The 57510-nt window shown below is 69.8% G+C and carries 48 protein-coding genes and 1 tRNA gene (2 of these 49 only partly in view); 16 read left to right on the top strand and 33 right to left on the bottom strand.

Annotated elements, in window-relative coordinates:
• The 4 genes in view from ISF28_RS30845 to ISF28_RS00755 are tightly spaced (at most 44 nt apart) and all read right to left on the bottom strand, a layout consistent with a single transcriptional unit that may run on beyond the window.
• On the bottom strand, positions 1-279 hold the 5' portion of the coding sequence (locus ISF28_RS30845) for a type II secretion system protein (RefSeq protein ID WP_198115237.1). The gene continues 237 nt to the left of window position 1, outside the view; only the first 279 of its 516 coding nucleotides appear in the window; its start codon is at positions 277-279; its stop codon lies beyond the left edge, outside the window.
• 44 nt (positions 280-323) lie between these two features.
• A complete protein-coding gene (locus ISF28_RS00765) occupies positions 324-830 on the bottom strand; it encodes a type II secretion system protein (protein WP_198115236.1) in 507 nt (168 codons plus the stop codon).
• Positions 831-843: 13 nt separating this feature from the next.
• Positions 844-2091, bottom strand: coding sequence for a type II secretion system F family protein (locus ISF28_RS00760; protein ID WP_198115235.1), 1248 nt, complete (start codon positions 2089-2091; stop codon positions 844-846).
• Between the two features lie 9 nt (positions 2092-2100).
• Entirely contained in the window at positions 2101-3807 is a 1707-nt protein-coding gene (locus ISF28_RS00755) for a GspE/PulE family protein (protein WP_198115234.1), read from the bottom strand.
• Positions 3808-4115: 308 nt separating this feature from the next.
• On the opposite strand from ISF28_RS00755, the gene ISF28_RS00750 reads away from it, so the two are divergent.
• Both ISF28_RS00750 and ISF28_RS00745 read left to right on the top strand, forming a co-directional pair.
• Positions 4116-8618, top strand: coding sequence for a PAS domain-containing protein (locus ISF28_RS00750; protein ID WP_370663364.1), 4503 nt, complete (start codon positions 4116-4118; stop codon positions 8616-8618).
• Positions 8615-9547, top strand: coding sequence for a diguanylate cyclase domain-containing protein (locus ISF28_RS00745; protein ID WP_198115233.1), 933 nt, complete (start codon positions 8615-8617; stop codon positions 9545-9547). The genes ISF28_RS00750 and ISF28_RS00745 overlap by 4 nt, the downstream gene beginning before the upstream one ends.
• Positions 9548-9551: 4 nt before the next feature.
• On the opposite strand, the gene ISF28_RS00740 is transcribed toward ISF28_RS00745, so the two are convergent.
• The 16 genes from ISF28_RS00740 to ISF28_RS00665 form a co-directional block, all read right to left on the bottom strand.
• Entirely contained in the window at positions 9552-10013 is a 462-nt protein-coding gene (locus ISF28_RS00740) for a MaoC family dehydratase (RefSeq protein WP_198115232.1), read from the bottom strand.
• Positions 10000-10476 (bottom strand): MaoC family dehydratase, encoded by a 477-nt coding sequence (locus ISF28_RS00735; protein WP_198115231.1) that lies wholly within the window; start codon positions 10474-10476, stop codon positions 10000-10002. The genes ISF28_RS00740 and ISF28_RS00735 overlap by 14 nt, the downstream gene beginning before the upstream one ends.
• Positions 10473-11645 (bottom strand): acyl-CoA dehydrogenase family protein, encoded by a 1173-nt coding sequence (locus ISF28_RS00730; RefSeq protein ID WP_198115230.1) that lies wholly within the window; start codon positions 11643-11645, stop codon positions 10473-10475. Before ISF28_RS00730 ends, ISF28_RS00735 begins: the two co-directional genes overlap by 4 nt.
• Positions 11646-11653: 8 nt before the next feature.
• Positions 11654-12844 carry an acyl-CoA dehydrogenase family protein gene (locus ISF28_RS00725; protein ID WP_198115229.1) on the bottom strand — a complete coding sequence of 397 codons (1191 nt, stop codon included), beginning with the start codon at positions 12842-12844 and terminating at the stop codon, positions 11654-11656.
• 141 nt (positions 12845-12985) lie between these two features.
• Entirely contained in the window at positions 12986-13768 is a 783-nt protein-coding gene (locus ISF28_RS00720) for a PEP-CTERM sorting domain-containing protein (RefSeq protein WP_198115228.1), read from the bottom strand.
• Positions 13769-13970: 202 nt separating this feature from the next.
• Positions 13971-16226 carry a carboxy terminal-processing peptidase gene (locus ISF28_RS00715; RefSeq protein ID WP_198115227.1) on the bottom strand — a complete coding sequence of 752 codons (2256 nt, stop codon included), beginning with the start codon at positions 16224-16226 and terminating at the stop codon, positions 13971-13973.
• Between the two features lie 167 nt (positions 16227-16393).
• Positions 16394-16954, bottom strand: a complete 561-nt coding sequence (locus ISF28_RS00710) for a hypothetical protein (protein ID WP_198115226.1) — start codon at positions 16952-16954, stop codon at positions 16394-16396.
• A 12-nt stretch (positions 16955-16966) separates the two neighbouring features.
• On the bottom strand, positions 16967-17518 hold the full coding sequence (locus tag ISF28_RS00705; RefSeq protein WP_198115225.1) for a thymidine kinase: 552 nt from the start codon (positions 17516-17518) through the stop codon (positions 16967-16969).
• Between the two features lie 177 nt (positions 17519-17695).
• Entirely contained in the window at positions 17696-18322 is a 627-nt protein-coding gene (locus ISF28_RS30285) for a PEP-CTERM sorting domain-containing protein (RefSeq protein ID WP_370663363.1), read from the bottom strand.
• 178 nt (positions 18323-18500) lie between these two features.
• A complete protein-coding gene (locus tag ISF28_RS00695; RefSeq protein WP_198115224.1) occupies positions 18501-19307 on the bottom strand; it encodes a hypothetical protein in 807 nt (268 codons plus the stop codon).
• A gap of 221 nt (positions 19308-19528) precedes the next feature.
• Positions 19529-19615 (bottom strand) — tRNA-Leu (locus ISF28_RS00690).
• 104 nt (positions 19616-19719) lie between these two features.
• Positions 19720-20739 (bottom strand): hypothetical protein, encoded by a 1020-nt coding sequence (locus ISF28_RS00685; protein WP_198115223.1) that lies wholly within the window; start codon positions 20737-20739, stop codon positions 19720-19722.
• On the bottom strand, positions 20721-21809 hold the full coding sequence (locus ISF28_RS00680; RefSeq protein ID WP_198115222.1) for a hypothetical protein: 1089 nt from the start codon (positions 21807-21809) through the stop codon (positions 20721-20723). Before ISF28_RS00680 ends, ISF28_RS00685 begins: the two co-directional genes overlap by 19 nt.
• Before the next feature lie 95 nt (positions 21810-21904).
• Entirely contained in the window at positions 21905-22354 is a 450-nt protein-coding gene (locus ISF28_RS00675) for a lysozyme inhibitor LprI family protein (RefSeq protein WP_198115221.1), read from the bottom strand.
• An 8-nt stretch (positions 22355-22362) separates the two neighbouring features.
• On the bottom strand, positions 22363-23337 hold the full coding sequence (locus ISF28_RS00670; protein WP_198115220.1) for a hypothetical protein: 975 nt from the start codon (positions 23335-23337) through the stop codon (positions 22363-22365).
• Positions 23331-24245 carry a hypothetical protein gene (locus ISF28_RS00665; RefSeq protein ID WP_198115219.1) on the bottom strand — a complete coding sequence of 305 codons (915 nt, stop codon included), beginning with the start codon at positions 24243-24245 and terminating at the stop codon, positions 23331-23333. Before ISF28_RS00665 ends, ISF28_RS00670 begins: the two co-directional genes overlap by 7 nt.
• A 240-nt stretch (positions 24246-24485) precedes the next feature.
• Between ISF28_RS00665 and ISF28_RS00660 the strand changes: the two genes are divergently transcribed.
• Positions 24486-25157, top strand: a complete 672-nt coding sequence (locus ISF28_RS00660) for an SOS response-associated peptidase (RefSeq protein WP_198115218.1) — start codon at positions 24486-24488, stop codon at positions 25155-25157.
• A gap of 87 nt (positions 25158-25244) precedes the next feature.
• Here the strand turns inward: ISF28_RS00660 and ISF28_RS00655 are convergent, their stop codons facing one another.
• The 3 genes from ISF28_RS00655 to ISF28_RS00645 form a co-directional block, all read right to left on the bottom strand.
• The gene (locus ISF28_RS00655) at positions 25245-26408 is read right to left on the bottom strand and encodes a choice-of-anchor Q domain-containing protein (RefSeq protein WP_229518789.1); all 1164 of its coding nucleotides are present in this window, start codon (positions 26406-26408) and stop codon (positions 25245-25247) included.
• A 213-nt stretch (positions 26409-26621) separates the two neighbouring features.
• Entirely contained in the window at positions 26622-28226 is a 1605-nt protein-coding gene (locus ISF28_RS00650; RefSeq protein ID WP_229518788.1) for a choice-of-anchor Q domain-containing protein, read from the bottom strand.
• Positions 28227-28380: 154 nt separating this feature from the next.
• Positions 28381-29544, bottom strand: a complete 1164-nt coding sequence (locus tag ISF28_RS00645) for a right-handed parallel beta-helix repeat-containing protein (protein ID WP_229518787.1) — start codon at positions 29542-29544, stop codon at positions 28381-28383.
• A gap of 375 nt (positions 29545-29919) precedes the next feature.
• On the opposite strand from ISF28_RS00645, the gene ISF28_RS00640 reads away from it, so the two are divergent.
• Positions 29920-30264 (top strand): Lcl C-terminal domain-containing protein, encoded by a 345-nt coding sequence (locus ISF28_RS00640; RefSeq protein ID WP_229518786.1) that lies wholly within the window; start codon positions 29920-29922, stop codon positions 30262-30264.
• Between the two features lie 159 nt (positions 30265-30423).
• On the opposite strand, the gene ISF28_RS00635 is transcribed toward ISF28_RS00640, so the two are convergent.
• Positions 30424-31875 carry a M20/M25/M40 family metallo-hydrolase gene (locus ISF28_RS00635; protein ID WP_198115216.1) on the bottom strand — a complete coding sequence of 484 codons (1452 nt, stop codon included), beginning with the start codon at positions 31873-31875 and terminating at the stop codon, positions 30424-30426.
• Positions 31876-31977: 102 nt separating this feature from the next.
• Positions 31978-33120 carry a metallophosphoesterase gene (locus tag ISF28_RS00630; protein WP_198115215.1) on the bottom strand — a complete coding sequence of 381 codons (1143 nt, stop codon included), beginning with the start codon at positions 33118-33120 and terminating at the stop codon, positions 31978-31980.
• 216 nt (positions 33121-33336) lie between these two features.
• Between ISF28_RS00630 and ISF28_RS00625 the strand changes: the two genes are divergently transcribed.
• From ISF28_RS00625 to ISF28_RS00605, 5 genes are all read left to right on the top strand, one after another.
• On the top strand, positions 33337-33831 hold the full coding sequence (locus ISF28_RS00625; RefSeq protein ID WP_198115214.1) for a glycine zipper domain-containing protein: 495 nt from the start codon (positions 33337-33339) through the stop codon (positions 33829-33831).
• Between the two features lie 169 nt (positions 33832-34000).
• Entirely contained in the window at positions 34001-34960 is a 960-nt protein-coding gene (locus ISF28_RS00620) for a protein kinase domain-containing protein (RefSeq protein WP_370663362.1), read from the top strand.
• A complete protein-coding gene (locus ISF28_RS00615; RefSeq protein ID WP_229518785.1) occupies positions 34957-37314 on the top strand; it encodes an FtsW/RodA/SpoVE family cell cycle protein in 2358 nt (785 codons plus the stop codon). The genes ISF28_RS00620 and ISF28_RS00615 overlap by 4 nt, the downstream gene beginning before the upstream one ends.
• Positions 37284-38864: a hypothetical protein gene (locus ISF28_RS00610; RefSeq protein ID WP_198115213.1), complete on the top strand. Its 1581-nt coding sequence runs from the start codon at positions 37284-37286 to the stop codon at positions 38862-38864. Before ISF28_RS00615 ends, ISF28_RS00610 begins: the two co-directional genes overlap by 31 nt.
• A gap of 7 nt (positions 38865-38871) precedes the next feature.
• Positions 38872-39327, top strand: coding sequence for an SH3 domain-containing protein (locus ISF28_RS00605; RefSeq protein ID WP_198115212.1), 456 nt, complete (start codon positions 38872-38874; stop codon positions 39325-39327).
• Here the strand turns inward: ISF28_RS00605 and ISF28_RS00600 are convergent.
• Positions 39301-39756: a GNAT family N-acetyltransferase gene (locus tag ISF28_RS00600; protein ID WP_229518784.1), complete on the bottom strand. Its 456-nt coding sequence runs from the start codon at positions 39754-39756 to the stop codon at positions 39301-39303. The two genes, ISF28_RS00605 and ISF28_RS00600, sit on opposite strands and share 27 nt — an antisense overlap.
• Before the next feature lie 122 nt (positions 39757-39878).
• Here ISF28_RS00600 and ISF28_RS00595 point away from each other — a divergent pair, with 122 nt between their 5' ends.
• From ISF28_RS00595 to ISF28_RS00585, 3 genes are all read left to right on the top strand, one after another.
• Complete coding sequence (locus tag ISF28_RS00595) at positions 39879-41126, top strand: MFS transporter (protein ID WP_198115210.1); 1248 nt, start codon at positions 39879-39881, stop codon at positions 41124-41126.
• Between the two features lie 41 nt (positions 41127-41167).
• Positions 41168-42157 (top strand): PP2C family protein-serine/threonine phosphatase, encoded by a 990-nt coding sequence (locus tag ISF28_RS00590; protein ID WP_229518783.1) that lies wholly within the window; start codon positions 41168-41170, stop codon positions 42155-42157.
• Between the two features lie 131 nt (positions 42158-42288).
• Positions 42289-43770, top strand: coding sequence for an FHA domain-containing protein (locus ISF28_RS00585; RefSeq protein WP_198115209.1), 1482 nt, complete (start codon positions 42289-42291; stop codon positions 43768-43770).
• Between the two features lie 220 nt (positions 43771-43990).
• On the opposite strand, the gene ISF28_RS00580 is transcribed toward ISF28_RS00585, so the two are convergent.
• The 7 genes from ISF28_RS00580 to ISF28_RS00550 all read right to left on the bottom strand — a co-directional run bounded on the left by ISF28_RS00580 (position 43991) and on the right by ISF28_RS00550 (position 55387).
• Entirely contained in the window at positions 43991-46207 is a 2217-nt protein-coding gene (locus tag ISF28_RS00580; protein ID WP_307727410.1) for a bifunctional serine/threonine-protein kinase/formylglycine-generating enzyme family protein, read from the bottom strand.
• Entirely contained in the window at positions 46204-48297 is a 2094-nt protein-coding gene (locus tag ISF28_RS00575) for an SPFH domain-containing protein (RefSeq protein ID WP_198115208.1), read from the bottom strand. Before ISF28_RS00575 ends, ISF28_RS00580 begins: the two co-directional genes overlap by 4 nt.
• Before the next feature lie 40 nt (positions 48298-48337).
• Positions 48338-49351 (bottom strand): hypothetical protein, encoded by a 1014-nt coding sequence (locus ISF28_RS00570; protein ID WP_370663361.1) that lies wholly within the window; start codon positions 49349-49351, stop codon positions 48338-48340.
• Positions 49348-50391: a hypothetical protein gene (locus tag ISF28_RS00565; protein WP_198115206.1), complete on the bottom strand. Its 1044-nt coding sequence runs from the start codon at positions 50389-50391 to the stop codon at positions 49348-49350. Before ISF28_RS00565 ends, ISF28_RS00570 begins: the two co-directional genes overlap by 4 nt.
• Positions 50388-50963, bottom strand: coding sequence for a hypothetical protein (locus ISF28_RS00560; RefSeq protein ID WP_198115205.1), 576 nt, complete (start codon positions 50961-50963; stop codon positions 50388-50390). Before ISF28_RS00560 ends, ISF28_RS00565 begins: the two co-directional genes overlap by 4 nt.
• Complete coding sequence (locus tag ISF28_RS00555; protein WP_198115204.1) at positions 50956-52209, bottom strand: hypothetical protein; 1254 nt, start codon at positions 52207-52209, stop codon at positions 50956-50958. Before ISF28_RS00555 ends, ISF28_RS00560 begins: the two co-directional genes overlap by 8 nt.
• Before the next feature lie 100 nt (positions 52210-52309).
• Positions 52310-55387: a penicillin-binding transpeptidase domain-containing protein gene (locus ISF28_RS00550; RefSeq protein ID WP_198115203.1), complete on the bottom strand. Its 3078-nt coding sequence runs from the start codon at positions 55385-55387 to the stop codon at positions 52310-52312.
• Positions 55388-55601: 214 nt separating this feature from the next.
• Between ISF28_RS00550 and ISF28_RS00545 the strand changes: the two genes are divergently transcribed.
• From ISF28_RS00545 to ISF28_RS00530, 4 genes are all read left to right on the top strand, one after another.
• A complete protein-coding gene (locus ISF28_RS00545) occupies positions 55602-55820 on the top strand; it encodes a hypothetical protein (RefSeq protein WP_198115202.1) in 219 nt (72 codons plus the stop codon).
• Between the two features lie 148 nt (positions 55821-55968).
• Positions 55969-56520, top strand: a complete 552-nt coding sequence (locus ISF28_RS00540) for a YXWGXW repeat-containing protein (RefSeq protein WP_198115201.1) — start codon at positions 55969-55971, stop codon at positions 56518-56520.
• 56 nt (positions 56521-56576) lie between these two features.
• On the top strand, positions 56577-57278 hold the full coding sequence (locus ISF28_RS00535) for a ribonuclease HI family protein (RefSeq protein WP_198115200.1): 702 nt from the start codon (positions 56577-56579) through the stop codon (positions 57276-57278).
• On the top strand, positions 57256-57510 hold the start of the coding sequence (locus ISF28_RS00530; protein WP_229518782.1) for an HD domain-containing protein. The gene runs 429 nt beyond the window's last position; the window shows 255 of its 684 coding nt (coding positions 1-255); its start codon is at positions 57256-57258; its stop codon lies beyond the right edge, outside the window. The genes ISF28_RS00535 and ISF28_RS00530 overlap by 23 nt, the downstream gene beginning before the upstream one ends.

The raw sequence follows: 57510 nt of genomic DNA, 5'->3' as shown, positions 1-57510 counted from the left end.
CGGATAACCGTTCGTCTGGAAATTGATCGTTACATCTTCCACGGTGACTTTGCCGGCGGCCGACACAGTAGGGCTGGCCAGCCACTTGCCGTGCGCCATCGCCGCAGTGGCGTTCAACGAACCTTTCGCCGCATTCAGCGAAGCCAAGCGGGCGTCGCCACCCAGGCTCGCAAACTTCGGCAACGCCGTCGCCGCCAGAATGCCCAGGATCACGATCACGACGATCAATTCGATCAAGGTGAAGCCGCCCTGGGCATTGTTCTTGATGCTTACTTTCATGCAACTCTCCGGTAATTGATGCGGCGTCCACGCCGCGTGGGTTGTTAATGTCCGCCTTGCACGCCGACTTCGTTCAGCGCAAGGCTCGTCGCGGGCGTTCCCCCGACAGTGAGGATTCGCGTCAATTCTACCTTGAACGCAGGCAATTCCGATTTGCCTGAAGCAAATCTTTCTCGTTCCGGGGTGAAATAAATGAGGATTTTGTCGCGCGGGTCAAACACCCACCCTCTTCTTGCCACCCGTCCCTGCTCGGAGAGCGCGAATTCGCCAAGGTAATTCGCCGGCGGCCGGACCAGCAATTCCATCGGATTCTGTCCCGCGAGCTTGACCAGCGCGTCCGGCCGGCCCTGGGCCAGCGCGCGCGTCGTCTCGACCTGCAGCGCCGTGCGCAGCGCGGCCACGGTCTGGCGCGCCGCCACCTCCTCCGCCGCCTGGCGGTAACCGTCCAGGCGGTGCAGCAGCACGGCGCACAGCGCGGCCGTAATGGCGGTGACGAGTGCGAACTCCAGCAGCGAGAAGCCGCGTGGCCGCCTTGGTCCGGTGCTTGCCATGGTGATCCTCATATCAATGATGCAGGGCCGCCTTGCCCAGGTCCCAGATCGGCAGGAAGATGCCCAGCGCCAGCATGAGCACCATCGCACCGAGGAAGGTGATCAGGATCGGCTCGATCTGGCTGGACAGCGTCTTGAGTTCGTAATCGACCTCGCGTTCGTACATCTGCGCGATCTCGTCCATCAGGTCGTCGAGCGAGCCCGATTCCTCGCCCACCGCGATCATCTGCAGCACGATCGGCGTGAACACGTGCGCGTTGGTGGCCGTGCGCAGGATGCTTTCGCCGCGCTCGACGCCGTCGCGCATCTGGTCGAGGCGCAAGGTCAGGTAGGCGTTGTCGGCCGTCTGCGCGACGACCGTGAGGGCTTGCACGATCGGCACGCCGCTGCGGATCGACAGCGCGAAGCTGCACGCGAAGCGGGCCATCGTGGCCTTGTGGATGATCTTGCCGGCGATCGGGAAGCGCAGCTTGTAGCGGTCCCACACGAGGCGTCCCGCCGACGTGCGGGTCCAGGCGCGAAAGCCGAAGAACGCGGCGACGGCCACGGCGGCCATCACTGGCCAATAGTCGACCGTGAAGCGCGACGTCGCGATCAGGATGCGCGTCATCAGCGGCAGCTGGGCGTGGAAGGTCTTGAAAACCTTCTCGAACTGCGGGATCACGAACACGTTCACGACGATCATCGCCGCGACCATCGCGACGATGACGAACGTCGGGTAACGCAGCGCCGTCTTTACGCGGTCGCGCATGTCGCGGTCGAATTCGAGGTGGTCGAACAGGCGCAGGAAGACGTCTTCCAGGCGGCCCGTCATCTCGCCCACGCGCACCATCGACAGGTAGAACGGCGTGAAGCATTCCGTGTGGCGGCGCATGGCGGTCGACAGCTCGCGGCCCGCGTCCAGCGACTCGCGCAGGTCCTGGATCACGCGCGCGAAGCTCTTGTTCGTCGCGGATTCCTGCAACCCGGCCAGGCCGCGCATGATCGGCACGCCGGATTTCAGCAGGGTGTAGATCTGGCGGCTGAACAGCTGCACGTCGATCGACGTCACCTTCTTGCGGGTGAGGCGCTCCCACAGGCTCTCGCCGGCGCCGCCGCCGCTGCCGGCCGTCGTCGCCTTGCGGGTGGTGGGCGAGATCTCCAGCGGCGTGACGCCGGTGCCGAACAACTGGTCGGCACAAGCCCCGCTGTCGGCGCCTTCCAGCACGCCCTGCACCAATTCGCCGCGCGCGTTGCGGCCTTTGTAAGCGAAGAACGGCATGGGCGCTTATCAGTCTTCCATCTGGTTACTGATGCGCATCGCTTCGGACACCGTCGTGCGGCCCTGGATCGCGAGGCGCACGCCGCTGCGGCGCAGCGTCTCGCCGCGCATCTCCGCATGGGCCACCTTGAGGAAGTGCGACGGGTCCGGGTGGTTGGCGGCCTCGTTGACGGCGCGCGTCATCTCCAGCAGTTCGTACACGCCCGTGCGGCCGCGGAACCCCGTGCCGTTGCAGTGGGAGCAGCCGCGCCCGTGGAAGAACGGCACCGTCTCGGCGCGGTCGCCCAGTTCCGCGCGCAGCCAGGCGCGCTCCGGCGCCGGCAACGGGTACGGTTCCGAGCAGCTTTCGCAGATCACGCGCACGAGACGCTGCGCCAGCACGGCCTGCAGCGATCCGCTCACCATGTAGCGCGGCACTCCCATGTCCATCAGGCGCAGCGGGGTCGACGCGGCATCGTTCGTGTGCAGCGTGGACAGCACGAGGTGACCCGTCATCGCGGCGCGCAGGCCGATCTGCGCCGTCTCCTGGTCGCGCATCTCGCCGACGAGCACGATGTCCGGGTCCTGGCGCAGCGCGGAGCGCAGCACGCGCGCGAAATTCAGCTCGATCTTGTCGTTGACCTGCACCTGGTTGATGCCGGACAGCCGGTATTCGATCGGGTCCTCGACCGTGATCAGCTTTTTCTCGACGGAGTTCAGCTCGGCCAGCGCGCTGTACAGCGTGGTCGTCTTGCCGGAACCCGTCGGTCCGGTCACGAGCACAAGGCCGTTGGGGCGCTGGACGATGGCGCGGAAGCGCTCGACCAGCGCGGGCGGCATGCCGATCGCGTCCAGCCGCAGCGTGGTGCCGACCTGGTTCAGCAGACGCATGACGACGGATTCGCCGTACTGCGTGGGCATCGTCGAGATACGGACGTCGATGCGCTGGTTGCGCACCTTGACGGCGAAGCGGCCGTCCTGCGGCAGGCGTTTTTCCGAGATGTCGAGGTCCGCCATCAGCTTCAGGCGCAGCGCCAGCGGCGTCGCGATCTTGATGTCGGCTTCCGTCTGCAGGTGCAGCACGCCGTCGATGCGGAAGCGGATCTGCAGGCGGCCATCCTGCGGCTCGATGTGGATGTCGGACGCGCGCACCTGGGCCGCGTCGTCGAACACCGATTGCAGCAGCTTCACGACCGGCGCTTCTTCCAGGCCGGAATTGGCGGACAACGTGTTGAAGTCGACGGAGGTCGTGTCGCCCAGGTCCTGTTCGAGCTCGCGCGCGAGGCCCGTGATCTCGCCGGTGCGGCGGTAGATGCGGTCGATCGCCTGCAGCACTTCGGTCTCGTTGACGACGGCCAGCTCGACGCCCTTCTTCAGCAGGCGCGCGATCTCGTCGTAGGCAAAGAGGTCGGTCGGATCGGAGACGCCGACGAGCACCGTCTCGCCGCGGTCTTCCAGCACCAGGGCGCGGAAGCGGCGCGCCTGCGTTTCCGGCAGCAGGCGCACGACGTCCTGGTTGATGTTGTAGAACTTGAGGTTGAGGTAAGGGATGCCGAGCTGGCGTGCCAACGCGCCGGATATCTGCTCTTCCGTGACGAAGCCGCTCTCCACGAACACGCGGCCCAGCTTGCGGCCGGTGCGCTTCTGGTCGGCCAGCGCCTGGTTCAGCTGATCTTCCGACAACAGCTTTTGTTGCACCAGGATTTCGCCAAGTCGGACTTTTTCGGGCCGCGCCATACCACCTCTTCGATCAATGTAGGACTAGTCCTGCATTGTATGTCACAGGAACGAAAAATTAACCTACAGAATGACTTTACGTATGACAAAGCGTATCGTCGGCGCGACTCCCCGCCATTCCGGCATGGAAATTCGGGGTCAGAGCACCGTTTTTGGCGCACTGCCGCGTTAATTCTTCGATAAAACAACGGCTTGCCGAGGTTCGCGCCGAAAAAAAACGCTCTGACCCCGAATTTACAGGGAGGTGGCGGCTGGGCTACCATGCATACTTGCGCCGCTTGAGCTGCGCACCGATCGCGGAGCTTGCAGTGCAGTTGTTACAACGTCGTTCGCTACCTTCCATACGCGCCAAGCTGGTGACGCTCGTGCTGGCGTGCGCCTTGCCGATCCTGATCGGCTACCTCGTGTTCGCGCGCGACGCCGACCACCGCGAGCGCGCCCACATCGCCGAGGACGCGGAGATGATCGCGCGCGCCCTGGCCGCCGCCGTCGACCGCGACCTCGCCAACGGCGAAACGGCGGCCCGCACCCTGGCCAACCAGACCAACCTGGCGACGGGCGACCTGGCCGCCTTCCACGCGGCCGCGCGCCGCCTGCTGCGGCCCGAATTCCCCGCCTACGCGGTCGCCGTCAGCGCGCCGGACGGCACCGTGCTCCTCGACACCCGCCACGCCCTCGGCAGCCTCCTGCCGGCGCGCGGCAACGAGGCCGATATCCGCGCCGTGTTCAACACCGGCGACACCGTCATCTCCGGCCTGCACCGCGGCGACGCCACGCAGCCGTGGGTGATCTCGATCGCGGTCCCGGTCTGGCACAACGGCAAGGTGGCGTATGCCTTGAGCGTCGACCTGCGCCCGCGCCGCCTGCAGGAACTGCTGGCCAACCAGAACCTGCCGCCGCACTGGCGCGCCCTCGTGTTCGACAACCACCGGCGCCTCGTCGCGTTCCGCGGACACACCGAACACGCGCTCGGCGACTCGATGCGGCCGGAGCTGGCCCGGGCGCTGACGCGCGCGCCGGTCGGCATCGTCGAACTGCTCGACCACGGCCCCCAGCCCATGTACTCGGCCTACTCCCGCACGCTGGGTCACGACTGGGCCGTGGCGATCAGCTTCCCGCGCCACGCGGCGCGCGAAATCCTCGGCCCCGATCCCGCCACGACGCTCGCCTGGATGGCCGTCATGCTGGCCGTCAGCCTGGGCCTCGCGTGGCGCATCGGCGACTCGATCGCGCGCTCCGTGCGGGCGCTGACGGAACCGGCGGCCGCGCTGGGACGGGGCGAGGCGCTCGTCATCCCGCCGCTGGCGATCCGCGAGGCGGCCAGCGTCGCGCGCGCGCTGCACAAGGTCGAGGGCGAGCTGCAGCAGTACCGCGCCGGCCTCGAATCGCTCGTGGCGGAGCGCACCAACGAATTGCAGCGCTCCTCCGCCATGCTGGCCACCGTGTACGCGACGGCGCCCGTCGGCCTCGCCTTCGTCGACCGCAGCCTCAAGGTCGTGATGATCAACGACTACCTGGCGGCCGTGAACGCGCTGCCCGCCAACGCCCACGTGGGGCGCACCTTGCCCGAACTGCTGGGCGAGCGCGGCGTCCATCTCGAGAAGCCGTACCGCGAGGTGCTGACGACGGGCCGGCCGCTGATCGACGTCGAGGACAGCGGCGACACGCCGGCGGAACCGGGCGTGATGCGCCACTGGATCTGCAGCTACTATCCCGTGTTCGGCCCGGAGCGCGAACTGGTCGGCATCAACGTCGTGGTGCTCGACATCACGGAACGCAAGCGCCAGGAACAGCGCAACCGCGACAACGAGGAGCTGTTCCGCACCCTGTTCGAGGGCTCCGGCGACGCGCACGTGCTCATCGCCTACGGGGCCGGCTTCCTCAGCGCCAACCAGGCGGCGATCGACCTGTTCGGCTGCGCCGACGCGGACGAATTCCTCGCGATGGCGCCGGCGACCAGCTCGCCCGAATTCCAGCCGAACGGGCGCCGCTCCGACGACCTGTGGCACGAGGCGATGCGGCGCGCGCTCGACACGGGCGACTGCCGCTTCGAGTGGATCTACCGGCGCCGCGACGGCTCGGACTTCCACGCCGACGTGCTGCTCAACAGCGTGGACATCGGCGGCCGCGGCATCGTGCAAGGCACCATCCGCGACATCACGGCCCGCGTGGAGACGGCCGCCGCCCTGCGCGCCGCCAGCCGCCGGCTGGAGGAAAGCGAACGCATGATCCGCACCGTGACGGACCACCTGCCCGCGCTCGTCGGCTACTGGGACGCCGACCTGCGCTGCCGTTTCGCCAACAAGCCCTATCGCGACTGGCTCGAACGCGACGCGGACGACGTCGTCGGCCGCCCGATGCACGAGCTCGTGGACGAGGAACAGATGGCCGAAGTGCAGCCCTACCTCGACGGCGTGCTGCGCGGCGAACGCCAGTTCTTCGAGCGCCGCCTGGAGCGCAAGGGGTCCGGCAAGGCGATCCAGGCCTGGGGCAGCTACATCCCGGACGTGGACGCGGACGGCCGCGTGCAGGGCTTCTACATGCTCCATGCCGACATCACGGAACTCAAGCGCACGCAGTCGCAGCTGGAGGAAGCGCTGCGCGCGGCGGAAGCGGCCAGCAGCGCCAAGGGCGAATTCCTGGCCAATATGAGCCACGAGATCCGCACGCCGATGAACGCCGTCATCGGCCTCGCGCGCCTGCTCGAGGAGGCGGACCTGGGCCGGCGCGAACGGGGCTATGTCGCGCGCATGCAGATGGCCGCGAAATCGCTGCTGTCGATGCTGAACGACGTGCTCGATTATTCGAAGGTCGAGGCGGGCCAGCTCGTGCTCGAGCAGACGCCGTTCGCGCTGGACGACGTCCTGTCCAGCATCGCCGCGATGTCCGCCACGAGCGCGTGGAACAAGGGCATCGAACCCGTGTTTGCAATCCACCCGGACGTGCCGGCGCGCCTCGTCGGCGATCCGATGCGCCTCGGACAGGTGCTGCTCAACCTCGTCAGCAACGCGATCAAGTTCACCGAGCGGGGCGAGGTCGTGCTGTCGATCGAGCCGGCGGGCGGCGCCGCCGGACCGGTCGCCCTCGCCTTCGCCGTGCGCGACACCGGCATCGGCATCGCGCCCGAGCAGCAGCAGCGCATGTTCGAGGCATTCTCGCAGGCCGACAGTTCCACGAGCCGCAAGTACGGCGGCACGGGCCTGGGCCTGGCGATCAGCCGGCGCCTCGTGCGCCTGATGGGCGGCGAGCTGCAGGTGGAGAGCGTGCCGGACCACGGCGCCACATTCCGCTTCGCCGCCACGTTCGGCGCCGACCCGCACGCCGCGCCGGCCGCGCCGGCGGACGGGCCGCGCCTGCGCGTCCTGGTCGCGGACGACAACGCGAGCGGCCGCGCCGCGCTGGCCGGTCTGCTCGCGGGACGCGGCTGGGAGGTGGCGACGGCCGCCGGCGGCGCCGACGCGCTCGCGCAGCTGCGCACGGCCGGACCGTTCGACCTCGCGTTCATCGACAGCGTGCTGGGCGACCTGGACGGCGCCTCCGTGATCGCGTTCGCGCGCGCCGACCGCGCCATCGCCATGCCCCGCTGCGCGCTGCTGGCGGCCGACCCGGAACGCGAACGCCTCGACGCGCTGGCGGCCGACCTGCGCATCGACGCCGTCCTGGCCAAGCCGTTCACGCGCGGCGCGCTGGCCGACGTGCTGGCGGAACTGCACAGCGGCGCGCCGGCGCCGGCCCCGCAACGCGCGCTCCCGCTGAGCGGCCGGCTCGCCGGCCTGCGCGTGCTCGTCGTGGAGGACAATCTGCTCAACCAGGAAGTGGCCAACTACGTGCTCGTGCACGCGGGCGCCAGCGTCGATTTCGCGGCGAACGGCCGCATCGCCGTCAGCATGCTGGGCGAGAACGCGGCCCAGTACGACGCCGTGCTGATGGACTTGCAGATGCCCGTGATGGACGGTTTCGAAGCGGCGGCCGCCATCCGCGCGATGGGGCTCGATACGCTGCCCGTGATCGCGATGACGGCCAATGCGCTGGACGAGGACCGCAGACGCGCCCTGGCCGCCGGCATGAACGATTACCTCGCCAAGCCGATCGACGTGGACGAACTGGTCGACACCCTGATCCAGGTCACGGGCTGCCCGGCGGCGCCCGCGGGCGAGACGGAGGGTGCCGAACCGCCGTCCGGCCCGGCCGTGCCGGCGCACATCCCGGGCGTCGACCTGAAGGCGACGCTGCCCCGCTTCGGCGGGAATTTCGCCAGCTTCGCCGCACTGTTCAAGCGCTTCGAGCAGTCGCAGGGCGGCGCCGTGTCCGACATCCGGGCCCGTCTCGAGGCGGGCGACCGCGCGGGCGCGGGCCAGGCGGCGCACCGGCTGCGCGGCGTGGCCGCCAACCTGGGCGCGACGGACGTCGCCGGCCAGGCGCTGGAACTGGAGCAGGCGCTGCGCAGCGAGGACGCGGCGGCGCTCGCGCTGCGCCTGGCCCGTCTCGATGCCGCCCTCGCGATCGTGCTGGAAGCGGCGCGCGACCTGCCCGAGCCGGAACCCGCCGCCGCCGAAGCCGGTCCGGATACGGCCGCGACGTCCGCGTCGACCGAGGATGGCGCCGTCCTGCGTCGGGAGTTGGCGCAGCTGCTCGATTTGCTCCACAATAACAACATGAAAGCGATGGCGCAGTTCGACGCGGTGCGCCCGGCCCTCGCCCGGCTCGAACCCGGCAAGGTGGCGCCGCTGGCGGACGCGGTGGCGACGCTGCAATTCGAGCAGGCGGCCCAGCTGGTGCGCGCGCTACTGGATACGAAGGAGGATGCATGAGCTGGACCGATATGGCCCTGAACGGCCGCATCCTGGTGGTCGACGATGCGATGGAAAACATCCAGATCCTGCACGGCGCCCTGCAGGACGAGCACGAGGTACTGTTCGCGATGGACGGTCCGCGCGCGCTCGAGATCGCCCATACCCAGCGCCCCGACCTGATCCTGCTGGACGCCGTCATGCCGGGCATGGACGGTTACGCCGTGTGCAAGGAATTGCTGGCGTCGCCGGAGACGAGCGACATCCCCGTGATCTTCGTGACGGCGCTGAAGTCGCCCGAGGACGAGACGCGCGCGCTGGGCGCCGGCGCCGCCGACTTCATCAGCAAACCCGTCAACGCGGCCGTCGTGCGCGCCCGCGTGCGCACGCAGCTGACCGTCAAGCGCCAGCGCGACGCCCTGCGCGCCCTGATCCTCACCGACGCGCTGACCGGCGTCGCGAACCGCCGCGCCTTCGACGAGCGCCTCGACGCCGAATGGCGCCGCTGCGGCCGCGCCGGCCTGCCGGTGGCGTTGATCCTCGTCGACATCGACCATTTCAAGCTGTACAACGACCATTACGGCCACCAGGCCGGCGACACGACGCTCGTGCAGTTCGCGACGGCCATGCGCCACGCGGCCGCGCGCACGCAGGACCTCGTCGCGCGCTACGGCGGCGAGGAATTCGCGATCCTGCTGCCGCAGCTGGACGGCCGCGGCGCGACGGGCGTCGCGCACCGGCTCATGACGGAGCTGGAGCACATGGCCATCCCGCACGACGCGTCGCCGACGGCGCCGTACCTGACGGCCAGCATGGGCATCGCGTGCATGGTGCCGGGCGAGCACAGCATCCCGGCCGACCTGATCCAGGTGGCCGACGCCCTGCTGTACCAGGCCAAGGCCGAGGGCCGCAACCGCTACCGCCTGAGCGGCGCCGGCTGCGGCGCCTGAACCTTCAGGCGTAGCGGCGCACGAGGAATTCGGCCACGCACACGGGCTTCGTGCCGCCCTCCCGCTCGACCGTGACGGCGAGCGTGAGCTGGCAGGAATTGCCTTCGTCTTCCAGCTTCGCCAGCACGATGGCCCCGCGCACGCGGCTGCCGGCCGGCACCGGCGCGGGAAAGCGCACCTTGTTCAGCCCGTAGTTCACGACGAGCTTCGCATCCAGCATCACGAGCACGTCGGCCAGCATCGACGGCAGCAGCGACAGCGTGAGGAAGCCGTGCGCCACGGTGGTCCCGAACGGCGATTCGCGAGCGGCGCGGTCCGGGTCGACGTGGATCCATTGATGGTCGTCGGTGGCGTCGGCGAACGTGGCGATGCGATCCTGGCCGACTTCGAACCAGCGCGAGCGCCCCAGCTCCGTGCCCACGAGGGCGCGCAAGGCGTCCAGCCCGGTCACTTCATGCAGGGCCATCGCGGCGCTCCCCGCCGGGCCGGCGCCCGAACATGCCCATGCCCTCGATCGTGCACACCGTCTCGCCGCGCTGGTTGACGGCGACCCACATCGACCAGACGACGCCGCGGTCAAGCTTGGACGCCGACGCCTTGACTTGCACGGTCCGGTAGCGCACGTTCAGGGTGTCGCCCGCGCGCACGGGCGCGAGCCAGCGCACGCCCTCCAGTCCCGGCGACCCCATGCTGGACGACCGGCCCAGCAAGCCGTCGACGACGAGGCGCATCATCATGGCGCACGTGTGCCAGCCGCTCGCGATGACGCCGCCGTAGATCGACTGCGCGGCCGCGTCGTGGTCGACGTGGAACGGCTGCGGATCGTAGTCGCGGGCGAACGCGACGATCTCGTCTTCCGTGACGGTGCGCGTGCCCAGGTCGATGTCCTGGCCCGGCTCGAAATCCTCGAAATACCAGTATTCCTTCATGCCGCCTCCTCGTCCCGGTCGAAGCCCGGCTGCGCGATGAAGCGCGCCAGGTGGTGGTCGCTGTCGCCCAGGGTCAGCTCGATCGTCGACAGGCGCTTGAAATAGTGCGACGCCGGCAGCTCGTCCGTCACGCCCATGCCGCCGTGCAGCTGGATCGCGTGCTGGCCGACGAAGCGCGCCGCCTGGCCCACGCGGTACTTGGCGGCGGCCGCGGCGCGGCGGCGTTCGGCCGCCGCCTTGCCGCCGCCGGCCCCGCGCGCGTCGTCGGCCAGGCGCACGGCCGCCAGCAGCGCCATCGAACGGGCCTGCTCGAGGTGCACGTACATGTCGGCCATGCGGTGCTGCAGCGCCTGGAATTTGCCGATCGGGACGCCGAACTGCTGGCGCGTCTTGAGATAGTCGAGCGTCGCCGCGAACAGCGCGTCCATCGCGCCCACCGCTTCCGCGCACAGCAGCCCCACGCCGTAGTCCGCCGCCGCTTCCAGGACGGTCCAGCCGGCGTCCGCCGCGCCGATCACGGCATCGTGTTCGACGCGCACGTCGCGCAGCAGCACGTCGGCGGCGCGCTGGCCGTCCAGCAGGCGCACGTCGCGCAGGACGACGCCGGGCGCATCGGCCGGGACGGCGAACAGCGTGATGCCGTCCTCGTCGCGCTGGGCGCCGCCACTGCGCGCCGACACGACCAGGACGCCCGCCTGGGCACCGTGCAGCACGACCTTCTTCTCGCCGTTCAGGCGCCAGCCGGCGCCGTCGCGCGTGGCGCGCGTGGCGACGTCGCGCAGGTCGTGGCGGGACTGGCGCTCGCCCAGCGCGCAGGCCAGCTTCAGTTCGCCGCCGGCGACGCGCTCCAGCAAGCCGCCATGCGCGCCGCCGCGGCGCAGGAACTCGGCGCCGAGCATGGTCGCGACGTACGGTTCGACGACGAGGCCGCGGCCCAGTTCCTGCATCACGACGAACATGTCGACGGCGTCCCCGTCGAAGCCGCCGTGCGCTTCCGGCAGCGGGAGCGCCGTCAGGCCCAGCTCCGCGAGCGTGCCCCAGGCGGCGACCGACACGCCGGCCGGCGACGCGACGATGGCGCGGCGCGCTTCGAACGTGTAGTCGCGCGCGATCCAGCGCTTGAGGGCGTCCGCCAGCTGCAGCTGTTCTTCCTTGAAGTTGAAGTCCATGTCTTTCCTCACAGGCCCAGAATCATCTGGGAGATGATGTTGCGTTGGATCTCGTTGGAGCCGCCGTAGATCGACGTCTTGCGGTAATTGAAGTAATGCGGCAAGAGCGGTGCGGCAAAATCGTCATCGATGACGCTGTGCTCGCGCTCGCCTTCGAGGTAGGCCGCGTCGAACGGCAGCGCCAGCGGACCGGCCGCCTCGACCATCAGTTCCGACAGCCGCTGCTGGATCTCGGTGCCCCGCACCTTGAGCACGGACGCTTCCGGGCCCGGTGCCTTGTCGGCGTCGGCCAGCACGCGCAATACGGTCATCTCGAGTGCCATCAGCTCGATCTCCAGCTCCGCGACCTTCGCGGCGAACAACGGATCCCGCAGCAGCAGCGCGCCATTCTTGTGTTCGCGCCGCGCCAGCGTCTTGAGGCGGGCCAGCTCGCGCTTGGACCGGCCGACGGCCGCGATGCCCGTGCGCTCGTGGCCCAGCAGATACTTGGCATAGGTCCAGCCCTTGTTTTCCTGACCCACGAGGTTAGACACCGGCACGCGCACATTGTCGAAAAAGACTTCGTTCACTTCATGATCTTCGTCCAACATGATGATCGGACGGACGGTGACACCGGGCGCATGCATGTCGATCAGCAGGAAGGAGATGCCCTCCTGCTTGCGCACGGTGGGGTCGGTGCGCACGAGGCAGAAGATCATGTCGGCGTGCTGGGCCAGCGTCGTCCACGTCTTCTGGCCGTTGACGACGTAGTGGTCGCCGTCGCGTGCCGCCGTGGTCTTGAGCGACGCGAGGTCGGACCCGGCGCCCGGCTCGGAATAGCCCTGGCACCACCAGTCCTCGCAGGAAAGGATGCGCGGCAGATAGTGATCCTTCTGGGCCTGGCTGCCGAACGCCATGATGACGGGCGCGACCATGTTCACGCCGAACGGCAGGATGGGCGGCGTGCCGGCGCGGGCGCATTCCTCTTCGAAGATGTGGCGCTGCACGGGCGTCCAGCCCGGCCCGCCGAATTCGCGCGGCCAGCCGGGCGCGACCCAACCCTGGCGCGCCAGGATGCGGTGCCAGCGCACGTAGTCCTCCTTGTGCAGGCGCAAGTGGTTTTGCACCTTGTGGCGCAGGTCGGCCGGCAGCTCGGCCTCGAGGAAGGCGCGTACCTGGTCGCGGAAGGCCAGGTCGTCGCCCGTATAGGTCAGGTCCATCTCGTCTCCTTTGTTGTGCCGGCCAAAAAAGCACGACCGTTCCAAAGATTGTACCTGAAATCAAGGGACGAGAAAGAACGCGGGGCCCCAAAAGCAACGCCCCCGCGGGCGCGGGGGCGTTCGTGGAAAAACTGCCGCGGATCAGGACTTGCGGCGCCGGACGACGCCCAGCGCGCCCAGCACGCCGGCCATCATCAGCGCGATCGACGACGGCTCCGGCACGGCCGCCACTTGCGCGGCCGGCAGGGCCACCGGCATGTCGAGGCCGAGGCCCGAGCCGTTGCCGGCACCGTTCTTGGCCGGGATCGGCAGCTCGACGATGGCACCGCCCTGCTCGCCGCTGGCGACCGGCGTGATCACCGTCGCGCCATTGCCCGAGTTGCCATCCGAGTTGCCATAATTGCCGGAAGGCGCACCGTCGACGCTGTTGCCGCCGCCCGTCGATCCGCCTCCCGTCGTGGATCCACCGCCGCCGCCGCCGCCCGACGCGCTACCGCCGCCCCCGCCACCGCCACCGCCACCCGAGGCGCCCTTCTCACCGGCCGCGACGATCTTGCCGTCGCTGGTGGACACGACGGACATGCCGTTACCCAGCATCGCCGCGAGCTTGGCATTGCTTGTGCTCAGCAGATACGTGCCTTCGATACCTTGCGAATACGACAATTTGACTTCCGTGCTGGCCTGGCCGACGCTTGCGCTCGCCTTCTGGTACAACGCCTGCGCCAGATTGCCGCTGCCATAGGCCGCCCCGCCGACGAGGCTCACGCCGCTCGACAGGACACCGGAACCGACCACGTCCGAACCGTTGCCGCCGGTCCAACCGGACAGGAAGCCCGATTGGGCCGCTGTCGAGACGACTTCAGCCTGGGCTCCGCATGTGCTCCCGAACAGGAGAGCCACCGCGATGAGGTAACGAGTTGCCATAATGAACTCCTTGCTCAGTGTGAAAAGTTATTCTTAATTTAACTGCTGAGTGAATGTAGCACACCTGAAAAAAAGACAATTTTCAATTGAACAGCATGAAAAAAGGCGGGACTCCCAAGGGGAGCCCCGCCTTTCGCCATCCTTTCCGGATGAATATTTCTACAAATTTCTATTGCATAATTAACACTCTTTGACCGCCATTCTATTTCAGAATTGACAAATACGGCATGGCGCGCGATGCCATCCGGGTGTCGGCCTTCAGCATGCCGGTCTCGTCGGCCAGGATGTGGGCGGCCTCCTGCAGATAGACGTCCTTGGCGTTCTTGGCGGCCTTCTCGGCGGCCAGCTCGGCCGTCAGGCTGCGCTCGTCGCCCTGCAGGCCGTCGTCGGCGCCCGCCAGGCCTTTCAGCGCAACGTTCGTCTTCTTGGGACTCGTGGGCGTCGGCACCTTGCTGCGCGGTTCCTTGCTGCCCGGTCCCGCCGCCGGGTCGTCCGCATTGTCCTTGCCGGCCAGCCGGGCCTCGCGCAGGCGGGCCTTGGCTTCCTGCTTTTCGCGCTCCTTGCGACGCACGGTCTCGTTGAGCGAGATCACGTTGTCCTTGCGCAGCTTGAGGGCCTCGGCGATGTCCTGCTCGATGTCGAGGAAATCGCGGTCCTTGGCGACGCGCGCGTCATGCTTCTTCTGCAGCGGATTGAACAGTTCCTTGATGTCGCCGGCCGGCATGTAGGTCGCCGGCTTGATCTGCGTCCACGGCAGCGCGTTGTCGTACGACGACTCGCCGAAGTTGTCGTCATCCGACGTGACGGGGAACTTGATGTCCGGGGTGACGCCGCGCAACTGCGTGGTGCCGCCGTTGATGCGGAAGAACTGGGCGATCGTCATCTTGAGTTCGCCGTACTTCGCCTTGCTGTCCTGCGAGAAGCGGTCGAGGTTGATCAAGGTCTGCACGGTGCCCTTGCCGAAGCTCGGCTCGCCGATGATGATGCCGCGGCCATAGTCCTGGATCGCGGCGGCGAAGATTTCCGACGCGGACGCGGAACCGCGGTTGATCAGCACGCCCATCGGGCCGTCCCACGCCAGGCCGGCATCCGTGTCGCTTTCGACCTCGACGCGGCCTTCGGCGCTGCGCTGCTGCACGACCGGGCCCTTGTCGATGAACAGGCCCGTCAGTTCGACGGCCTCGATCAGCGAGCCGCCGCCGTTGTTGCGCAGGTCGATCAGGACGTTGTCGACCTTCTCCTTCTTGAGTTCGCCGAGGATGCGCTTGACGTCGCGCGTGGCGCTCTTGAAGTCCTTGTCGCCGCGGCGGCGCGCCTCGAAGTCCTGGTAGAAGGTCGGCAGCTGGATCACGCCGATGCGGCGCTTCACGCCGTTATCGGTCACCTCGATGATCTTTTTCTTGGCCGACTGTTCTTCCATGCTGATCTTCTGGCGCACGAGCGACACGGTCGTGTGCTTGCCGTCCAGGCCGGCGGCGGCCGGCAGCACGTCCAGGCGGACCGTCGAGTTGCGTTCGCCGCGCACGAGCTGCACGACGTCGTCGATGCGCCAGCCCATCACGTCCGTGAACGGGCCGTTGCCTTGCGCGACGCCGACGATGCGGTCGCCCACCTTCAGCTTGCCGGACTTGTCGGCCGGGCCGCCGGGGACGACTTCGCGGATCACGGTATAGTCGTCGCGCGACTGCAGCACGGCGCCGATGCCGTCCAGCGACAGGCGCATGGCGATGTCGAAGTTCTCGGCCGAGCGCGGGCCGAGGTAGTTTGTATGCGGCTCGATCGCCATCGCGTACGCGTTCATGAACATCTGGAACACGTCCTCGTTGTTGAGCTTCTTGAGGCGGTTCTGGTAACCCTCGTAGCGCTTGTCCAGCGTCTCGCGGATCGATTTGTCGTCCTTGCCGGCCAGCTTCAGGCGCAGCCAGTCGTTCTTGACGCGCTTGCGCCACAAGTCCTGCGCCTCGTCCTCGCTCTTCGGCCACGCGGCCTTTTCGCGATCGATCTGCAGGGTCTCGTCCTTGCCGAAATCGAATTTACCCTCCTTCAACAGCTGACGCGCAAACGCCATGCGGTCGAAGAAGCGCTGCTGATACAAGTTGTAGATCTGAAAAGGCACCGTCAGGTCTTCGTTGTTGATGGCGTCGTCGAGCTTGTTGCGGACGGGCGCGAAGCCGTCGATGTCGGCCTGGGTGAAGTACAGCTTCTCGCTGTCGAGCGCCTTGAAGTAGGCGTCGAAGATCTTCGCGGACATCGCATCGTCCAGCGGCATTGCCTTGTAGTGGTAGCGCGCGAGCACGCGCGACGCCCACAGCGCGGCCTGGGTCTGGGCGGCGGATGGCTTGAGCTGGACGATGGCGGCCTTGTCGGTCTGGACGGCGGCAACCTTTTCCGGTTGCGCCGTGACCACGTGGGCCGACATGGCAAACGCCAGCGCGACCATCAACATCTGCTTCTTCATTCTCTAGGTTCTCCGGACGGGATATTCAATGGCGATCGCCAGGCGGGAGGCTGGCAATCGCGCCGACACAGCGGCGGATGCAACCCATTCTACAGGATAGCGCAGCGGCGCAGAGCCGGCTCGCACGCGTCTTCAGCCGAGCTTAAGTCTGGACGCCGCCGCCGCGGCTACGCTTTTACAAATCGAAACAAACTCGTTTCATGCCAACAGAAGGCCAGGCCGGCCGCGGCGATGATCAACAGATACGGCCAGCTGCGCAGCGCCAGCTTCCAGTCGACGGGCGACGGCCAGAACGACAGGAACTGCGGCGCCAGCAGCAGGGTGAGCGCCAGGTCGGCCGGACCGAAATGCCACGCCGCGCGCGTGCGCCACCAGGCTACCGCCAGCGGCACCAGCAGCACGAGGAACGGCGCCAGCGCGGCCGGCGCCGCGTTATACCAGCGCAGGTTGGCAAACGACACCGACCCCAGCTCCCACGTGCGGCCGCTGCGGCGCGGAATGACCGTGAAGCCGACCGGCTCCGCCCCCAGCAGCAACCCGACGGCGAAATGCGCCAGCTCGTGGCAGAACGTGCCGACGGCACTGAACAGGAAGAACACGGGATGCGCTTTCGTCACCATCCAGATCAGGAACGCCAGCGCCAGCGACGGCACGAGGTAGAGCCCGATCTCCCCGAGGCCGCGGGCCCAGGCGGGCAGATGGACGGCGCAAGCAGCCAGCCAGGACATCGACGGCCCGGATCAGCCCGTGTAGAAACAGCGGCCGCAGGCCTGGCGATAACGCTCGTTGCCGCCGATGCTGACCTGCTCCCCTTCGCGGATGCGGCGGCCTTCCGGATCGACCCGGATGTTCATCGTCGCCTTCTTGCCGCACGAGCAAATATTCTTGATTTCCTCGATATCGTCGGCCAGCGCCAGCAGATAGGCCGAGCCGGGAAACGGCTCGCCGCGGAAATCGCTGCGCAGGCCGTAGCAGATCACGGGCACGCCGCGCACCTGCGCCAGTTGGTGCAACTGCACGACCTGCTCCTTCGTCAGGAACTGGGCTTCGTCGACGAGCACGCAGGACACGGCCGGCGCGCGTTCCAGGAAATTGGTCTGCTTGTCGAACACTTCCGTCTGGCGCTGGGGGCCGAGACGCGACGTGATCTGGCCGACGCCGTAGCGGTCGTCGATGGCGGCCGTGTACAACTGCACCTTCTGGCCCTGCTCTTCGTAGTTGTGGGCGACTTGCAGCAGGGAGGTGGATTTGCCGGCGTTCATCGCCGAGTAGCGGAAGTAGAGTTTGGCCACGGGAAGCGATGTTTGAATCTCGAATCCCGCGATTATAGCGACAGGATGCCCGGCCACGCCACCATCCCGCCGCAGGCGCACGGTCACGCTGCGCCGCTCGCGACGATCAGGCATTCATCGCCTTCGAGGTCGAGGAGCGCCGGACCGGCGTCCTTGCCGGTCCGGGACGGTGGGCCGTCAGCCGCGCCGGCGGCGTGCCGCCAACCCCAGCAACGTCATGCCCACCAACATCATGCCGTACGTGGCCGGTTCCGGCACCGCGAGCACCACGTTGTTCGCCGTCGGCCAGTATTCGCCGCCGTCCGTGCCCAGCGTCACGGACGACAGCGGCGCCGTCGAGACGAAGCCCACGAAAGATCCCGTCGTCGCGCCCGTCAGGTCATACGTGAGCGTGCCGCCGTCGATGGCCGTCAACACCATCGTCCCATCCGGCACGAACTGGCCGGCGATATCCGACGCGAAGAAATTGCCGCCGAAGGCGCTCACCCCGCTGCTGAATTGCGAGAACACGATGGGGTTATAGCGGGTGTTGTTCGACAGCCAGAAATCCGTCGGGCCGCCCGCGCCCCAGATGCCCGTAGCGGAATACGCCTGGTAGTTGTACGCGCCGGCGGTACGGTAGACCGTGTCGCCGTACGGCGCCACGGTCAGGTCGTCGAAGGTATCGGTGCCCGGCGCCGACACGGCGGCGAGGAACGCGCTCTCGGAGGTGTAGACCGTGATGGCCGCCTGGGCCCCGGCCGCGGCGCACAGCAGGGCGGCGAGACACAACGGTTTCAATGAAAACAGCGATGGGATACGCACGATGCACTCCTTGTGTTGGTTGACAGCCGAGTGGCCGTCTCAAGTAAAACTCAGGAATGCAGGGTGCATATTTGTTCAAACCGGCGTTTTAGCCCGCCTTTGCGCTACGTATAACGTGCGCCGAAATCGGCTTCGAGCTTGTCGCGCGCGCGACATCGTCACGGGACCTCCTTCGCTATCAGGCGCCGCCCAGCGCGGCGAGCTTCTGGCGCAGCACCTCGTTTTCCGTCATCAAAGTGGCGACGCGGTCCTTCAATTCGCCGACCTGCGCGCGCAAGGCCTTGACCTGGTCTTCCGGCGAATCCGGCACGGTCTCCTTCTTCGGCTTCGCGCCCGCCTTCTGCTCGCGCACCTGGCGCGCGGCCTGCTGCAATTCCTTGCGTCCGCCGGCGACGGCCGCGACCTGCGCCTCCGGCGGCAGCGACGCGACGCTGGCGGCCGCGCTGACGGAAATCGTCCCGCTGCGCACGGCATCCACCAGTTCCGGCGCCGCCGTCTTGCGGATGCGTTCGATCTGGCTCAGCGTATTGGCCGACACGCGCGCGGCCTTGGCCACGTCTTCGCGCGTGCTCCAGGGCGGGTCGGACGGATCCTCGGCCGGCTCCTGCGCGGCGGCTTCCGGCGCGGCGTCCGCGGGTTGCAGCGCGGCGCGCTGCGCGGCGCGCGCGGCCACGATCTCCTTCTTGCGCAGCGCGAGCATGCCGCGCTGGAAATCGGACACGCTGCGGCGTGCGAGATTATTGTCGATCACCCACAGCATGACGTCTTCGAGCGAGTCGAACTTGTCGTTGGCGACCGTGCGGAACGGGATGCCGTGCTTGGTGCAGATGTCGTAGCGATTGTGCCCGTCGATCAGCACGTCGCGCCACAGCACGAGCGCGTCGCGGCAGCCGTCGGCCAGCAGGCTGCGTTCGAGCGCCGCGTATTCGACGGGCGTGAGGGGATCGATGAAAGAGCGGAGTTCTTCGTTGATCGTGATATTCAAAGCGTTTCCTGTGCATGTCCTGCCGCGGCATCGGGGCCGTGGGCGTGTCGACCCGCATGCTACACCATGCGTGCGCCGGGTTGAAGGGAAGCGTTCGCGTCAAGCGCGCGCGCCACCCGCGGCGACTGGGAACCTGTGGAAAATGGAGCGCGAGGGATCCGGTCCGGCCGACGGGCGGCGGCGAATCCTCGCAGGGGGCGAAAAGATGGTGAGGGAATCCGTGGTGCCCGGAGCCGGGATCGAACCGGCACGCCATTGCTGGCACGGGATTTTAAGTCCCGGGTGTCTACCAGTTTCACCATCCGGGCAGCGCGCAGGATTCTAGCACAGCCAGACCCGTTCAGGGTCGAAAATGCAATACCGACCGCGTGCCGCTTGCTCTGTTGATTGCTGCTTTGAAAGCGCCACGGCCTCAACGCGCCGGTACGTAATCGAGCAGAAAGTACGGAATCAAACAATACATATCCCGTACCGGCTGCCCGGACAGGCCGCGCCGGGGAAAATAGGCGCTCAGGTGGTCGGCTTCCATCCTCAGCTGGTAGATCAGGCGGAATTCGACCGCTTCGCCCGTCTTCGCGGTACCACGGACGACGAATTCGGCCCGGTCGTTGCCGGCGAAGCCGGGGACGGGTGTGTAACGCCAGGCCGCCTGGCGCCCAGGTGTCGTCCGCTCGGGAGCCAGCTTGCCGTGCAGCGGTTTCGCGACCAGTTGCTCGACCGCGCCCTCTTTCAAGTCGATGATGTCAGGCGTCTCGTGCAATCCCATCATGAACGCATCGTTCAGCGGACGAAGCTCGTTGCCGCTCAGGCGCCCATTTGCCGGCATTGCCTGGCAGAGCTGAAAACTGGCCTTGGCGACGTCGTCCGCCTCGGCCTCGTCTTCCCGATGCTCGACGCCGAACTTGCGGACCAGGCTGCCGAGATCGTTCTCGGGCAAGGTACCGCATGGCACGTTGACGTCATGGCCGCCGGCGCCGCCGACGACGACCCCGCCGTACTCGTCCTGCGGCGCAGCCGGCTCCTCGTCCGCCAGCTGGCTGACCGCATACACGCGATAGTCGGCCCCGCCCGACCGGAAGCTCAATTGATGGCTTTCGTAAAACGCGGAGCGAACGTACTCGTGCGCGACCCGGAACCTGTCGAGCGAGCCTGCCCGCGTTTTCGGAAAAACCAGCTCGGGTTTGTCGTGCGAGCCGAAACGGTATTGCAGATAGTCGCCCGGAAGCGCCGCGCCGCGCCTGGCGTCCTCGCCGGCCCGTCCGCATACCGACAGCAGTTTGGGACTGTCCTTGATCCGGCAATTGAAAAACACCGTTTCGTCCGGCGCGCACAGGGAATCCGCTGCGCTCGCACGGCCGGCGACCACGCACAATGCCAGCCCGATCATGCCAACCCTCAGGGCGACGCGGGCGGTTATTTTTTCGTCAGCCATCGTAATTCCGCTTTTCCTCGTTCGTTCAAAAACGGCTGTATCGCCTCGGGCGACACGAAGACAGTCTGCATGCACTCGGGCCGCAACGTATCCCCCAGCAGGAATTCGATGCCGACTTCGCTGACCTGAATGCCCGCCGCCGACGATTCATCGTACAGCGCGCGGCAATCGCCGCCCGCGTGAGCGGCTTTCACCAAATAATCCTTCAGGTTCGCCGGCAGCACACCCGTCCTGCCCACGACCGGCAGCGGCAAATCGGCGCTACGATCCGACCCGACGCCGAACCAGCGCCACGGATCGATCTCGCCCCCGCTGACCACGTTCCAGGTACGCGATCCGTCTTCCGCCCCTGATGCGCCTGCGCCGGCAAAATCACGGTGCAACCGGATCGTGACCGATCGATCGGTCCATTCGACCGGCTCGGCCGTGACGGTGTCGAACACGTAGCGGCCTTCCGTCCTGACGAGTTCTCGCAACTGTTGGCGCTGTGCCGCGTCATCGCCCGGCAGTTCGGCGCGCAGTTGCCGGTTGATGGCCGCGATGCCCGGCGCTGCGTCGATCAGTTCTACCAGCTGGACGCCGGCGATCGAAACCGGACGATAACGCTTTTTCCCGAGATATCTGACCGATCCCACTTTCACCTTGAGGGCTGCCTGCTCCAACGGGAGGTTGTACGCGTCGCTGCCGCACGCTTGCATGGCGCTCGTGCCGGGCAACCGCGTCAGCCGAACGGGTAAATCCTTGCGGCCGTCGCTGCTGCGCCATGCGCCCTCCAGATGGTTCCGCTGCGGGGAAGACAATGACCAGCGCGCGTCGGCGCCTTCCGCCCATTCGCCCTCGACCGTTTGGGGTGTCAGGGCAATCGGCGCCAAATAGCGGACATAGTAATAGCTCCCGTGCCGTTGCCCGTCGTCGCTGCGCGCGTCGAAACAGGCGACGATTGGGCTGTTTCCGAGCGTTCCGGACCACACCCCTTGCGCACCGGCTTCCAGCGGCGTCGCCAAACTCGCACCATGAAGCGCAGACAGGAAAAGAATCGGCGCCCGCAGCGATAAAACCTGTTTGATCAAGACCGTCGACTCCCGTTGTCATCATCCATGGCTTCGTTCTCCTTCGGCGCATGTCTCGCCTGGACGATCCGTCACGACGGCGTCAATCCCCGAACTTATGCGCTGCCCGCGGCCATGCCCGGACCGCTGAGGATATGGCAGCGCGGTCCCGCGTCGCCCGCGCACGGCTTGACGCTGCGGTTGGCGAGGTAGCGAAAGCGCAGGCCCGTGGCAGGATCGTGGAATTCGCGCCAGCCCGCCCCGGGCGTCGCACGCAGTTCGGTCAGCCTGTCTCGATAAGTCTGCGCGACGCATGCCGCATCGTTGCACCGGTTGCGCGCCGCGAGCCAGCGGCGCTGGGATGCCGTCACATCGGCCGGCGTCCGTGCGAGCGAGAGCATGCGGCGATACGTGTCGGCCATCTCGTTGTCCAGCGCCGCGAGATCGTCGCGGCTGCAGATCGTCTTCTCGATCCGGGACAGCGATTCGCTGTCGCAGTCGAAGCTCGTCGCGTGCGCGCCCGTGCAGGCCATGATCGGTGCGAGCCACACCGCAAGCCGACGCATGACAGCGATCATGGCCGGGCATCCCTTCCTGGCCTGCACCAGCGGATCCGGCTAGGCGCAGCCGTGCATGTGCGGCGCAGGTCGGCGTCCATGTCGCCGGGCGCGTTGCACACGTAGGCGTAGGCCCGCCCGGTCCAACGATAAACCTCGTTGCCACAGTAGCCCGGGCCGCCGAGAATGAGTTCACGATAGCCGTGCGTGACTGCCGATCCCACGTCGAGAACGCCGATCAATTCGGCGAGTTGCGTCCACCGGCCGGCCGCCTGTTGCAGCACCGTATTGCGGTACTCCGAATGGCCGTAACAGATCGCGTCGGCGCTGGTGACGATTACCTGCGGCACCGCCTTGCCGGTCAACTGGACCGTCGTGAACTGCGGTTCGATGGCGCGTCCGCACTCGTTGCGCCAGGCTTGGCCCTCCCGCGTGTAGCCGGCGGCCGCCAACATGGCATCCCTGGTTGCCTGCGACAGGACGGGCGGCGGCGGGGGGAGCGGAAACGGTCCCTTGCGCGGGTCCCACGCGCCGATCTCGACATACCGGCGCAGCAGGGGAACCACATCGCCGCTATCGCATCCCTGGGCGTCGATCAGCGCGGCTATCCTGGTCCCTTGTGCTGCGCTTCGCCGGTCCGCCTCGGCCTCGGCCTGTGCCGACGACGAGCCGCCCGCCTGCAAGGTCCGGACGAATTCCTTGCGTGCCGCTGCGAGTTTTTTGCCGAATCCCGCCTTGTCCTCCATGGAAGGCGGCTGGCACGCCAGGGCCGCGGTTTCGATGGCGCTGAACTGTTCGTAGACGAACGCGGCGTCCAGGACGTTCCGCGCGCCGCCATGGCAGCTCACGCCGAGCAGCGCTGCGGCGACGGCCCCACGCAGGGGCTTCGAATTTCTTTTCGTCCCGGTCTCACCGTCCCCCGACATGAAATTCGACCATCTGATCGTCCTTTGCATCGTTCTGTGGACTTCACTCCGACGCAAGGTCAGCATGCGGACACCGCCGCCGCCAGCACCTCGTCCAGCACGGGCGCCGACGGCCCCTGCAATCGGCCCAGCGGGGTGTCCAGCAGCGGATGGCCGAGCGCGGGATTGTCCAGGCCCGCGGATGCGCGCAGGCGCAGCACGGCCAGGATCTCGTAGGGGTCGTACCAGAACGCTTCGAACGGAAGGTCGAATTCCATGTCGGTGTCCGTCGACCGGCATTGGTGCGTGTGGCGGTCGCACGCGGCCAGGAGCACGGGTGCGAGATCGGCCGCAGGCGCCGAGCGCCAGTTCGCCAGCAGGGTGTCGAATTCCGGCACGCCGACATCGCCTTCTGCCGTGCCATTCCCGTCTTCGATCAGGCGCAGGACAAAGCGCTGGGTCGCGCGCTGGTACCCTTGCGCGCCGTCGGGGAAGCCGCGCATGCTGTCCATCCAGCGGGCGCGCCGGGCGAGATCGCGCGCGTAGTCGGTCCAGCCCAACGCCAGGCAATCGCCGGCGACGCCGCCGAACCACTCGAGCCCCGGCGCGCCCCAGTTCTCGCCGCCGTCGGCCGCATTCCGTTCGATGGTTGCACGGCGCGCATCCATCTGCATCGCCAGCGACCAGTAACCGTATGCCACCGCACGGCGCCATTCGGCCTCCCAGCCGTCCTTGCCGCCAAGCGCGAGACGGATCGCCTCGCGCCTGAGCGTGACGAATACCACCCACAGGTCGTCGCCGAAACGGTGCATCGAATACGTAAAGGTATCGTTGTCCAACACGTATTCGAAGCCCAGGCCTACACGGCTCACCCGCTGGATGTCGTCCAGGCGCGCCTGTAGAATCCTGCTGTTGAAACCGAACGTCAGCTTCTTGAGATAGGCGCTCGGCTCGGGAAAGCCCGCGGCGACGCCGGCGGCCGAAGGTGAAGGCATTTGTTGTCCTCGACTAGGTGATTATTGATGTCGGAAGCGCCCGCCTCACCGGACTGGGCACAGGGCCGGCCACCCAGGACACGAGGCAGGCATCGATCGCCGGCAGTGCAATTGTTGCATTTGCGAAACGATACGCGACTTTGGCACCGTTCGGCAAGGCCTCGGCCACTGTGAGTGCGTCGACGGCATGCACCGCGCTAACGGACGGCCGTCGTCGGCCATCTGCGCTACCATCCCCCCATGTGTGGACGATTCGACCAAAGCCAGACGGCGCGTCACTACGCCAACCTGATCGGCTGGACGGACGCCGTCTTCGACAGCGCATCGAAACCGACGCCGAACGCGGCGCCTGGCTCGTATCGGCCCGTCATGCACGTGCAGGACGGCGAGCATCGCGTGGACGACGTCTTCTGGAGCTATCGCGCGCGATGGGCCGAAGGCAAGGTGCCCATTGTCATCAATGCGCGCCTGGAAAAGCTGGCGAACCGTTACTGGTCGCGGCTCGTCAAGAACGGGCGCGGCATCGTGCCGGCCGAGGGCTGGTACGAGTGGACGGGAGAAAAGGGTCACAAACAGCCCTGGCACATCCACCGCAAGGACCATCGTCCCCTGTTCATGCTGGCCGTCGCCAACTTCGGGCCGTTTCAAGAGAATCGCGCCGAGGCCGGCTTCGTCATCGTCACCGACGACGCGTCCGGCGGCATGCTGGACATCCACGACCGCCGCCCCGTCGTGCTGGATGCGGAAGACGCCAGGCTGTGGCTCGATCCGGACCTGTCGCCCCAGCAGGCGATCGAACTGGCGCGCCATGCCGCCGTGCCGGCCGACGCCTTCGAATGGTACAAGGTGAGCACGGCCGTGAACCGGGCCGGCGCGGAGGGGCCCGGGATCACGACGCCCCTGAACGATTGACGCCGCCTCCAATGAAAAACGGCCCGCGCGCGTGGAGCGTGCGGGCCGCGGTGTGCGTCGCCCGGGACGAACCCGGGCCGCGCCGGCTTAGTGCTGGTAGGCGCCGATGTCGTAACCCGTCGTCGAATTGCGGGGCTTGCCGTCCAGGTCGGTCGGGTAGGCATTCGTCGCGGTGCCGCGGCCGATTGCCGGGGAGCTGCTGGTCAGGTGGAAGTCGGGCGTCGTCGCCGTGCGCGAGTAAGCCTTGAGCAGGGGATCCGAGCTGACCGTCGCCGTGGCCACGAGACCATTGCGTAGCGAGATGTTGTACTTCGAGTTCTTGTACACGAGATTGTTCTTGTACACATTCTGGGTCCCCGTCGTGCCCTGCTCCGAGATGCCGTAGACGTTGTCGTACACGATGTTGTTCGCAACAAAGATGTAGTTCGCGCCGGCCGTCGTGTAATAGAAGTCGCCGCCGCCGATCACCATGCCGAAGGTCGACGAGGTTGCCGTGTTGTCGGTGATGGTCACGTGGTTCGCGTCGTGCCACAGGTGGATCGCCACCGCGCCCACGCGGTACACGAGGTTGTTCTTGATCGAACCCGACGTGCTGAAATAGATGCCCTGGACGTAGGTGCAACCGGCCGGGCCGATGTCGTTGACGACGTTGCTGATCACGTCCGTCAGCACGCCGTGGTAATAGCTGTCCACGCCGATCGCCGAACCGCCCGCGCTCGTGCAGGTGACGGATTTCGCGATGTTGTGGACGTGGTTCTCGGCGATCATGCCGTACGAACCGCCCGTGTAGATCCCGTGCGTCCACTTGGTGCCGCTGAGCGAGTTGGTGCCGTCGACGTCGAAGCCGATGATGCTGACGTAGTTGCCGCGGTTGTCCCACGCGTTGTTGTTGTAGGAATAGGACGGCGGAACGATTTTCGCGCCCCACTTCGTCGTCGACACCCAGTAGATGCGGGCCGTGCTCGTGCCGCTGGCCGTCGTCTTGATGCCGCCGGCGTAGGTGCCCGGCGCGACCCACACGGTCGTGCTCGGCTGGGTCGCGGCCTTGGCCGCGCGGGCCAGGGTCTTGAACGGCGCGGTCTTCGTGCCGGCCGCCGAGTCCGAACCGGTCGGCGACACATAATAGTTATAAGTGGTGGCCGGCGTGGTCATGGCCAGGGCGTTGCCGCCCGCGGCCAGCAGCACCGCGGCGCTGCAGCTCAGCAGAGTGTTGAGACGAACGTTCGAAGCAAAATTCAGCAGTTTTTTCATCAGAAAAGATCCATACATCAAGTGAGTGAAGATAACCCTTTGATGCAAGGAAACTGACTAAGTTCAAGCTTTTCTAAAAAAAATTTCCTATGGTAATGAACAGATAAGGATGAGCGGTCTTCGGCGGCCGAAGGAACGAAAAAGGCCCGGTTCGGGAAGGACCGCGTCCTCCCGAGCCGGGCCGTGCGCCGAAGCGCCGCGACGACGGCTCGATCAGTGCTGGTAAGCGCCGATGTCGTAGCCGCTCGTGGCGTTACGCGGTTTGCCGTCCAGGTCGGTCGGGTAGGCGTTCGTCGCGATACCGCGGCCGATTGCCGGCGAGCTGGTGGTCAGGTGGAAGTCGGGCGTCGCCGCCGTGCGCGAATAGGCCTTGAACAGCGGATCCGAACCGACCGTCGCCGTGGCCACGAGACCATTGCGCAGCGACGTGTTGTACGTCGAGTTCTTGTAGATCAGGTTGTTCTTGTAGACGTTCTGCTTGCCCGTCTTGCCCTGCTCCGAGATCCCGTACTTGTTGTCGTACACGATATTGTTCGCAACAAACACGTTGTTCGCGCCGGCCGACGTGAAATAGAAATCGCCGCCGCCGATCACCATGCCAAAGTTCGACGCGGCCGCCGTGTTGTTGGTGATGATCACGTTCGTGGCGTCGTGCCACAGGTGGATCGCCACCGCGCCCACGCGGTACACGAGGTTGTTCTTGATCGTGCCCGACGTGCTGAAATAGATGCCCTGGACGTACGTGCAACCGGCCGGACCGATGTCGTTGACGACGTTGCTGACGACGTCCGTCAGCACGCCGTGGTAGTAGCTGTCGACGCCGATCGCGGAACCGCCGGCGCTCGTGCAAGCCACGGACTTCGCGATGTGGTGGATGTGGTTGTCGGCGATCATGCCGTACGAACCGCCCGTGTAGATACCGTGCGTCCACTTCGTGCCGCTGCCCGAATTCGTGCCGTCGACGTTGAATCCGATGATGCTCACGTAATTGCCGCGGTTGTCCCAGGCGTTGTTGTTGCTCGAGCTCGAAGGCGGAACGACCTTCGCGCCCCACTTCGTCGTCGACACCCAGTAGATGCGGGCCGCGCTCGTACCGCTGGCCGTCGTCTTGATGCCGCCGGCGTAGGTGCCCGGCGCGACCCAGACGGTCGTGCTCGGTTTCGTCGCGGCCTTGGCGGCGCGGGCCAGCGTCTTGAACGGCGCGGCCTTCGTGCCGGCCGCCGAGTCGGAGCCCGTCGGCGACACATAATAGTTGTACGTGGTCGGAGGCACCGTCACCGTCGAACCCGTGCCGGTCGACGTGTTATGCAGGCTCGCGTATTCGGCGCTGCCGCGGATGGCCGCTTCGACGGCGGAGAGCGGCGCGCCGTTCGCCATGACCTGGGTCCAGTATGCGAGACCGGCCGCATCCGGCGCACGGCCCAGCAGCGTTTGGTACAGCTGGGTCACTTGGGACGCCGCGCTCGACGTATCGACCGACGTCACGCTGGCCAGCAGGCGGGTCTGCGTCCCGGCCTGGGCCGCGGCCGCGCTGGCGATCGCGCCATTGATCGACCCGGCGCCGGCGCGCGGGTTCGTGTCGTAGCCGCTGACGGCGAAGTCGTTCGACGTGCCGCTGGCCGCCGCCGTACCGGCGTCGGCCGCATTCGGCTCATTCGTTTGTCCGGCGCCGGCATGGGTGTCGACATAGGCTGCCGTCTGGGCCGGCGTGCCCGTCGATGCGTCGCCCGCCCCGCCGCATGCGGCGAGGAGGACGGCGGCGCTGCTGCACAGCAGGACGTTGATACGGGTGGTGAACGCGATATTGAGTTGTTTCATTTACATTCCTTGAGTGCGTGGGTTCCCCTGCCGCGGGCACGAGCCGCAGCGTCGGTGTTAGCAGGCGCAACACTGGGAAGCGAACCCGCGGCAGGCCGCCGCGGGCGCGGGTGGTCCGGCAAGCCGGACCGGGACTACAGTGAGGAAGGCGGAATCAGTGCTGGTAGGCTCCGATGTCGAAACCCGTCGACCAGTTACGGGGCTTGCCGTCCAGGTCGGTCGGGTAGGCATTCGTCGCGGTGCCGCGGCCGATTGCCGGCGAGCTGCTGGTCAGGTGGAAGTCGGGCGTCGTCGCCGTGCGCGAGTAAGCCTTGAGCAGGGGATCCGAGCTGACCGTCGCCGTGGCCACGAGACCATTGCGCAGCGAGATGTTGTACGTCGAGTTCTTGTAGACGAGGTTGTTCTTGTAGACATTCTGCTTGCCCGTAACACCCTGTTCCGAGATGCCGTAGACGTTGTCGTACACGATGTTGTTCGCAACAAAGATGTAGTTCGCGCCGGCCGTCGTGTAATAGAAATTGCCGCCGCCGACCACCATGCCGAAGGTCGACGAGGTCGCCGTGTTGTTGGTGATGGTCACGTGGTTCGCGTCGTGCCACAGGTGGATCGCCACCGCGCCCACGCGGTACACGAGGTTGTTCTTGATCGAACCCGACGTGCTGAAATAGATGCCCTGGACGTACCGGCAACCGGCCGGACCGATGTCGTGGACGACGTTGCTGATCACGTCCGTCATCACGCCGTGGTAATAGCTGTCCACGCCGATCGCCGAACCGCCGGCGCTCGTGCAGGTCACGGACTTCGCGATGTGGTGGATGTGGTTCTCGGCGATCATGCCGTACGAACCGCCCGTGTAGATGCCGTGCGTCCACTTCGTGCCGCTGTGCGAGTACGTGCCGTCGACGGTAAAGCCGATGATGCTCACGTAGTTGCCGCGGTTGTCCCACGCGTTGTTGTTGTAGGAGTAGGACGGCGGAACGATCTTCGCGCCCCACTTCGTCGTCGACACCCAGTAGATGCGGGCCGAGCTCGTGCCGCTGGCCGTCGTCTTGATGCCGCCGGCGTAGGTGCCCGGCGCGACCCAGACGGTCGTGCCCGGGCGGGTGGCGGACTTGGCCGCGCGGGCCAGGGTCTTGAACGGCGCGGCCTTCGTGCCGGCCGCCGAGTCCGAACCGGTCGGCGACACATAATAGTTATAAGTGGTGGCCGGCGTGGTCATTGCCAGGGCGTTGCCGCCTGCGGCCAGGAGAACCGCGGCACTGCAGCACAGCAGGGTGTTGAGACGAACGTTCGAAGCAAAGGTAGCGCGTTTTTTCATCTGGAGATTCCTAACATCAAGTGAGTGAAGGTAACCCTTTGAGGCTAGGAAACTGCCTAAGTTCAATCTTTTTTAAAATAAATTTCCCAAAATAACGAATTACTAAACAATATTTCATCAAGGAATCAACGACTTACAGACTTGCAATTGCAAACTTTTGGCGTGAAAGACGGGCGTATGGGGCGGCGCGTATTTAACAATTGCCATATCCCAAGCTCGGAGAAAGCGCTGAGAACGACTACCGCGCACGTCGTCATGACCTAGGTCGTATCGCACGTCGCAACCAAGCGCGGCGATCGATGGTCATACGAGACCGCAAGACATGAAACATGACGAAAGGGTTGCGCAATGGGTGATTACCTGAGGATCCAAGAAATGTTGAAGGAAGGCGAAGCCTATGCCGGCCTGATACTCGGCAAGAACGGCGAGTCCGACTACCATCTGGTGCTGCTGCCGGACGAAGCGTCCGACGTCAGCTGGCCGGCCGCGCGCGAGTGGGCGGCCGCGCAAGACGGCGAGCTGCCGACGCGGCGCGAACTCGCGCTGCTGTTCGCCAACCTGCGCGAGCGCTTCGATCGCGTGTGGTACTGGTCGAACGAGCCGCACGACACGCGGCCGCAACTGGTCTGGGGCCAGAACTTTGCCAGCGGCATCCAGACCGTGTACGGCCGGCCGTTCCGCGGCCACGCGCGTGCGATCCGGCGCATCGACGCCGGATAAGGCGCGGGCACCCCGGCGGGTCGGCGCGGCAAGGGAAGGCAACAGGAACCCGGCGGCGGACGTCGCGTCCGGCCGCCGCGGGTCCGGCGTGACGGACTGCCACGTCGGACGACACTGCCTGGCGTGACGGGCGGCCCCGTCACGCGCGTCGACAGCGTATTACTTGGCGGACTTCGCTTCGGTCGCGACGTTGGCGCGGCCGATCGGCTGGTCCAGATTGGCCAGGAACCAGGCCGTCGTCGCCATCACGGCGGCGTGGCGGCGCAGGTTGTCCGGGTCCACCTTATCGAAGGTATCGGCGGGGGTATGGTGATAATTAAAATAGTTGGCGGAATCGATCCACGGCTCGAAGCTCGGCACGCCGGAATCTTCCAGGTCGTGCAGGTCGCCCGAACCGACGACGTCCTCGCGGCGGAACGCGCCCGCGCCGATCGGCGTCAAGGCCGCCTGCAGCGGCGCCAGCAGCTTCTCGCCGGCCAGGCTGATGCCCGCGTGCAGGCCGAACGGACGGCCGGAACCGCCGTCGTCCTCGTACGCGGCAAAATGCTTGTCGGCGACCTTCTTGTTGACGGCGTCATAGGTATGCCCGCCGCGGCCGCCGTTCTCCTCGTTCATCCAGGCGACCACGCGGATCGTGCGGCGCGCATGGTAGCCCAGCTTGCGCAGCGTGTCGATCACTTCCATCGCGGTGACGACGCCGGACCCGTCGTCGTTGGCGCCGGTGGCGAGGTCCCAGGAATCCAGGTGGCCCGACACGAGCACGATCTCGTCGGCCTTGTCCGTGCCCGGCCAATCGGCGATCACGTTGAAGCTGTCCGCGTCCGGCAGGATCTGCGGCGTCAAGGTCAGGTGCATCGTCACGGGGCCGCGCTTGGACAGGCGGTCGATCAGCAGCGCATCCTCGATCGTGACGGCCGCCGCCGGGATGCGGGCGCCGTCCTTCAGGAGCGTCAAGCCCGTGTGCGGGATGCGGTAGGCGGCGCCGCCGACGGCGCGCACGAGCGCGGCCACGGCGCCCATCTCGGCCGCCATGCGCGGGCCGGCCCCGCGGAACGCGACGGCCTGGCCGTACGCCGTGCCCGCCAGGCCGCGGTCCGCCATGTGCTGGTCGAACGGCACGTCGAACAGCACGATGCGACCCTTGACCTCGGCCGCGCGCGCCTTGAGCTCCTCGAAGGAGCGCACGATGATCACGGGCGCCGTGATGCCGGCGGCCGGCGTCGCGCCCGATCCGCCCAGCGCCGTCAGCACGATCTTTTGCGTGATGCCGGCCGGCCGGCCATGGTAGTCGACGAGCGCCGCCGTCTCCTCGCCGCGCACCCAGTGCGGCACCTTGACCGGCTGCAGCGTGACCTTGGCGCCCAGCTTGCGCAACGCGTCGGCGACCTGGGTGACGGCGGCGGCGGCACCGGGCGAACCCGACAGGCGCGGGCCGACGAGGTCCGTCAAGTCCTCCAGCCGCTGGTAGGCGTAATCGCTCTGCATCGCCGTATCGCGCACCTTGGCGAGCGCGGCCGGATCATTGCCTGGATTGGCGGCAGTCGCCGCGCCGCCCAGCAGGCAGGCAGAGGCGATCAGACTCAAGGCGGGAAGACGGAGGCGGCGGTTCATGCGTGCAGTCCTTTGGTCGATGAAAAAACCAGAACGATAACGCATCCGTCTGTGTTTGTGGAAATATATTGTCGTACATATATTTCGCCGATACGGGGGCCGTCAAGCGCGGCCGGGCACGAGGCGCACGAGCGTGATTTCGGACGGCGCGCCGAAGCGCTTGGGCGGTCCCCAGTAGCCGGTGCCGCGGCTCGTGTACACCCACAGCGAGCGCACGCGGTTCAGGCCGGCGACGAACGGTTGCTGCAGCGGGACGAACAGATTCCACGGAAAAAACTGGCCGCCGTGCGTGTGGCCGGACAATTGCAGATCGAAGCCCGCGTCCGCCGCGGCCGGCGCGCTGCGCGGCTGGTGCGCGAGCAGGATGCGCACGGCGACGTCGTCCGGCGCGCCGGCGGCGGCCTGGTGCGGGTCGCTCTTGTGCAGGGGGTCGAATTGCTGCGCCGTGTAGTCGGTGACGCCGGCGATCATCACCTTGGCGCTGCCCCGGCGCCGGATCACGTGCTCGTTCATCAACACGCGCAGGCCCAGGCGGCGCACCTCGGCCAACCACGGTTCCACGCCGGAATAGTATTCGTGGTTGCCCGTGACAAAGAACGCGCCGTCCGGCGCGGACAGGCGCGCCAGCGGTTCCGTGTGCAGGGCCAGGCGTTGCACGGTGCCATCCACGAGGTCGCCCGTGATGGCGATGGCGTCCGGCTTGAGCGCATTGACCTTCGTGACGATGGCGTTCAGATACGGCCGGCGGATGGTTGGGCCCACGTGGATGTCGGAAATCTGGGCGATCGAATAGCCGTGCAAGTCTTCGGGCAAGCCGTCGATCGGCACCTCGACCTTGACGACGCGCGCCACGCGGCGGGCGTTGATGAAGCCGATGAACGTGACGGCCAGCGCCAGCAGGGGCACGGCGGCGGCGCTGTCGTGCGTGAACGCCGGCCCGCCCGCGCCGCCGAGCGCCAGGGCCAGCAGCACGACGTCGCGCGCGAGCGTCAATACGAACAGCGAAGAAAAGAAACCCATGGCCAGCAGCCCGGCCCACATGAGCGGTTCGGACCAGCGCGTGCGACGCAGGCTCGGCGCCACGAGGCCGATCCGCACGAGCGCGGCCAGCACGGCGAGCAGCACCGCCCCCGCCAGCATCCCGACGGGACCGGCCCCCATCGCAGGCAGCAGCCGCACGCCGATATAGCCGTGCAACAACAGCAGGATGGCAACAATGGAAACGAAAGAACGTCGGCGCGCCATGGTGGATCCGGGCAGTCGATAACCCCTCTTAAATGGGGCAGACTGTGCCGACTGCAAGGGCCGAAAACGGGTTCCTGTAACCAATGTTACCGACCGTGCAGCAGATGTAATAATCTGTATGAACTGGTGGCAGCGCCCGGCACCCGATCTATGATGCCTGCATGCCTGGCGTAGTCGCGATCATCCCGATCCCCGTTGAGGCGCAAGGAACAAGCCATGTTGAAGAAAAAATGCATTGGTGCCATGCTCCTGGCCGCAGCTGCCGTTTCCTCCACGGCGATGGCTGACGATCGGGGTGTGAACACGGTCGTGGGCGCATTGGCCGGCGCCGCCATCGGCGGCAGCGTGGGCGGACGCAACGGTGCACTCGTCGGCGGCGTCATCGGCGCCGCGGTCGGCAATTCCGTCCGCTCGAACGACGACTATTACTACCGCAACCGCGGCTACGCCTACTCGGGCGGCTATTACCAATCGGCACCGACCTACGTCCAGTCCCGCCCCGTGTACGTCGAGCAGCGGCCCGTGTACGTGGAGCCGCGCACCGTCTACGTCGAACCGCAGCGCTATTATTACGATGCGCGCCCGGACGTCGTCGTTGTCGAACGGGGCCGCTACCACGACCACGATCGCGGCTGGCACCGCGGCTGGGATCGCGACCGCGGTTGGGACCGTGACCGTGGCGAGGACCACGACCGCGGCTGGCGCCGCTGATCGCCGGACGAAAAGAAACCGCGCCCCGTGCGCGGGAACGAAGAGCCGCGCCCCGTGCGCGGTTTTTTATTGCCCGCGCAGTAGCGAAGCGACGCCGGGTTTCGGAGGCCGCCTTTTCCCCTCCCCCCGCTAAGCCTCCTCGAGCGGCATCCGCCGCACGGGAGGACCAGTGGAAGCAGGCGACATCATCACATTGACCGCGGGCGCGTGGCGTCTGCAGGCCCGGTTGAACAGCTCCAGCTACGGCGAGGTCTGGCGCGCCGCATCCGTGCTGGACGGTACACCGGCGGCCGTGAAACTCGTCAACCGCGCGCAGATGGACCAGGCCCTGCCGCCGCAGCGCGCGCTGTGGCGCGCCAGCTTCGATGCCGAGATCGCCTTCCTGCGCGGCCTGCAGCCGTGGGACCAGCGCCACATCGTGCGCCTGCTCGACAGCGGCGACCACGACGGCCTGCCCGCGCTGGCGCTCGAATTGCTCGACGGCGACCTCGCCGCCCACCTGGCGACGCTGCGCAGCCGCGGCGCGGGCCCGGACGTCGGCCAAGCGCTGGCGTGGACGGCCCAGGTCAACGGAGCGCTCGCGAAAGTCCATCAATACGGCTGGCGCTATCTCGACCTGAAACCCGCCAACCTGCTCATCGACGCGCGCGCGGGCGCGCTGAAACTCGCGGATTTCGGCACGAACCGGCAGCTGGCGAACAGCACGGCCCATTCCTACGCGGGCACCGCCGCCTGGCAAGCGCCGGAACAATTTTTCCCCGACGACGCCGGCCGCTACCGCACCGACGCGCGCAGCGATTATTTCGCACTGGGCGCCCTGCTCTACACCATCGTCACCGCCGTGCCGCTGCGCTATTGCGCCGCCTGCGCCGACGCCTACCGCACCCACGGCCCCGCGGGCGCCGCCGCCTTGCGGCCCATGCCCGCGATCCTCGCGCCCGACGAGGCCGCGCTGTTCCTCGGGCGCGTGCCCGCGCGCGACCACGACGGTTTGCTGGTCCTGCTGCGGTCCCTGCTGGCGCCCCGTCCGGAACACCGTCCGCGCCACGCGCTGGAAGTCAGCCGCCTGATCGCGCGCGCGGCACGAGACCTGGACCGCGCCCCCGTCCTCTTCCGGAGCGCCGCATGATGCGCGCGCCGCACGTCACGGTGCGCTTTGCCGCCGCCATCCTGCTCGCCGCCCTGTGCACCCTGCAGATGATCGCGCTGCTGCGCGCGCCGGCCGCGTGGATGCCGGCGCGGGTCGCCATCGTGCTGGCCCGGGGCGCGGCGCTCGATCTCGACCACGCGGCGCTCGGCGCGCCGCCCAGGGACGGCGGCCATCTCCGCCTTGGCCGCGCCGCCGACGGCAGCTGGTGGGCGGCCGACGACGGCACCGGCGCGCCGCTGCTCGTCCAGGATGGCGCGCGCCGGCGCCGCGCCGGCAGCGTCGTGCTGGCGCCGGGCCAGCGCTTCCAGGTCGGCGCCCTGCGCGCGGGCGTCGATGCGGCCGATGCCCGCACCGTCGCGTTTTCCAGCGGCGCGACGGCCTGGCGCTACGACGGCGCCCTGCTGCGCCGCGACGGCAGGCCGCAGCCGGCGTGTCCGGACGCGCGCGTCGGCACGCGCCTGGCCGCCCTGTGGAACCGGATCGCGCCCGGCATGCTCGCCGTCGCCCGTCCGCTCGTCTTCGGCGGCAACCTCGATTGCGGCAACCGCATCGCCGTCGCCGGCCTGCCGGCGCCCGCCGCCACCATCGCGCGCGGCCAGGGGCGCGACGGCCTCGTTCTCGCCGCCGCGCCGGGCGTGCCGCTGTTGCTGGCCGAGGACGGCCGCGACGCCTTGCTGGCGGGCCGCCCGCTCCGGCTCGACGGCGGCCAGACCCTCGTCGCGGGCCGCACCCGCCTGCTGCTCGCGACGAACGGCGACGTCCTGCACCTGCGCCCCGCCGCTCACGTCGCGCTGTACCCGGACACGGCGCTGCATCTGCCGCCGGGCGTCGCGTGGACGTGGGCCCGGCGCGCGCCGTGGGATCTGCCGGACCGGGCGACGGCGCCGCTGCTGGCCATCCTCGTCCTTGCCGGCGCGGGCGCCCTCGCGGCGGCCTTCTCCGCGCGCGCGGGGACGCGCCTGCGGGCGGGCGCGGCGGCCGGCGGCGCACTGCTGCTGGCCGGCGCCGGCATCGTCCTGTTCTGGCTACAGCGCACCGGCGCGCCGGGCGGCGCGGGCATCGGGCTGCTCGTCGCCTGGGCCGCGCTGGCGTTCGCGCTGGCGGCCCCGCGCCGCCTCGATCCCGCGCTCGCGGTGGCGCTGCCGCTGCTGGCCGTCGGCTTGCTGACGCAGCTCGACCTGGGCCTGGGCGCGCCGGACACCGCCTGGCTGCGCGACTTCCACAAGACGGCGGCCCTGCTGGCGCTGGGCACCGGCGCCGTCGCACTGGCGCACCTCGCGCGGCCGGCGCGCCCGCTGGCCCAGGCCCGCATCGAACTGGCGCTGCTGCTCTTGACCGGCGCCGCACTCGTCGCGCTGCTGCTGCAAGTGGCGTACGGCGACGAGACGGGCGTGTTCGACCTGCAGCCCGTGGAATTCGCCAAGTTCGCGCTGGCCGCCCTGTCCGCCCACTGCCTGGCGCTCGCGTGCGCCGAGGGTCCGTCGCCGGGCGGCGCGTGGCGCCGCGGCCTGCGGCTCGCGGCGCCCGCGCTGCTGTTCATGCTGCTGCTCGGGGTGGCCCTCGTGCAGGTCGACGATTATTCGCCGCTCGTGCTGCTGGCACTGTGGGCCGGCACGATGATGCTGGCGCAGGCGCTGGCCACGGGCCGGCGCGGCGCCGCGTGCGCGCTCGCGGGCGTGGGCGTGTGCGCCGTGCTGGCCGTGGCGCTGCTGCGCGGCGCCGGCGCGGACGGCATCGCGCGCTGGGATTTTTATGCGGACCGCTTCCTCGTCTGGCTCGACCCGGGTACCCACCCGCACACCGGCCAGCAATTGCTGATGGGCGCGCGCGCCATCGCGCAAGGCGGCTGGCGCGGCGCCGACGGCCTGTTCGGCGTGGCGCAACTGGGGCTCGATCCCGGCTTCGCGCTGCGCATCCCGGCCGTGCAGGACGACTTCGCGGCGTCGTTCTTCCTGCAGCGCCACGGCCTGGCGGCGGCCGTCGGCCTGTGGCTGCTGCAGGCCACGTTCCTCGCCGCGCTGCTGCACCTGGCCGCGCGCTGCTGGCTGGCGGGGGCACGGGCGCGCGACTTCCGCGTCGCGTGGCTCGCGCGCCTGCGCTGCTTTTTCCTGGCCGGCGGCGCCGCGTTCGCATTCGGCCACTTCCTGCTCTCGTGGGGCACGAATCTCGCGATCTTCCCGGTGATGGGCCAGCCGATGAGCTTTTTGTCGGCGGGCGGCTCGCACCTGCTGTTTTTCATCTGCCCCCTGCTAGGTGCCGCTGCCGCCAGCAGCCAATCTTTAGATTTAGAGGAGAACGAATCATGCCGGTCTACGTCCAACATGAAGCCCTAGGCAAGATCAACGACGTCTTCGACGCCCACGCGATCTGGCAGGCGCCCCGAATGGCGCTGTTCGCGCGCCGCCCGCTGCTGCGCGACCTGCTGGAACGCACGCCGCGCGAGCAGCGCGGGCGCGCCCCCGTGCGCTGCTTTTCGCACATCACGCTGATGCTGCCGCAGGAAGAGGTCGACGACGACCGCCACCTCACGCGCGGCGCCCGCGTGCGCGACCTCGCGCAAGGCCTGGCGGCGCTGCACCAGAAGGATTTCGGCGACCTGCTGCAGGGCGACGACGTCCGCTACCACGTCATCGGCGCCGACCGCCTGGAGCCGGGCGAAGTCGAGGTCAAGTTCGGCCACGCCGTCTACCTGCCCGCGCCGGGTGAAACCGTGCAGTACACGGTCAGCGTGTCGCGCGACAGCGCCGTGTGGAAGACCGTCTGCCCCATCTACCCGAACCAGAGACTGACGTTGATCGGACACGACGAGAACGACGCGACCTACGCCGCGCCGGGCTGGCCGTTCGGCGCGGACGGCGCGGTCCTCGTCATCAACGACGGCCCGGACGCGCCGCTGGAAGTGCAGGTGCGCCCGAAGGACGCCTTCGACTGCAGCTGGGACGCGGCCGCCGGCTACTGGACGATCAAGTCGCGCCGCGGCGCCGTCGACGCCACCGGCGCCGCGCTGCGCCTGCTGCTGCGCGTGACGCCCCAGCGCATGCCGGGCACCGCGCGGCCGCCGGCCCCCGTCGTCGCGCCCGCCGCCGCGCGCGCGGCCGGCGCTTCGCCGTCCGCCCGTCCCGCCGTCTGGAAGCCGCGCGCGCCCGACCCGGAACTGACGGCCGTGCCGCTCGCGCGCACCCCATCGGTGCAGCCGGCCGAGGCGGCGCCGGATGCGACCTACGCCCCGGTCCCACGCCGGCGCGTGGCCCTCGCGGCACTCGCGCTGCCGCGGCTGTCGCGCTACCGCGAGACGGGCGCGCAAGTGCTGGAGGTCGGCCTGAACCGCGCCTTCGTCCCGTCGGCGCAGGCGGCGGACGCCGTCATCGGCTTCGCCGTGGACGAACACGACGCACTGCGGGCCATCACACCGGCCGGCCGCGAGCGGATCGCGGTGCCGGCCAGCTTCAGTCCCGTCGACGGCACGCGCCTGGAACTGGCCGCCTGCGCTCCCGCGCTGGCCGACCGCTATTGCGCCCTGCTCATGCTGCCGCAGCCGCCGGCGCTGCCGGTGGCGAGCGGCGCGCGCTTCACGTTCGGACGGGGCGCGCCCATGCTGGCGGCCTTGCGCGTGCTGGATTCGCCGCGCTTCCTGCGCAACGCGACCGGCACGCCGCCGTCCAGCGCCGACCGCCTGGGGCTCTCGCGCGACGCGTTCAGCTTCGAAGCGGCGCCCGACGCCTGGCTGATCGCCCGGCTGTCGCCCACGCAGGCCTTGTACCACCTGGACGAGCACCTGGACTTCGTGGCGGCGATCGACGCGGCGACGCCGGAGCAGCCGTACCGCCTGCCGGTGGGACACCATCTCGTCGCGGGCCATTACGTGCTGCGCTTCGACGCCTGAGGCACGCATGGACTTCGCCGACATCGCACCGTGGCTCCGCTGGTGCGTCGCGTTCGCGCTCACGCTCGTGCTGGCCGCGTGGTGCACGCCGCGCGCCTGGTGGCGCCGGCCCAATCTGCGGGCGCTGGGCGTGCTGGGCGGCGGCACGCTGGCGTTCGGCCTGCTGTTCTCCGCCCTGCTGCCGCCCGCGCCGGCGGCGGCGACCGCGGCGGCCGCCGTCCGGACGGCGGCGGTGGCCACCATCGGCCCCGCCCCCGGCGCGCGCTACCGCGTCGTCGACGACCTGAACCTGCGCGAGGACCGCGGCGTGCGCGCCGCCCGCATGCGCGTGCTGGCGGCGGGCACGATCGTCACGGCGACGGGTGCGACGGACGGGGACTGGTGGCGCGTGCGCGTCGGCGGCGGCGCGGTCGAAGGCTGGGCGAGCAGCCTGTGGCTACGCCGCACCGACGAGCGGCATTGACAGGCGCATCGGGTTATAGGGCACCTTGTCGGCCTGCATGGGCGCCGTGCGCTCGAAGCCGAGCGACGCATAGAACGGCACGGCGAAATTCGATGCGTTCACGGTAAAGACGCCCGGGTGTCCGGGCACGAGGGCTTGCGCGCGCGCGGCCTCCCACAACGCCTGCGCGATGCCGCGCCGCTGGTACGCGGCATCGACGAACAGGTGGAACACGTGCGTGCCGCCGCGCACGCCGACGAAGCCGGCCAGCACGCCGTCCTCGATGGCCGCGTGGTAGACGAAGCCGGCGTCCAGGTTGCGGCGCAGGCCCGCGGCGTCGTGCTGGGCGAGGAAGGCTGCGGCGTCCTCCGGCGCGGATTCGTGCAGGAAGAAGGTTTCGGCGGCGCGGCGCAGCACGGCGGCGGCGGCCGGGATGTCGGCGTGTTCCATCGGGCGTATCGGCATGGCGATACGATAGCACAGCGGCTTGTCGAAACGTCACGTTGGGAAAACCACGCAAACCTTGTTGCTGCCGCGTTGACCCGGCCGGGCCGCGCCCGTAGACTGGGTCGATGACGACATCCACCTTCACCCCGGCGGCCGCGCCGGCCCGGCGCCGGGTCCCGCTGACGCAACCGCTGCGCCATGCGCGCTACCGGCATCTGTGGTGCGCCAACCTGGTCTCGAACCTCGGCACGTGGATCCAGACGTTCGCGTCGGCCTGGCTGATCGCCTCCAGTTCGCATTCCGCATCCACGACGACGCTCGTGCAGACGTCGACGTACATCCCGATCTTCCTGTTCGCGCTGTTCGCCGGCGTCGTCGCCGATGCCGTGCACCGCCCGAAATTCCTGTTTTTCTGCAATCTGTTCATGGCCGGCTGCGCGTGCGCGCTGGCCGCGCTGGTGACGAGCGGCCACGCGCCCCATGCCGCCGTGCTGGCGGTGCTGTTCTGCATCGGCTGCGGGTCCGCGTTCATGTGGCCGGCGTGGCAGGCGGCGATGTCCGGGCTCGTGGAGCCGGACGAAGTCGAGGCGGCGGCGACCCTCAACAACCTGTCGTACAACACGGCCGCGATCCTCGGGCCGGCGCTGGGCGGCGTCCTGTTCAAGTGGATCGGTCCCGGCCCGCTGTTCCTCCTCAACGCGATCTCGTTCGTGGGCCTGCTCGCGATCTACCGCGCCTGGTGGCGCGACGACCGCACGCACGTGAAACCCTGCGCGGGCTACGGCGCGCGCCTGGGCGAAGGCGTACGCACGGCGTTCGGCTGCCCGCGCTACCGCCGCATCCTGCGCAACGTGGCGACCGTGTTCTTCGCCACCATCGCGTTCGCCGGGCTGTTGCCCGTGTTCGTGCGCGACGTGCTGCGCATGGACGCCAGCGTGTTCGGCACCCTGATGGGCAGCCTGGGCGGCGGCGCCGTCATCGCCGCGTTCTGCCTGCCCGCGCTCCGCGCGCGCATCGACAAGACCAACATCCTGGCCGGCGCGCTCGTCGTGTACGGCGCGATGCTCGCCGCGATGCCGTTCCTGCACACCTTGTCCCGCCTGGTCCCGCTGATCGTGTGCGGCGGCATGGCCTGGTCGGCCGTCGTGTCGACCCTGAACGCCACGGCCCAGCTGTCGTTCCCCGCGGAGGTGCGCGCCCGGACGCTCGCGATCTACCTCGTCGTGATGGCGGGCGGCTACACGGCGGGCAGCCTGTTCTGGGGCCGGATCGCGGATGCGTGCGGCGTGCGCTGCGCGATGGCGGCGGCCGGCGCCTGCGTGCTCGTGAACGCGGCCGTATTACTCACGGGTAGGCATAAAAACCCCATCTAATCGGCGCTTGGCGTTTCGGCATTTCCGGTTAGAGTACGAAGATGCCGAACTCGCCCCCTCCCGTTTCCGACCCCGGCGCCTGGATCGCCGGGATGCGCTTCGGCGCCCTCGACGTCGCCGCCTGCTCGCGCCTGGGCGCCGGCCCGCGCCTGCGCGCGGAAAACCAGGACAATCTGCTGCTGATCGACGCGGACGGCAACGCGGCCTGGCTGCAGGACCAGGCCGTGCAGCGCCGGCGCCTGGCCGGCTGGCGTCGCGGCCACGCCCGGCTCGCGGTGCTGGACGGGATGGGCGGCCACGGCCACGGGCGGGAGGCGGCGGAAGCCGTCGTCGCCGGCCTGCTCGCGCTGCCGCCGTGCGCCACCGGGGCCGAGCTGGCGCGCCGCCTGGACGCCCTGCACGCCGACCTGCAGCGCCATTTCGCCGACGCACCGGGCCCGCGCCCCGGCACCACGCTCACCTTGCTGGAACTGCGCGCGGACGAGGCGCCGCTGCTGTACCACGTGGGCGATTCGCGCCTGTACGACATCACGCCGGCGCGGGCGACGCCGCTGACTGTCGACCACGTGCCCGCCACCGCCTATGCGATGGCCGGCGTGCTGGGCGAGGCAGACTGGTGGCAGCAGGTGCACGGCGAACACCGCCCGCAGGTGGCGCAAGCCTTCCTGCTCGGGAACGCGTTCGCCGATCCGTCGCGGCTGAACGACCCGCTGTTCGAATTGTCGCCGTTGAACCTGCCGGCCTGGCTGTGCGGCCTGGCCGACCGCCGTCCGCTCGCGCTGCGCGCCGGCGGCACGTACCTGCTGGCGACGGACGGCCTGTGGTCGTGCTCCGACCCGTGCGGCTGGGTGGGCCAGTGGCCGCAGTTGCTGGCGGGCGAGCCCGACGCGGCCACGATGCTGCACGCCCTGCTGGCCGCCTACGACGCGCATCCGGCCGCGTTCTTTTACCCGGACAACGTCAGCGCGATCCTCGTGCGCGTCCCCGGCCCCGACCGGCTACGCGACGAGACGGCGCTGCCGGGTTCCTGACCGTTGCAAATGATGCATTTTGGAAAAAAGTCTTGCTCAACAATGAATCGCGGGCGCCGCGCTCGGCTACAATCGCGTAAGCTGTGCCCGCGCGCCGTCCGCCCATCCAACCGCCGAGCCGATAACCGCCCATGAAGCGTTGCAGCAGTCCCGACCACCCGCATTGCACCGTCTGGGTCGCCCCCGGCGAGACGGTGTGCGCGCACGGCCACCGCCAGCCGGCGGGCGCGGTGGACCTGCTCGGCTCCAGCTTCGACCTGTTGCAACGGGCGCGCGCCGAGGGCGCGGCGGCCATCCGCCCGGCGCCCACGCCCGCAGCCCGTCCGCACCTGCACGTGAGCGGCTTCGACCCGCGCGCGGCCGGCGGACGCCAGGCCATCAAGCTGGACTTGCGCGGCATGCCGGACGACGTGCCCCCGCAGCTGACCGTGTTACTGGAATCGCAACTGCTGCCGGGCGGCGCCGGCCGCCTGCAATTCACGCGCAGCCTGCGCGGCGACTGGCGTCCCGTGTTCGTGGAATTCTCGTCGCGCGGCCGCGAACACGGCCAGTACCGCATCGACCTGGAAATCCACGCGCGCGACGCCGCCCTGCCGGCCGCCGCGCGCACGTGGGTGGCGACGCTCGTGCTGCTCGTGCCGCGCCCGGACGCGTCGCTGGGCGAGATCCACCAGACCTTCCTCGCCACACACAAGAACGTGCGCATCAGCGCCGACGACGCCGGCATCGCCCGCGTGCACGGCCTGTCCGGCGGCGGCGCGCTGGACATCGACATCCAGGCCCGCAACGCCTCCATCGCCCAGCTGCACCTCGGCGCGGACGCGGGCGGCAAGGTGGCCGTCGCCCTGCCGACGATCGCGTGGGACGAGGACCTGATCGAAATCGACTTGCCGGCCGAACGTGCGGCCCATCCGTGCCCGGCGAGCGCCGCCTGCCTCGTGTACGCGGAACCGGATGCGGGCGCGCAGCGCCACGTGCGGCTGTTCGCGCTGGACGAGTGCGTGCTGGGCCGCTGCGAATCCGCCGGCGCCGAGGCCGACCTGCTGCTCGAACACTACGGCGAACACGGTCCGGAACGGGACGGCCTCACGCGCCGCCTGTCCGCGCGCCACGCCGTCGTCCGGCCCGCGCGCGGCGGCTTCGAGATCGAGGACGTGTCGCGCTACGGCCTGCTGCTGGACGGCGTCTGGCCCGGCAAGCACGTGCCGGTGCCGCTCAGGCTCGGCATGCGCATCGAGCTGACGGCCAGCATCCGCGGCGTCGTGACGTTCGTCGTCACCGCGCTGCACGGGCACGCGCTGACCCTGCACCGCGTGGACGCCGGCGGTGCCGCCGAATGCTTCGTGCTGTGCGCGCCGGACGCCGAACCGGAAGCCGGCGGCGGCGCCTTGCCCCGCGCGGCGGGCATGCCGGTGCTGTTCCACCGCGACGGCGGTTTCTGGCACCGCGACCCCGGCACCGGCCAGGACACGGCGCTGGGGCCCGCCACCGTGCTGGAACGCCTCGCCCGGTTCACGGGCCGCGTGCGCTTCGCGTGCAGCGCCCGTCCGGAAGACCAGGCCGAACGCACCGCGGACCGCCGCCGCGCGGCCGCCCGCCTGCTGGGCGCGTGACCTCCGCTCAACCGGGTCGCAGCACGAGGAAAATCAGCGCGGCGCCGGTCAGCAGCACGGCTTCCAGCGACAGCACGACGAAGGGGATTTGAATGTCCTTGGGAATGCGCATGGCAACCTCCTCGATTGCAAGGACGCGGACGGCACGGCCGGCAGCGCCCGCGTGCCGTTCCATTATGTCACTGCGCTGAAGTTGCTGCTGCGTATCGTGCTCGGCCCGTCACATCAGGTCGCGCACGACGCGAAAGCCGACGATGTCGTTCGACAGCGCGGCCGAAAACCCGTTGCGCAGCGCCGCACGCAGGTAGCGCGGGTTGTACAGCCACGAGCCGCCGCGCAGGATGCGGCGGGCCTGGTCGCCGCCCGCTTCCCACGCGCTGCCGTCCAGCGGCGCGCCGTCGTAATTGTCGTGGACGACGTCCTGCACCCATTCCCACACGTTGCCGTGCATGTCGAACAGGCCCCAGGGATTGGCGGCGAACATGCCGACCGGCGTCGTCCCGCGCCGGTACACGCCGCGCGCGCCGCCGTTGTACGTGAAATTGCCGTCGTAGTTGGCCTGGTCCGTCGAGATGGTGTCGCCGAACGAGAACGCCGTCTTCGTCCCGGCCCGGCACGCGTATTCCCACTCGGCTTCGCTGGGCAGCCGGTACGACTTGCCCGTGACCTCGGACAGCCAGCGCACGTAGCGGATCGCGTCGAACCAGTTCACGCCGACGACGGGATGGCGGTCGGTCTGCGCGAAGCCCGGCGCGTCCCAGTCGACTTCCCCGCTCGGGCGCCAGCCCGTGCTCGCGACGAACAGCCGCCATTCGCCCACCGTGACGGGATAGCGGCCCATCGCGATCGGCTTGTCGATGCCGACCCAGTGCTGCGGCAGTTCGCGCGCCAGCCAGCCCGGCTGCGAACCCGCGTCCATCGCGGTCTTGCGCTCGTGCTCCGGGGAGCCCATCTGGAAGCGGCCCGTCGGTAGCAGCACCAGTTCCGGACCCTTGGTGTCGCCGTCCTCGAAACGGTCGCGCAGCACGCCTTCCGTATCGGCCACGGGACTCGCGGGCGTGGGCAGCAGCTGCTCGAGCATGGCTTGCGCGCGCGCCGCCTCTTCGAGCCGGGCGCGCTTCTGCTCGGCGAGGTAGATGGCGGCCGCCTTGGCCTGCGCGAGCTTGCGCTGCGCCTCCTCGCGTTCCAGCCTGGCCTTTTCCGCTTCGGCCGCGCGCCGTTCCAGCAATTGCTGGCGCAACGCGTCCTTGCGCGCCGCGCGCGCCTGTTCCGCGGACGCCTTCGCCGCCCGCTCCTGTTCGCGGCGCTGGCGGTCCAGCTGGGCCTTGGCCGCCGCTTCCGCCTGCGCGCGCGCCTCTGCCAGCTTGCGCGCGGCGACGTCGCGTGCGGCCTGCGCGGCCTGCTCGGCGCGCGCGCGGGCCGCGTCGGCCTCGGCGCGGGCACGCAGCTCGTCCGCGCTGGGACCGTCCGCCGCGCGCAGCCGCGCGAGCAGTTCGGTCACGCTGGCGGGACGCGCCGCCGGGTCGCGCGCGCAGCCCGATTGCAGCACCTGCCACTGGGCGTCGTTCAAGCCCTCGGGGCGCGCGGCGTCGCCGCCCGGCAGCGCGCCCGTCACCATTCGATGCAGCATCGCCGCGACCGCATGCACGTCCAGCGCGCGCGCCGGCACGCCCCCGGCGCTGCCCGCTTCGGGCGCGCGGTAGCCGGCCGTGCCCGAACCGGCCGGCGCCTCCAGCGCGAGACCGCCGGCCCGGGCGCGCGCCGCGATGCCGAAGTCGAGCAGCTTGACGTCGCCGCCGCGCGCCAGAAAGACGTTGGCCGGCTTGATGTCGCGGTGGACGAGGCCGTGTCGCTCCCACGCGTAGTCGAGCGCATCGGCCACCGGCGCGAGCAGGTCCAGCGCGCGCGCGAGGCCGAGCCGGCCCTCGCGCGCCAGCAGGGCGTCGAGGTCCTCGCCGTCCAGGCATTCCATGATGATGAAATAGCTGCCCGTGGCCGGGTCCTGCGCCCAGTCGTAGACGCGCACGATATGCTGGTGCGCCAGCTGGCGCGCGCGCGCCGCTTCCTCGATCAGGAGCTTGGCGTGCAGCGAGTTTTCCGTGAGACTCGGCGGCAGGATCTTCAACGCGACCTGGGCGCTGTGGCCCAGTTCCGCGTGCGTGGCCAGGTCGGTCGCCTGCCACACCTCGCCCATGCCGCCCTGCGCGATCAGGCGCTCCAGGCGGTAGCGCCGGTGCGCGGGCCCCATTTCCTGCGTGGCCATCAGGCCGATCTCCGTGCCGGCCCGCGCAGGCCCGTCGGCGAGCGCGGGCGCGTCGGCCGGATAGGCCGCGTCCAGGATCGCGTTCTTGCGGCTGTCGAACTCCTGGCGGCTCAACAGGCCGTCTTCGTGCAGCGCGCGCAGTTCGCGCAGCTTGTCGATCGCCGACTGCATCATCCCCGTGCCGGCAGCGGTGCGCCGCAGCGGCCGCAGAAACGGTCGCCGGCCTGGGCGTCCGCGTGCCGGCACGCCTGGCCCTGCGCCAGCGCCGCCGCGCCCGCGACCAGGCCCGTGCCCAGCTGCGCCTGCGTGGCCAGGGCCGCCTTGTTGACGTCGTTCTGCAGCGCCAGCAGCTCCAGTTGGTGGCGCCGTTCGCGTTCCTGTTCCGCGTCGCGCCGTTCCCGTTCGCGCGCGACGTGTTCCTCCGCCAGCCGCATTGCTTCCTGCGGCGACACCGACGCCTGCGCCGCCAGCTGCTCCGCGCTCATGCCGGCCTGCGTGCGCGCCTTGAGCACGTCCGCCAGCAGAGCCGCGTTGGGGCTCGCGGCCAGCGCCAGCTTGGTCGCGTCGTCGACGGCGCCCATCGTCTCCATGCGGCGCAATTCGTGCGCGCGCTCGGCGTTCAAGGCGTCGGCCTGCAGCGCGGCGCGCGCACGCTCGCCGTCCAATGTCACGTCCTGCAGGGCCGCGTCGGCCGCGATCGTGCGCAGCAGCTTCTCGTGCTGGGCCAGCGCGTCGGCGCCGCTGCCTTCGCGGCGCAGCGCTTCCACGCGCTGGCGGACCTGTTCCGCGTCGACGGATTCCACCCGCTCGGCCGCGCGCAGCCGGGCCGCGCCTTGCGCGTCGTCCCATTCCAGCGCACGCTCCGCGCCGCGGCGGCGCGCCGCGTTGGCCAATTCCAGCAGGCGCAGGCGGCCGGCGTGGTCTTCCGCCTCGATGTCGCGGGCGCGCCGCGCCGCGTCTTCCTCGGCCGCGTGCAGGCGCGCCAGTTCCGCGCGCTGGCGGGCCGCGTCCTCGATGCCGCGCGCCTGCTCGATCTTGTTGCGGATCTGCTGCTGCAACAGTTGATGCGTAAAACGCTGGGCCGCGACCGTGCGGGCCTGCGCCGCGTCCTGCCTTGCCAGCGCCACTTCCTCGCGCATGCGCACGGCCGCCAGCTCGCGCAGGTGCGCCCATTCCGTTTCCTGGTCGGCGCGCGCGCCGCGCTTGTGCGCCAGTTCGTGTTCGAGTTCGGCGACGAGATCCTGCGCGCCCCGTTCGATGGCCTGCTTGCGCGACTTGGCTTCGACGATGCGGCCGTACAGCTCGATCTCGCGGGCGCGGATCGCCTGCGCGCGCTCGGCGTTCTGCAACGTCATCTCGGCCCGCTCGAGGCTCGCGCCTTGGCGCAGTTCGGCGCGCCGGTGCGCCAGGCGCGCCGCGCTTTCCTCGCGCGCGATGCGGCGCCATTCGTCGTCCGTGTACAGCTCGTCCAGCTGGCGCGCATGCTCGACCTTCACTCGCTGCTCGTCCACCGCGAGCCACAGGCTGCCGATACGGGCGCGGTTGGCGTCGAAGCGGTCGTGGCGCAGGGCCAGCGTCTCCACGCGCACGATGGCGAGGCCGACATCGGCCAGCAAGGCCGCGAGGCCGCCCTGCAGGTGCTGGTCGAGTTCCGGCCGCAATTCGCGCTGGCCGGCCATCTCGCGCAGCGAACGCGCGGCGACGAATTCGGCCGCCAGCTGGCGCACCGGCTGCTGCAACAGTTCGCGCAGGTGATCGCTCTTCACCGTGCCGGGCATCGTCATGAAATGGCGCGCGAACGCGGGCACGTTCTCGATGCGCACGGACAGCGCCAGCCGCGCCGTCACCTCCAGGTGCTCCGCGCTGGCGAGACCTTCCAGTTCGAAATCGACGGGCAGCGCGCTGCTCCTCGTGACGAGGATTTCCGCATGCTGGTCGCGCAACAGGTGGTTCAGGCGGGTGAAGAAGCCTTCGATCTCGTACTCGCCCTGCGGCACTTCGGTGGCGTTTTCTCCCTGCAGGATGTAGGCACGGGCCGTCGCCGGCACGCGCAGGGTCTTGACGAACACGCCGGACAGCGCGCGCACGCCGAAGAACACGGCCAGTTCGTCGGGGCCCGGCACCCAGCGGTTCTCGACCAGCACGGGCGCATGGCGCGGCGTGCCGAGCATCAGCCCGCAACCGGCGCAATAACCGTCGGCCGCGCCTTGCGCCTTCGCGCAGCGCGGGCATTTCGCGCCGCCCAATCCGAACATCCGCAACATCGTCGACTCCTTTCCTGTGCCGCCACGCGGACAGCCTACCTCAAATGATCCCGATCCGCTCCGCGCACGTCACGCTCGCGCCCTTCGCCCGCACGTCGTCCGCGAAACCGGCCGGCAGCCCGTCGCGCCAGGCGTGCGGCAGGACGATGCGGTCGCCCGGCCCCGCCTCGCGCAGCAGCAGCGCGCACTTGGGCAGGAGGCCGTCGACGGTGTCGACCCGGCCCGCATGCCAGGCATCCGAGCAGCCGGTCGCCAGCAGCCGCGCGCGCGGCAGGAATTCGCGGCCGCGCGCGACGCGGTCGGCCAGCACGAGCGCCAGTTCGTACGACCGGCCCGCGAAGGCGTCCGCGCCGAACCGCACCGTCGTGCGCCAGCGGCCGAGGCCCCGGCCGTCGAAGTGACGGGCGCCCGCCAGCGCCTGGCGCACGGCCAACTGGCGCGCCGCGTCCGCGCCCGGCACGGCGATCGTCTGTTCTTCATCCACCGCTTGCGCATCCGCTTTTTCTCCGGATTCCAGCGGATGGACACTCACCTCGACCCAGCCGAGCGAGTCGCCTTCGCCGCCGCTGTGCAGCGGGAACCATGCACGGGCGCTCGACACGCGCGCGCCGGGGTCCGGATGGCCGTCCAGCTGGCCCAGGTGCGCGAGGCCGTCCGGACCGCCCAGCAGCGCGTCGGGCGCCGCGTCCGCGACGTCGTGGCCGTCCACGCGTCCCAACTGCCAGGCGTCGGACCAGCCGTTGGCGACGACGTCGCCCCGCCCGTGCCACACGCCGCGCACCATGCGGTCGGCCAGCACGAATGCCAGCTCCGCGTCGCGGCCCGCCGGGACGCGGTCGGCGCTGAGCACGACCTGGTCGCGGCTGTCGATCTTCGCTTCCGTGTGGCGCGCGAGGCGCACGGCCTGCTGCAGCCGGGCGGCGAGCTGCGGGTCGCCGGGCACCGTGCACTTGACGTCGGCGCGGCCCGCGCGCTCGCGCCGCGTCGCCGTCACCGTGAGGAGCTGGCCGTCCGACAGGCGGCTGCGGCAGACGGCTTGCGCGGGCGCGTTCACGCGGCCTCCTGCGCGGCGCACACGGCGCGCCGGCCGGCGCATTCCGTTTCGAGGTTGGCGACGATGCGCTCGGCCTCGTCGTACAGCGCGGCGAGCGGCTCGCCCTGGGCGCCCTCGAGGCGGGCCAGCAGCGCCCATGCCTCGTCCAGCGCGGCGGTCGCGCGCCGGCTGTGGCGCATGCGCCGCAGCTGCTCGTCGATGGCGAGCGGCTGGCCCGGCGCGGCCAGCACCAGCGCGGGCATCGTGGTGATCGCCACCGACACGCGGTCCAGCCGCTGCAACAGCGCCTGCTGGCGGCGGAACTGGTCTTGCCCGGACGGCAGCGCGCCGAGGCGCAGGCCGCACATCACGCACGGCAGTTCCAGGAACAGGCGGCGCAGTGCCTTCGCGTCCGCCAGCGCCGGCTCCACTTGTTCCGGCGCGGCGGCCGGGATCGCGGCGGCCGTCGCGACCGTAGCGCCGGCCGCGCGCGCGGCCAGCTGCGCCGCGTAGTCGACGCCGTCCAGGTCGACGGGCACGCAATCGTCCACGGTGAGGCCGAAGCGCAGGTACAGCACCTGGTTCAGGCCGAGGCGGAACGCGTTCCACTCGTCGATGTCGGCGCACGGCGGCAGCTCGAGCGCGCCCTGCGCCAACGCGCTGCGCACCGCGCCTTCCACGGCCGCTTTCAGGCGCGCCAGGTCGACCCGGCCGTTCGCTTCCGCCGCGAGATACAGGTCGAAGCGCTTGCCCGCCGGGGCCGGATCGAGCGGATCGATGGCGAACGTCGTGCGCAGGCCGATCTCGGGCGCCTGCGCGTACGGGACGACGTCGACCGCGTACGGCCCCGGATGGAATGCCCACGCCAGCTCGCCGGGCCGCAGTTCGACCTTCTTGCCGGCCGGTGTCGTCGCGCGGCGGGGACGGCCGTCCGCGTCGACGATGACGACGGGGCAGCCCGGCGGCGCGCCGCAGCCGGGCTGCAGCGGCACGGCGACGGCCGTGCGCCCGAGGGCGCAGGCGTCGACGGCGGGCGCGGGGCGCCTGAAGAATGGGATCATGGTGTGTCCGCCTCCAGCGGTTCGACAACGAAGGTGGCGCCGTGCGCCTGCAGATGGTCGCCCGGCGCGGCGGCGAACGGCCACGGGGCTTCGCATTCGCCGTCCGCATCGAGCTGGCCGGCCAGGATCGTGGCGCCCGCGCCGTCGCGCACGCGCAGCGGCGCGCGCGCGACCAGCAGCGCTTCCGCGAACGGGGCCTGCGGCGCCAGTTGCAGGATCGCGCGCCAGCGCCCGGCCGGCGTTGCCGGCTCCGCGGCGAAATGCAGCGTCCACCAGCCGTCTTCCGTGACGATCGCATCCGGACATCCGCTGCTCGCCGCGCGCAGCACGCCGCGGCTGCCGCGCCACAGCGCCGGCTGCGCCGCGCGCCGTGCCAGCGCCAGATGGCGCAGCCGGCGCACCGTCAACGGCGAATCCTGCAGCGCGGCGCGCTCCGCCCGCGTCAACGGCCGCGTGCCGTCCAGGGCGGCGGCCAGCGTGGCGTCGTCCAGCATCAACCGGTCGTCCGGCTTGCGGCGTTCCAGCAGCAGGGCTTCCTGCAGCCGCCGTGCGGTATTGTCGTCGCTATGCATCGCTTCCTCGCTTGTCGTTGAAGGCCGCGCCCAACCGGGCGATGGCCACGTCGCGCCGGCGGCGCAAAGTCGGCAGCGAGACCTCGGCCAGCGCCGCCAGCTGCTGCATCGTCGGCAGCGCGCCGGTGGCCGGGTCGCGCCAGGCGTCGGGATAGGCGTCGTCGTCCGGCCCGAGCAAGCGCGCGTACACGGCCAGGCGCACGGGCAGCCCGTCCGCCGCCAGGAGGCGCGCGATCCGCCCGTCCGCCAGGCCGGCCGCCGCCGCCTCCCGCAGATAGCCGGGGGGCAGTGAAACCTGCAGCGCCAGCGTTTCCAGGCGCGGGTCGGCAAAGTCGTCGGCCGGTGCCGGGTCGTGCTCCGTGTCCGCGACGTCGAGCGCGTCCTGGCTCGCTTCCAGGATGCGGTCGGGGCCCGGCGTCGCCGCGCCGTCCGATTCCTGCAGCACGCGCCAGTAATCCTCCACCCACACGGAGGCGTCGTCGAGGTCCTGCAGCCAGTCCTCGTCGCGGTTGGCGGACAGTTGTTCGTAGTCGCCGATCTCGCGCAGCATGGCGCCGATCTTGTCGGGGCTCGTCTTCAGGCTCGCGAAGCGCTTGGAGCGCGTATGCAGCGGGCCCGGGCCGCCGCCGAACGCGTCCAGCGACGCGCTCCAGCGCAGGATCCATTCGGGCCTGCAGTCGGCGATCGTGCGCAATTGGCGCACTTCGATCGGCGCGGCGGCATCGGGAATCTCGCGACCGAGGATGGCGCCGACCTGCTCCCGGTGCGCGCGCCAGCCGGCGAACAGGCGCGCCACGTCGTGCCAGGCGGTGTCCAGCATGCGGTAGGCGTACATGCGGTTCGGGCTGCACGGGCGGCCGCAGGCGGCCTGGTAGTTGTCGGCGTCGACGCGGTCGCGCAGCACGGCGAACATGTCGTTCACCTTCTTGCGCAGCAGCGCGTCGCCGGCCGGACCGTCGGCCAGCGCGGCGCAGAACGCGTCCCAGTCGGCCGGCCGCGCGCGCAGCTCGACGACGAGGGCCACGGCCAGTTCGTACACGGTGTCGCCGTAGCCGTTGCCGGCCGCGCGGGCGCGGGGGCCGTGGCGCTGGGCCAGCAACTGGTCCGCCATGCGCTCGACGTAGTCGTCCAGCAGGTCCGGGCGCGCGGGGACGAGGCCGCGCAGCGCGGCGAGCGAGCACTGTCCCAGCAGCTTGCGCACTTCCTCCCAGCCCGGTTCCTGATACCGGGTTCCCGGCAAACGCATAAATCCTCTTCCATGTCCTACGGCCGATAATGACCGGACCGTAACAGATCATGCCATAGAACCACATCCCTGAGGCGCGCAGCTGAGTGGTAAATACCCCTTAATTTGACGGGTTGGTCGCATTCCGGCGCGCGAACGCCTCCAGCACGGCCGCCGCGACGGGCGCCGCGTGGCCGCCGCCCGTCGCTTCCGAGCGGCTGACGAAGACGGCGACGGCCAGCCGGTGATCCTGCCCGGGCACGCTGTGCGGCTCCAGCCAGCCCGTGAACCAGACCGTCGCGAGAGAGCCGTCGCCCACCGGCGCCGTCCCCGTCTTGCCGGACAGGCCATGGCGAATGGCGGCGAGCTGCGGCGCCCGGAACGCGCCGGCCGCCGTGCCCACGTCGACGACGCCCTTCATCCCGGCGCGGATGCGGTCCAGGCGCACGGCCAGCGGCGCCCCGGCGGCGGCCGGCGCCGCCACGCCGTCGAGCTCTCCCAGCAGGTGCGGCACGATCACGCGGCCCTGGCCGACGGCGCCGGCCACGAGGGCCATCTGCAGCGGCGTCGCCTGCATGCGCAGGCCGATCGCCATCTGGCGCAGCTCGTGGCGCGTGTGCACGGGGTCGATGCCGGCCGGCGTCGTCTGCAACGCGTCCCACGCGGACCACGGGTAGTCGGCCGGCAGCAGGCCGCCGTCGAGGCGCAGCGCCTGGCCGAAGCCGAGCCGGCGCGCCATCGCGACGATGGGCCGGACCGGGTCCAGCGCGTCCGGCGTCAACGGCTGCAGGTCGGGCACGCCGCCATCCGGCCGGCCGAGCAGGGTTTTGTCGGACAGCTCGCCCATCCACGCGAACCACGTGTTCAAGCTGTACGTCAGCGCCTGCGCGACGCCCAGGCGGCCATCGTGCGCGCGCCGGTCCAGGCCCTGGTCGCGGAAATTCGTGATGTGGGCGCGGCCGTTCGAAGGATACGTGGGCGCCTCGGTGCGGAATGCGTAGCCGCGGGCGCGCGCCGCGGCGTTGATGTCCGCCAGCGGCAGGCCGTCCAGCAAGGCGTCCAGTTCGCGGTCGGACTGCGCGGCCCGTTCCAGGCCGAGGGCGCTGACGATCTTGAACGTCGACCCCGGCGCCCGCTCGGCGCCGCCGTCGTGCTGCAGCGCGGGCAGGCGCAGCGGGCTCGCGGCCGGGTCGACGCGGTCGAAGTCGCGCGCCTCGCGCCAGTTGGCGGCGTCGACAACGGGCATGCCCGCGCCGGCGGCGGCGAGGATGGCGCCCGTTTCCGTGTCGAGCAGGAGGACGCCCGCCTGCCGCCCCGCCGGCACCGGCCCCGCGCCGGTGCACGCCGTGCCGTCCCAGCGGCCGCGCCGCATGCCGATGCAGTCGAGCGCCGCTTGCGCCGCGGCCTGCAGGTCCGCGTCGAGCGTCAGGCGCGCCGCGTGATGGCCGCCCGGCAGCCGGCCCAGCATCGCGGCGACGCTGCCCGGCTGGTTGGCGCGCACGCCCAGCAAGGTCGCCAGGCCGGCCGCGCGCGCCGCCGCCGTCGGGGCGCCGTCGCGCCACAGCGGCACGCCGTTGCGGTCGGCCAGCGTCACGTCGGCCAGCGGCGCCGGCGGCCGCGCCGTGGACGCGTCCAGCGCCTGCCACGCGAGGCGGCCGGCGCGCACGACGAGGTGGCGATAGCGCGCATCGCCTGGCGTGGCCAGCGCGTCCAGCGCCAGCGGGTCGGCGTCCAGCACGATCTCCGCGGCGCCGGCGTCGGGCAGCAAGTCCAGCACCTGCACCTCGTCCGGCGTGGCACATGCGCGGCCGTCGCAGCCGGGTTGCGGTGCGCCCCGCAGGCGCGCGCCCGTCACGTGGCGCAGGCGGCCCGCGAGCATCAGCCGGATGCCGTCGCCCGCGCGCGCCGGCGCCGCGAGACGCAGGTGCAGGCGCACGCCGCCGGCCGCCGCCGGCCACGCGCCGACGCGTTGCCACGGCGCCCAGCCTTGCGGCAGTTGCGCGAACAGCCGCGCGCTGGACGGCGGCATGTCGCCGGCCAGCGGCACGGGGGCCGTCGCCGCGCCGACGACGGCTTCGGCGCGCGCGCCCGTCGAATCGACGGCGTCGGCGGCGCGCACGCGCCACGCGAGCAGGCGGCGCTCGGCATTGAATACGCGCACCTGCTCGCGCACGAAATCGCCGTCGGCGCGGCGGTACAGGCGTTCCAGCAGACGCAGCGCGGCGCCGTCGAGCGTCACGCCGTCCCACGGCGTCTTGCCGGCCGCGCGCCACGCGGCCAGGTCGGGCGGGGCCAGTTCGGCCAGGCCGTCGGCACCCAGGCGCACGAGCCCGCGCGCGCTCAGCTGCTCGAACAACTGCTCGTCCTCCAGGCGCGGCGCCGGCGCCGAGGGCACGCGGTAGTCGCCCGGCGCAAGCAGCGCCTCGACGGCCGGGCCTTGGGTCGGCAGCGCGACGACGAGCGCGCGCGGCCAGCCACTGCGCGGCGCCGGCCGGTACAGCTGGACGAGCAGTTCGCCGGCCGCCGGACACGCGCCGCTCGCCCGCCGCCGCAGGCGCAGCGCGCCATCCCGCCACGTCAGCCAGCCTTCGGCGCGCAGCGCGGCCTGGCCCGCCGTCGCGCCGGCGGCCAGCCACTGCGCCCGGCCGTCCCAGCGCACGCCCAGGTCGGACGCGGCGTGGCCGCTGACCGTCACGCGGGGCATCTGCTCGCCGGTCAGCAGGACGTTGCGCGGCGCCGTCAGGCCGGCCGCGTCGGCGAACGTCCAGCCGATGCGCAGCGGCAGCAGGCGGCCGGGGCGCGCGCGGTCCGCCAGCTGGTCGCACAAGTCGACGCGGTGCACGGGACCGGCGCGCATGCCGGACAGGATGAGCAGCGCGGCGCCGTCGCGCGTGCGCACGGCGACGCCCGGCGTTTCCGGCACCGTGAACGCAAGGCCCGGCAGCACGGCCGCGAAGCGTGCGGCGCCGTCGCCCGGCGGCGTCGCGCCGGCCGCGGCGAGCCAGCGCGCGTGCACGACGATGAGCGCGGCGCCCGCCAGCGCCAGCAGCGCGCAGGCGGCCGTGAGCCAGCGCAGCGGCGCCGGCGCGCGCACACGCGGCTGCGCGGCGGGGCGCGAGCGCGTGCCGGCACGCAGGTTGCGCGCGCGCCGCCGGCGCGTCCGGTTGGCCGCAACGGCCGTGACGAGCGCTGCGATCATCGGGGTCCTCTCTCGTTGTGGGGTTCGCACGCGCCTAGCGGGGGGCGGATGAAAGCGCGCCGCGCCGGTCGGCCTTTGATGCGCTTCATCCCCCGTTTCGTGCGGTCCGTCGCACGCCGCTGGAGACCGGGACGGCCCGTGGCTACAGTACACACATCGACAAACGCTTTACCGAACAACCGAACCACCGAACAACCGAACCGAGGAGAACATCATGAACGTCATCAAACACATGGAAGCCGCCTTCGTCGTCGCACTGGGCCTGGCCGCCGCCGGCAGCGTCGCCCTCGACAGCGTCAAGCCCGCCCAGGCCAGCACCCCGGCCTACGCGACGACGGCCGGCATCCCCGTCGTGCACGTCACCGCCAAGCGCCTCACCGCCGTCGAGAAACAGCAGCTGCTGGCGCTGGAACGCGTGCGGAGCCGCGCATGACGTCCGGCACGGACGGCCGCGCGCCCGCGCCGCCGTCCCTTGTTTCACCACGTAATCTGTTTCAGATGTAAGCGTCTGCGTCAAACACGGAATCTCCAGGCAGAGCGCGCTATATTGGTTTCATCCGCAGTCCGGATAGGAGACCGACATGAAACGCCTCGCATTCGCCGCCCTCATCGCCATCGGCGCCGCCGCCGCACCGCTGCCTTCGATGGCCCACGACAACGTCAGCCTGTATATCGGCACCGCGCCGCCGGCACCGCTGTACGAACGCGTCCCCGCGCCGCGCCACGGCTATGTGTGGGCGCCCGGCCACTGGGCGTGGAACGGCTACCGCCACGTCTGGGCGCCCGGCTACTGGGTCGTCGAACGCCCGGGCTACGCCTACCGCGCGCCGGCCTGGTATCAAGGCAATGGCGGCTGGTATCTGCAACCCGCCGCGTGGACCCCGTACGGCCGCGACCGCGATCGCGACGGCGTGCCCGACCGCTTCGAGCGCCACGAGCAACGCGGCTGGTACGGCGACCACCCCTACTACCACGACCGCGACCGCGACGGCCTCCCCGACCGCTACGAACGCCACGGCCGGCGCTGGGACGAGGACCGCGACGGCGTGCCGAACCGCTACGACCGCGACCGGGACGGCGACGGCGTCCCGAACCGCTGGGACCGCCGGCCGGACAATCCGTACCGCCGTTGACGCATCGGCGATGCGCTGCACCGCGTCCCGGCGCCAAAACCGGGTATCCTCTTGGAATGAATGATTTCCCCGACCTGGAACGGATCGCCTACAAGGCCGAGCGCGCGGCCAGCCGCCGGCTGGCGCTCGCCCACGGCCTGTCCGCCGACGAGGCGCTGCGCCGCACGCTGGCACTGGCGGCCGGCAGCCAGGGCCTGCCCGCCCTCGTCGCGGCGCGCACCGGCATGCTGGCGGCGCAGGCCGCCCGCGACGCCGCCCGCGCTTTCGACAAGGCCGCCGCCGAGGCGCGCCGCGCCGCCCGTCACGACGGCCCGCCCAGTGCGTGGCGCGGCTGGTTCGACGGCTCGGCCAGGCCGAACCCGGGCCGCTGCGGCATCGGCGTCCGGCTCGACGGGCCCGACGGCGTCCGGATCGAACTCGCGCGGCCGGCCGGCCACGGCAACAGCGGCGAAGCGGAATACCGTGCGCTGATCGCCCTGCTGGAAACGGCCGTCGCCCACGGCGCGTGCGACCTCACCATCTACGGCGACAGCCGGGTCGTGATCGACGACGTCAACGGCCCCGACCTGTACGCCGCGCCGGCGCTGGCCGCCTGCCGCGCCCGCGCGCACACGCTGCTGGCCATGCTGTCGGGCGTGCGCCTGCGCTGGGTGCCGCGCCACAAGAACACCTGCGCCGACGCGCTGTCGCAGCGCGCCCTCGACACCTGCCCTCCCGAAGACACCGATGCAAGCAATGCCGTCCTCTCTCCCGCCTGATCTCGACGCCTGGCGAGCGCGCCTGGCCCGGCTGGCCGCGGCCGCGGTCGCCGCCCAGGGGCCCGACGGCGCCCACGACCTGAACCACTTCGAACGCGTGTGGCGCAACGCCCAGGCGCTGCTGGCGCACGCGCCGCAGGCCGATGCCCTCGTCGTGCTGGCGGCCTGCTATCTGCACGACCTCGTCAACGTGCCGAAGGACGACCCGCGCCGCGCCGGCGCGTCGCGCCTG

The sequence above is a fragment of the Massilia rhizosphaerae genome (assembly GCF_016093545.1).
GTDB lineage: Bacteria > Pseudomonadota > Gammaproteobacteria > Burkholderiales > Burkholderiaceae_D > Telluria > Telluria rhizosphaerae.
This window is presented reverse-complemented; position numbering and strand designations above follow the sequence as displayed.

Coding starts and splice junctions, on each gene's coding strand:
- ISF28_RS00545 (WP_198115202.1), top strand. CDS start 55,602: ATGAACGTCATCAAACACATGGAAGCCGCCTTCGTCGTCGCACTGGGC.
- ISF28_RS00535 (WP_198115200.1), top strand. CDS start 56,577: ATGAATGATTTCCCCGACCTGGAACGGATCGCCTACAAGGCCGAGCGC.
- ISF28_RS00540 (WP_198115201.1), top strand. CDS start 55,969: ATGAAACGCCTCGCATTCGCCGCCCTCATCGCCATCGGCGCCGCCGCC.
- ISF28_RS00605 (WP_198115212.1), top strand. CDS start 38,872: ATGGACTTCGCCGACATCGCACCGTGGCTCCGCTGGTGCGTCGCGTTC.
- ISF28_RS00640 (WP_229518786.1), top strand. CDS start 29,920: ATGTTGAAGGAAGGCGAAGCCTATGCCGGCCTGATACTCGGCAAGAAC.
- ISF28_RS00715 (WP_198115227.1), bottom strand. CDS start 16,226: ATGAAGAAGCAGATGTTGATGGTCGCGCTGGCGTTTGCCATGTCGGCC.
- ISF28_RS00660 (WP_198115218.1), top strand. CDS start 24,486: ATGTGTGGACGATTCGACCAAAGCCAGACGGCGCGTCACTACGCCAAC.
- ISF28_RS00645 (WP_229518787.1), bottom strand. CDS start 29,544: ATGAAAAAACGCGCTACCTTTGCTTCGAACGTTCGTCTCAACACCCTG.
- ISF28_RS00720 (WP_198115228.1), bottom strand. CDS start 13,768: ATGGCAACTCGTTACCTCATCGCGGTGGCTCTCCTGTTCGGGAGCACA.
- ISF28_RS00600 (WP_229518784.1), bottom strand. CDS start 39,756: ATGGAACACGCCGACATCCCGGCCGCCGCCGCCGTGCTGCGCCGCGCC.
- ISF28_RS00575 (WP_198115208.1), bottom strand. CDS start 48,297: ATGTTGCGGATGTTCGGATTGGGCGGCGCGAAATGCCCGCGCTGCGCG.
- ISF28_RS00560 (WP_198115205.1), bottom strand. CDS start 50,963: ATGCATAGCGACGACAATACCGCACGGCGGCTGCAGGAAGCCCTGCTG.
- ISF28_RS00655 (WP_229518789.1), bottom strand. CDS start 26,408: ATGAAAAAACTGCTGAATTTTGCTTCGAACGTTCGTCTCAACACTCTG.
- ISF28_RS00550 (WP_198115203.1), bottom strand. CDS start 55,387: ATGATCGCAGCGCTCGTCACGGCCGTTGCGGCCAACCGGACGCGCCGG.
- ISF28_RS00670 (WP_198115220.1), bottom strand. CDS start 23,337: ATGCTGACCTTGCGTCGGAGTGAAGTCCACAGAACGATGCAAAGGACG.
- ISF28_RS00710 (WP_198115226.1), bottom strand. CDS start 16,954: ATGTCCTGGCTGGCTGCTTGCGCCGTCCATCTGCCCGCCTGGGCCCGC.
- ISF28_RS00615 (WP_229518785.1), top strand. CDS start 34,957: ATGATGCGCGCGCCGCACGTCACGGTGCGCTTTGCCGCCGCCATCCTG.
- ISF28_RS00730 (WP_198115230.1), bottom strand. CDS start 11,645: ATGGACTTCAACTTCAAGGAAGAACAGCTGCAGCTGGCGGACGCCCTC.
- ISF28_RS00745 (WP_198115233.1), top strand. CDS start 8,615: ATGAGCTGGACCGATATGGCCCTGAACGGCCGCATCCTGGTGGTCGAC.
- ISF28_RS00630 (WP_198115215.1), bottom strand. CDS start 33,120: ATGGCGCGCCGACGTTCTTTCGTTTCCATTGTTGCCATCCTGCTGTTG.
- ISF28_RS00625 (WP_198115214.1), top strand. CDS start 33,337: ATGTTGAAGAAAAAATGCATTGGTGCCATGCTCCTGGCCGCAGCTGCC.
- ISF28_RS00580 (WP_307727410.1), bottom strand. CDS start 46,207: ATGATGCAGTCGGCGATCGACAAGCTGCGCGAACTGCGCGCGCTGCAC.
- ISF28_RS00565 (WP_198115206.1), bottom strand. CDS start 50,391: ATGATCCCATTCTTCAGGCGCCCCGCGCCCGCCGTCGACGCCTGCGCC.
- ISF28_RS00755 (WP_198115234.1), bottom strand. CDS start 3,807: ATGGCGCGGCCCGAAAAAGTCCGACTTGGCGAAATCCTGGTGCAACAA.
- ISF28_RS00595 (WP_198115210.1), top strand. CDS start 39,879: ATGACGACATCCACCTTCACCCCGGCGGCCGCGCCGGCCCGGCGCCGG.
- ISF28_RS00585 (WP_198115209.1), top strand. CDS start 42,289: ATGAAGCGTTGCAGCAGTCCCGACCACCCGCATTGCACCGTCTGGGTC.
- ISF28_RS00610 (WP_198115213.1), top strand. CDS start 37,284: ATGCCGGTCTACGTCCAACATGAAGCCCTAGGCAAGATCAACGACGTC.
- ISF28_RS00725 (WP_198115229.1), bottom strand. CDS start 12,844: ATGGACCTGACCTATACGGGCGACGACCTGGCCTTCCGCGACCAGGTA.
- ISF28_RS00555 (WP_198115204.1), bottom strand. CDS start 52,209: ATGCGTTTGCCGGGAACCCGGTATCAGGAACCGGGCTGGGAGGAAGTG.
- ISF28_RS00760 (WP_198115235.1), bottom strand. CDS start 2,091: ATGCCGTTCTTCGCTTACAAAGGCCGCAACGCGCGCGGCGAATTGGTG.
- ISF28_RS00765 (WP_198115236.1), bottom strand. CDS start 830: ATGGCAAGCACCGGACCAAGGCGGCCACGCGGCTTCTCGCTGCTGGAG.
- ISF28_RS00665 (WP_198115219.1), bottom strand. CDS start 24,245: ATGCCTTCACCTTCGGCCGCCGGCGTCGCCGCGGGCTTTCCCGAGCCG.
- ISF28_RS00635 (WP_198115216.1), bottom strand. CDS start 31,875: ATGAACCGCCGCCTCCGTCTTCCCGCCTTGAGTCTGATCGCCTCTGCC.
- ISF28_RS00590 (WP_229518783.1), top strand. CDS start 41,168: ATGCCGAACTCGCCCCCTCCCGTTTCCGACCCCGGCGCCTGGATCGCC.
- ISF28_RS00650 (WP_229518788.1), bottom strand. CDS start 28,226: ATGAAACAACTCAATATCGCGTTCACCACCCGTATCAACGTCCTGCTG.
- ISF28_RS00735 (WP_198115231.1), bottom strand. CDS start 10,476: ATGAAGGAATACTGGTATTTCGAGGATTTCGAGCCGGGCCAGGACATC.
- ISF28_RS00685 (WP_198115223.1), bottom strand. CDS start 20,739: ATGGCTGACGAAAAAATAACCGCCCGCGTCGCCCTGAGGGTTGGCATG.
- ISF28_RS00675 (WP_198115221.1), bottom strand. CDS start 22,354: ATGCGTCGGCTTGCGGTGTGGCTCGCACCGATCATGGCCTGCACGGGC.
- ISF28_RS00740 (WP_198115232.1), bottom strand. CDS start 10,013: ATGGCCCTGCATGAAGTGACCGGGCTGGACGCCTTGCGCGCCCTCGTG.